This window comes from Algibacter ulvanivorans (assembly GCF_048381495.1).
Lineage (GTDB): Bacteria > Bacteroidota > Bacteroidia > Flavobacteriales > Flavobacteriaceae > Algibacter_B > Algibacter_B ulvanivorans.
This window is the reverse complement of record NZ_JBLWGD010000004.1, coordinates 57,672-115,342: the sequence shown is the minus strand read 5'-3', so window position 1 is coordinate 115,342 and position 57,671 is coordinate 57,672. Positions and strand designations below refer to the sequence as shown.

The window sequence follows — 57,671 nt, the reverse complement described above, 5'->3', positions numbered from 1 at the left end:
CTTTTAATAAATTATTATTACTAATATCTAAAGTTTGAATTATGTTTCGACTACAATCTAATTCTTCTAATTGTGAGTGATTACTAATATTTAAACTATTTAAATTATTTGAGCCACACTTAAGCGTTTTTAATTGTAAATTATTACTAATGTTTAAAGTTGAAATTTCATTAAAATAACAATCTAATGTTATAAGATTAGTATTATTGCTGAGATCTAAAGTTGTTATTTGATTAGCACTACAGGAAAATACTTCTAGTAAACCATTGTTACTTATATCTATAGATGTTAATCGGCTACCAGAAATTTGAAATTCCTTTAATAGGGTATTGTTAGATATATCAATGTTAAGTATTGAGTTGTTATTGCAATTAGCTTCTTCTAATAAACTATTATTGTTAAGGTTTATAGCAGATAAATTATTTGAATAACAATGTAGTTTTTTTAACTGTGTGTTACTTTCAAAATTTAAAGTTGTTAAATTATTTCCTTGACAATAAAGCTCGTTTAATGCTGCAAAATCTTCAATTCCTGTTAAATTACTAATGCTTTTATAAGAAACATTTAAATAAGTAATGTTAGAAATATCTGCAGTAAAAACTTTACCGTTAATTATTCCATCACTATCAATATTTAAATCGATTAATGCTTGTTCAAAATTAGAATCAGGAATATCTGTTGTTGGAATGCTAGAGCAGGATTCAGAAAAACTAACACCTCCATCTATATTGTTCCAATTATTATTGGAGTAGTTGGCGTCGTCTACTTGAATACATGTTAAATTAGGGTTGTTTAATGCATTAAATGCATGATCTGGCAAATTATCATTTTGCCCATTTTTAACATTTAAACTACTTAAATTATTATTTGAGCAATTAAAATAAAAAAGATTTTGAAGGTTACTTATGTCTAGATTAGTTAGGTTATTATTCTGGCATTCTAAATCAAAAGCATTTACAAAAGCTTCTATACCTGTTAAGTCACTAATATTTTTATTAGCTAAATATAAACCAGGTTCTCCTGTTACAGACTCAGCATCACTAGTTAAAATTTGCCCATTTATAATACCATCGCTATCAATACCTAAATCAATCAAGGCTTGTTCAAAATTAGTATCGGGTATTGCTGTTGTTTGCGAAATACTTAAATAAGAAATGGAGAATAGTAAAAGTGAGAGTAATTTTGTCTTCATAGTTTAATAAGAATTAATTAATAGCATAAAATTGTAATTACAAATTCAAAAAAACACATTAAAAAATGAAGTTAAATCGTTGAATTGTAATAATTTATTGTTTAGTTGAGTGTTGGTTTTAATAGGATTAAAAAAATAGTTTGTAACAACTAAAAGCGATATGAAAATTTAGTTAAAAATGCGAACCTTTAAGGTTCGCATTTTTTTTAATCCCTCAATTATTGTTGGTAATAATTGCATTTATAATAGTTTACTTTTTTATTATTTTAAAAGAAGCTTCGCCCGAAATTGTTTTTAGGTTTAGTATGTAAATACCGTTTTTAAGATGGTTTAATTGTAAGGTCTTTTGGTTTTCTAAACTCGAATAAACGGTTTGTCCTAATGTATTGTAAATTTCAATTTTTGATACCTCTATACTATTTGGCGTACTAATATTAAGGGTGTTTTTAAACGGTTTAGGATAAATTTTAGTGAGTTTAAACAAGCTGTTTTCAACATTCAAATTACCATCTATAGTAAAGTTTGCAGAATCATATATAGACCAGTCTCCATTTGTGTCTTGTACACGAATGTAAAACACATGGTCTCCTTCTGCTAAACCTGTAGAGTTTATATTTAGTACTTGCGAGGTTTGCGATGCATCACTAAATGTTATTGCTGTGCCATTGCCAACTCCTGGATCCGAATCTATAAAATATTCGGCATTAGAAACTTCATCTGGAGAGATATCAAAATCTTTAATATATATTATTTGTCTGTCGTACAAACTCCAGTTATTAGCATTGTCTTGTGTTCTTAAATAAAAACTATGAAACCCTTCTGATAATGTTGTGGTTGGTATAGAGAATACTTGGGTTAATTGCCCTGAATTACTATTAACAGCTAATGCATTACCATTTCCTACACCAGGGTCGGTGTTAAAAAAATACTCTGCCGCAGTAATAGTATATGTATTAAAGCTTTTTAAATAAAAACTTTGTCTGTCGTAAAAACTCCAATTGTTTTCACTATTAAGGGTTCTAATATAAAGGCTATGAAACCCTTCAGGAAGACCAACTGTAGCAATATTAAAGGATTGCGTAAGTTGTCCTGTGTTGGCGTTTGTTACTAAAGGGGTGCCGTTACCTACGCCAGGATCGGTATTAAAAAAATATTCGGCCGATGTTATACTTTGAGCTATACAGAGATAGCTAAACAAAGTAAGGGCTAAAAATAAAATACGTTTCATCTTAATTGGCGTTGGTGTTAATTGTAACTGTAAGCGTAGCGTTAGGAGCAATTCTATCTGTAATGTCGGTTATTTTTACCGTTGGAATTCCATTTGTATAGCCTAAATTATTAAAAGTAAACGCACTACCATCATAAATTCCCATGTCTATTCCGCCAACACCAGACCCAATTGCTGGCGATCCGGCTTGTAGGTGGTAGTCGTCTGTTTCAGAATTAAATACGCCACCAGTAACACTTATAAAGTTTGGGTTTTGGTTGTTAAGGTTATTGTTTCCATTTAGGGTAGAATAACTACCAGAGCCTATATTATAGGTTAAGCAGTTATCGTAAACTACACCATCAGAGTTTATGTTTAAAGTAGCGCTAGAAGATTCTATAAAAATACAGTTCTGAATTTCTAAATCGCCACTAGAATTACTAACGTTTACTGGATGCGAAGCATTAATAAATACATTGTTTTTAATGGTAGTCGATTCATGAAAATCAACATATAAAGAATTTGTAAATATATTATTGCTAAAAGTGGCGTTTGTATAATTTAGCCATGTTGTTGTGTTGCTTCCAACCCTATATATTATGTTGCCTCTAAAAATCATGTTGTTTACTCCTGCACGCGAGCTTCCAGACCAAAAGGTACCATCTATATTATTGTTTTCTATAATTAGGTTTGTTATTTCTACGGTATCATTTAATGCATTAATATCATTTGTAATATGAAACCCAGAAATGGTTAAGTTAGATGTGTTGTCTAGTAAATTTATTTCATCAACTGAAGTTTTTTTATCGGCATCTCCATGAGAAAACCCAATAAGCGTAAGAGGTTTATCAATAGAAATATCTCCATAATTAATTTCAGAAGCATGTACTTGAATAATGTCTCCGCTACTAGCAGCCGAAATGGCGCTTTGTAAATCGCTGTATTGTGCATTTGCTCCATTGGAGTTATCTACAGTAATAATAGATTGAGCGTTTGCTATACATGTAATTAGCAAAGCTGCGACTAAAAAAGATAATTTTGTTTTCATTGTTTTTGATTTTAAAAAAGGATTAATTAATAGCATATTTTAAATTATGTTTTGTAATATTTTTAAATGTTACTTTAACATAAATGGAGTGTTTTATCTATTTATAATAAGGCGTTTTACTTCTTGTATATTATGGTTTTTAAAAATTAAATGATAAATGCCATTTGCCATTTTTGAGGTGTCTAGCGTATGTATATTATCTTTAATATTTAAAGTTTTTAGTATGCGCCCATTTAAATCGATTATAGATATTAAGCCTTTGGTTTTAAAGTTTATTGTTAAACTAGAATTAGCAGGGTTAGGGTAAAAACTAAATGCTTCTTTTGTTATTTTTTTTGTTGAAAGCGATTCGCAATCTGGGTAAGTTCTTCTATCTCTCGAACCGTTTGTCCAAGTTCCTAAAAACCAACTTTGAGTAATCATTTCGGTAGGGAAACCATCGGTATTATTGGTTCTTAAAGTACGATTTTCGTTTTCGTAAGTGCTTCCGTTCCATTTGGTTTCTAAAATTTCAATTAAAAAATCATTACTATCGTAAGTGTAATTTCTAAATCTGTCGTTTTCCCAAGCGCTTCCATTCCAAGAGTCAGACTCTTCGGTGGTTAATTTGTTTCCTGTATAAGTATGTGTTTCTCTTGTGTTATTAACCCATGTATTATTAGTCGTGTTCCAAGTATAGGTTGTAATAATATTTAGGGTTTCGTTTGGGTTGTATGTGTTTTCTGTTCTTGATATGTTAACCCATGCTGTATTTGTTTCGTTTCTGTTTTGAGATATGGTTTCGGTAATTAAATTGGAGGTATTAAAAGTATTTAATTCTCTATTACTAAGTTCCCAATCATCATTAAGCCAATCGTAATTTATACTTTCTGTTAAATTTGTTCCTGTATGAATAAATTCTGTTTTTAATTGGTCTTCCCAGGTGTTAGAATCTTCATTCCATAAATGGTTAATAGATTCAGTAGGTAAATTGTTGGTGTTATAAGTTATGGTTAAAAACGAAGCATTTTCTAATGTGTTACTACCTCCAAAATCTACAAATTTTGACAAGCCTTCTGTGGGCAAGCAGCTGTTATTAAAAGTAAATGTAGTTTGAGATGTTAAACTCCAGTTAGAACCATTCCAAAAATCAATTTCCCATACCTCTGGTATTTCTATTAAATTTGTGGTTTGCGAGTAATTATTTAAGGTTATAAATAAGAATAAAAAAAGTAAAGTTTGCCTCATTTTATATAGTTTAAAGAGTCGTTTATATATATCAAGAAAAAAATAGCATTACCATGATATAAATAGTCTGTAATATTGGTAAAATTTAGGGGATAATTTTGTGTTACTTTTTAACTAAAAAAATATTTTGTAGTTACACAAAAACAGAGTGCATAAAACAATAGCAGCGTATTTATGGTTGAGGGATTTCATAATAAAGAATAATTTGATTAATAGCTACTATAAAATTAAGTGTTAAGGGGTTAGTAGGCTATGTTAAATTATTATTCGTAGGCATTTGTTTATTATTTGTAGACTTTTTTAAGGTTTTAATAAAGATTATTCTGTCACTTATTTGTATTTTTAAATCTTAATTGAATCCTTTTTTCGATCTAGATTTTTATTTATGAAGAAAAGTTTTTACTGTTTAATACTTTTAATAGCTACCGTTTTAAATTCTCAAGAAAAAAAAGAATTAGATTCGCTTTATAATCTTTTAGAAAAGCACACAAAAAAAGATTCCATACGAACAGAGCTATTAATTAAAACATCATTTAAACTTGCTCGAAAAGACTTTTCAAAATCCTATCAATTAGTAAACGAAGCATTAAATATAGCCACTTATATTAAATGGGATAAAGGGTTAGTTTTATCATATAGGCAAAAAGGCATAGTTTATTACAGGCAAGGAAACATTTTAAAGGCCACAGAAAACTTTTATAAAGCTTTAGAGGTTGTAAAAAATATTGAAGATAGCGAGCTTTTAGAGTCTAGTATATATAATAATTTAGCCAATATTTACTCAGATTCTGGAGATTTTGATAAGGCTTTAACAAACTATAAAAAGCTATTATCTATTTCAGAAAAATTAAAAGACAACACATCTCAAATTATAGCATTAACAAATATAGGAACGGTTTTAATAGAGCAAGAAGCATTTATTGATGAGGGTGTAACATATTTAGAAAACGCATTAACATTAGCAAAAAAAGAAGGAAACAAAAGGTTTGAAGTAAGTATTTTATTAAATATAGGATTGGCCTATAAACGAAAAAACAACTTTAAAAAAGCCATATTTTATTACCAAAATGCGCAAAAACTAGCAAAACAGATTAACGATGTTTATGTCGAGGCTGTAGCTTTTAATAATTTAAGTAATATTAGTATACTTCAGTATAATTATAACCAGGGCGAAATTTATACCAAAAGAGCTTTAGGATTAGCCAAAAAAATTGGAGCTATAGAGTGGGAGGCCAATGCCTGGCAAATTTTAACTAATATTTACGAGCACAGAAACCAAAATAAAAAAGCACTTAACGCATATAAAACACATATTAAACTTTTAGATAGTTTTAATGCTATGCAAAATAAAGAAGAACTAGCTAAGCTAGAAGCAAAGCATAAATATAACCTCGAAAAACAAGTGTTAAATGCAGAGCACGAAAAACAACAACTTATAGCTCAAGAAGAAATTAATAAACAAAAACTTATTAAAAATACAACGTTAATAATTGGTTTGGTTGTAATTATAGCTATAATTATTGGTGTAATATTATTTAGAAGAAAGCAATTAGCTATTGCTAAGTCTAAAGAAATAGAATTTAAAAACAAGGTAACAGATACCGAGTTAAAGGTTTTAAGAGCTCAAATGAATCCGCATTTTATTTTTAATTCACTTAATTCCATTAATAGTTATATTATAAAAAACGATACAGAGTCTGCTACAAATTATTTAACTAAATTTTCTAAATTAATTAGAAAAACATTAGAAACATCAACCGAAAAGGAAGTGCTTCTAAAACATGATATAGAACTTCTAGAAAACTATTTAGAAATAGAAAAAAAACGACTAAATAATAGCTTTACATATACCATAAAAGTAAATCAAGATATTGATGCTAATAATACTTTAATACCACCGTTAATTCTACAGCCATTTTTAGAAAACAGTATATGGCACGGTATCGCGCAAATGAAAAACGAAGGCCACATAAACATAGTGTTTAAAAAAGAGAATGATATGTTATTTTGTATTGTAGATGATAATGGTGTAGGAAGAAAAGAAGTTGTACAGGTTAGTAAAGAAAAAAAATCGTTAGGTATAAACTTAACAAAAAATAGAATAGATATTGTAAACGCACAAAGAAATACCAAAGGAAGCTTAAACATAATTGATAAAAACCAAGGTGTAACCGTTGAAGTTAAACTACCTTTAAAATTGGCTTTTTAATATGATAAAAACGATAATAATAGACGATGAGCAGCATTGTACCGATGTCGTATTAAAATTAGCATCAAATTATCCAGATGTGTTTAATATTATTGGCACTTTTAATACTGTTGAAGCCGGATTAGAAGGTACAGAAAAGCTAAAACCAGAATTAGTGTTTTTAGATGTTAAAATACATAACCAAACAGGGTTCGATTTTTTAAAACAAGTTAAAAACATAAACTTTAATGTTGTTTTTACAACAGCTTTTGAAACCTATGCTGTTGAAGCTTTTCGTTTTAGCGCTTTAGATTATTTGTTAAAACCTATTGATAAAGATGATTTTCATACTACGGTTTTAAAACTTAAAAATGTTGTTGAAACCTCCTTTTTAAAAAATAAAATTGATGTATTGCTTCATAACTTAAAGGTAGAAAAAGCTTTAAAAAGAATTAGCATCGCCACACCAGATGGTTATGTGTTTGTTGAGGTATCCGATATTTTATACTGTAATGCCGATGTAAATTATACGCATATCTATACTAAACAAGGAGATAAAATAACAACCTCTAAAACCTTAAAAACCTTTGAAAAATTACTTTTAAACAATCATTTTTTTAGGGTGCATAACTCTTACCTAGTTAATTTATTTTATGTGAAAAAATATACCAAAGGTAAGGGCGGGTATGTAACCATGAAAGACAATACTAATATTGATGTATCAATAAGACGTAAGGATGAGTTTATGAAAAAATTTATACGTTTGTCTTGATGCTATCTAGTATTAATAAAAAATGCGAACTATTTAAGTTCGCATTTTTTATTTTTATTAATTAATATATTAAATTAATACCAACCTCTAATGTTATAAACCGGTTGCTGGTTTAAACCATAAGCAACACCTATGTCTCTTGCAGCTTGAATACTAGATCTTTTAACATCTAATTCTTTAAGTTTATATTGCCAATCTCTATCTAATAATTCTTTGGCTTTAATACGCTCTGAGATATTTTGATAAAGTGCTTTTACCTCTCCAAAACAATCTGCTTGAGGTTCAATAGTTGCAAGAATTGCCCCAGCTTCGTTTGCGGCATTTAAATCTTGATTGGCTGCCCAAATACTACTTGCTTCGTTTAATTTGCGTTTACAACTAACATTTATTGCTTTAATATAAATAGTGTTAATTTTGTTTTTAAACTTATCAAAACAAGAGCTAACTTCTGGCACGCCAGCAATAGTGGCTAAAGCTTCTTCGTAGTTGTTTTGTGCGCTTAATCTATCCACTTTTTTTAGAACTAAATTGCAGTTATTATTGTAATACTCAATAACTCGTTTTTTGCCGTTTTTTACAAAATCTTGAAGTATAGGGCTTTTGGCTCTTATTTGTCTAATGGCAGCCATATACGCTTTATTCTCGTTAGTGCCAACACCTTTTGCGTTTATAGATTCGCTAGCAAAAACAGTACCCTCTATACCATCGCCAATATAAAATGTAACCTCAAGGTTTAAAGCAATTTTTGGTGGTGCACTTGCTACAATATCTTTACTTAATACCGTAATGTTTGGTGTAATAATAAAGCGTCCGTTGTAGTTGTTATTGGCAATACCTTTACTTGTTATTATTTGATTTAACTTATTTGATAACATTTTTTTAGCGCCTTGCGGAACATGCTCGATTTGATGCGGAACATAGGAACCTATAAATATACCATCGTAATTAATATCGTTTTGAGCCATTAGTGTTAATGAACTAAGAAACACTAAACTATAAATTATGTTTTTCATTTTTCTATATTTTTTTATTTACCACCTAAAATTATAGTAGCTCTACCTAGACCTTTCATAACTAATTTGTTAGGTATGTTGTAAGGTGCGCCTTTTAAGAATTTGCTAAGTCCGCTAGTATATCTTCTAGCATCAATAGCTCTGTTTTTATCGTTGTATAGCGGAATTCTAACTTGTTCAAATAAAGCCATACTTTCGGTCATATCTGTAGTACTAAATCTGCCTTTTACCGTGTTGTCGGCTAACCAGTCTTCAATAATATATCCTAATTCTTCATCGTCATCTCCGTATTCAGTTTCTAAATCGCCATCCCAATCATCCCATTTTTGAATACGTATTATAATTTCTCTTCCGTTTTCAAACATATCATCAAAATGAGCTTGAAGTCTTTCTGTAAATTTATCCATGTGAGCTAAAACGGCTTCGGATAATAAAACAGGTGTTTCTGCAGAAAACGATGGTGCTCCAGTACCAGCAGCAGTTGCTATTTGTTTGTCGGTATAAGCATCTAGTCCTTGAAGGTTAAAAGTTATAGATTTTTTTGGGCCAGTTTTATTTACAACCCATGTTAATTGCATGATAATATCTGCTTTTGCAACTTTTTTTAATGCATCAATTGGGTTTTCTGTAACTCCGCTTCCCGAGTTTTTTGAAGAACGCATATTGTCTTCTGCCGAGTTAGATTTTAAGGTTTTTATGGCAGATTCCATGTTTTTTAAAGGAAAACCTCTATCGGCCATCATGCCGTTTATTTGGCTAATTACTAAAAGCACATCGGTATCCTGCTGAAAGGCTTTTTGGTAATCTGGTATTTGTACCATGGTGCCTTGATCGTCAAAATTTAAAACATATCCGTTTTTTATACACCAAGCATCGCTTGGCACAACCATAAGTGTAGGTTTTTTAGCTTGACTAAAAGCTACTGTGGTTAATAAAATTAAGCAATATGCTAAGTGAAGTTTAATTTGTTTTTTCATAAGATTTGATTTTTTTAAGTTAAAAACCAGAAGTTAGGCCTCTAATAATGCCTTCTTCTTCTAATCGTTTTCTAAGCATATCTGTTTGTACATTAACAACGGCTCCAATTTTATATTCACGACGGCTTATTTTAAGTCGATCTCCAGGAGCTATATTGCCATCTGTAGCAGAAGACACATATCTTAGGTAGTCGCCTCCATCTGCAAAAAAAGCTTCAAAAAAAGCGGCATGATCAGAAGCATTTTTAGCTGTTTTTAATAATGGGCTGAAAGATGTGCACCCTTGTCCGCCTCCAGCAAAACCTTTAAAAATAATGCCGTGAACTGCGTTTTTCATGGCATGCGAAATAGCGTGCTTTGGGTTTTTAGAATAAGACCAAACTTTTACCAGTTTTGAGCCTAGTTTAGCAATGCCTTCGCATTCTATATCATAACGAAAAATTTCTGTGTCTCTGTTTGCTTTTTCATTTTTCCATTGGGCGTTTGCACCAAGGCTAATTACCATAAAGGCCATTAGAATGAGTAGTGTTTTGGTTTTTTGTATCATAGTAATTAAGGTTTTATATTAATTTATTTGTCTTATTAGCATACCAGCATAGTATTTGTTTTTAGAACCACTAAATGTAGTGTATTCTAGTTCGGATGTGTTTTCTTCATTGGCATTAAATCGATTATCCCAAATAAGGTCTTTTTCAACTTTTATAACTCCTAATCGCTTGTACTCTACAACTCCATTTTCATTTAATACCTGTTCTAGAACTTCATACTTATCTCCTTTTTCTAAACCTTCTTTTAGGCCTATTTTAGCCGATAAAGGGTCGGAGCTTAGTAATGGTGTTTTTGTTCTAAAAACTTCAAATTCGCGTTGTAGTTTTGCAATAACATTATCAACAGCTCTTACAGTAGCTACACTTATTAAATCGGCATTGCTTTTTTTAGTAAAAGAGGTGCTTTGTATATCTGCCCATGATGTTTCGGTTCCTACGTATTCAAATTTAAAAATATTTGTGTTATTAAAAGCATCAACTTTAGATTGATCTAATGCTGCATCGTCAGTCCAAAAATCATTATAAAATATGGCAGCAACTTCATCGGTCCATGCTAGTTTATATAAGTGGGCTTTAGTTTTTATAACATATCCTTTTCCAGCTACTTCTACACCAGCCGAGGTTAATGTTGCTGCATTTGCAATATCATCTTTTCCGGCTAACGCAGCAACATCTCCTATTGCGCTAAGAAGTCCTTTTGCTTTAGTGGCTACTTCTTCTTTATTGGTGTATTTAAAATCGTTTACTATAACAAATGTATTTTTTATTAAAGCTTCTCCGGCATCGGCTAGTAATGCAGAACCACGCTCGCTACTATTTGCAATTTTCACATCTAAATCTGAAGCGTTATAGTAACCACGTTCGGCAATTAAATCCATGTTAAAACCTCCAGTTTCACTTCGGTTAAACCATTTTGCAACCATTTCTTTAGCTATGCCATTAGTATTTAGGTAATTAAGAATAGCTAGGTGTTTGTGTGCTTCTTCATCTTGTTTTTTTTCAGACTTAATTTTAATTTTTGAAAGAAAGCCGCTCTTTTTTTTAGGTTTATCTTCTTCTTCTGAAGCAGGTATGTAGACAAATGTAGAATCTGTTTTAGGAATTAAACGATTCTTAACTATATGGTTGTTAAATTTATCTATTAAAGGAGCATTAATAAATATGTTTTGAATGGTATCAATATATTCTTGTTCAAGATCACTAATCATGAGTGTGTGTAGCGAACTTCGTTTGTATTTAATGTCTACAGCAGATTCTTGAGATAAAACGATTAAACAATTACAAATTAGGGTAGAAAAAAGCACGAGCTTCTTTAATGTTTTCATTTTAAAAGAGTGGTTTGGTTAATTAATAGCACTAAAAAATAAGTATTATAAATTTAATTATAAAATGTTTGCTATTAATAAACCTTAGGGGATATGAATTTAATTATGTTTAAATAAGTAGTAAGATAAAAAAGATAAAGTGCACGAATTCTCGTTGTGCTGTTTTGGTGTGTGTTTCTTGTAGTATTTTAGAATAAAAAAATGCGAACAAAAAAGTTCGCATTTTTAACACTAATATGTATTTATAATTACATGGCAACCAAATCGCCAGTAATATCTTTTGATGGTAAATTAGATTTGCCCATTAAATACAAATCTACTTGTCTTGCAGCTTCTCTTCCTTCAGATATGGCCCAAACAATTAATGATTGTCCGCGACGCATATCTCCAGCTGTAAATACATTAGGAATGTTTGTTTGGTACTTTCCGTATTCTGCTTTGTAGTTTGATCGGGCATCTTTTTCTATGCCTAATTTGTCTGCTAATGTGCTTTCTGGTCCGGTAAAACCTAAGGCTAATAATGCTAAGTCGCAAGGCCAAGTTTTTTCGGTGCCTTCAATTTCTATTAACTGCGGACGCTGACCAGGAACCATTTTCCACTCGACATTTACTGTTTTTAAAGCGGTTAGTTTTCCGTTTTCATCTTTTATAAACTCTTTGGTGTTTATTAGCCAGTTACGCTCCACACCTTCTTTATGAGAAGATGAGGTTTTTAGTTGTAATGGCCAAAATGGCCAAGGTGTTGTTGGCGAACGATGTCCTGGTGGTTTTGGCATAATTTCAAAATTTACAACCGATTTTGCACCTTGACGATTTGATGTTCCTATACAGTCTGATCCGGTATCTCCACCTCCAATTACAATTATATTTTTATCTGTAGCTAATACTTGGTTTTCTACTTTTTTGCCAAAAACAACTTTGGTTTGTTGTGTTAAGAAATCCATGGCTTGCACAACCCCATCGGCATTAATGCCAGGTGTTGGTAAGCTTCGTCTTTCTGTTGCGCCTCCACAAAGTACAACCGAGTCGAAGGCTTTTAATTGTTTAACATCATAATTTACACCAACATTTACATTGGTTTTAAATGTAATGCCTTCGGCTTCGAGAATAGCTAAACGACGGTCTATAATTTCTTTTTCCATCTTAAAGTTAGGAATACCGTAACGTAGTAATCCTCCAATTTCATCATCGCGTTCAAAAACGGTAACGGTGTGTCCAGCTCTATTTAGTTGTTGTGCAGCTGCTAATCCAGCAGGTCCAGAACCAACTATGGCAATGGTTTTGCCTGTTCTTGTTTTTGGTGGTTGTGGTTTTATCCAGCCTTCTTTAAAAGCACGCTCAACAATATTTTTTTCTATGTTTTCGATAGATACGGGGTCTTCAATAATGCCTAATACGCAAGATTGCTCGCAAGGTGCTGGGCATAAGCGTCCTGTAAACTCAGGAAAGTTGTTTGTTGAGTGTAAAATCCATGAGGCCTTTTGCCATTCGCCTTGGTGCACCATGTGGTTAAAATCAGGAATTAAGTTTCCTAGTGGACAGCCACTATGGCAAAACGGTATACCACAATCCATACAACGCGATCCTTGTTTGGTTATTTCTTTTTCAGAAAGAGGTACAGTAAATTCTTTATAATGTTTTACACGCTCTTCTACAGGCTTGTAATTTTCATCTTGTCTTTCAAATTCTTTAAATCCAGTTACTTTTCCCATGACACTATGCTGTTGTTAATTCTTCTACCATTGGTTCTTCTGTTTCTAAACGTTTTAATGCACGTTTGTACTCTATTGGCATTACTTTCACAAAATTGCCAAGGCTTGTATCCCAGTTTTCTAATAGTTTTTTACCAAGACTACTGTTTGTGTAAAGTGTATGTTTTTCAATAGATTGTTTTAAGTTATTTGCATCTTCATTTGTAATGTCTTCAAACTCTATAGTTTCTGTATTACATAATCCGTTTACAAATTTATTTTCAGGGTCGTATACGTAAGCAATACCGCCACTCATACCTGCGGCAAAGTTTCTACCTGTTTTTCCTAGAACGATTACTTTTCCACCAGTCATATATTCGCAACAATGATCTCCTACACCTTCTACTACGGCGGTAGCACCAGAGTTTCTTACGGCAAAACGCTCTCCGGCAATACCGTTTATATATGCTTCACCTTCAACAGCACCGAATAAACAAACGTTACCAACAATAATATTGTTCTCTGCTATAAAATCTGCATTAGTTGGTTTTTTTACAATGAGTTTAGCTCCAGATAAACCTTTACCTAAATAATCGTTTGTATTACCTTCTAGAGTAAATGTTAAACCATGTGCTCCAAAAGCACCAAAGCTTTGCCCTGCAGAGCCAGTAAAGTTAATGTTTAAGGTGTCTTCGGGTAAACCTAGATGCCCATAAATTTTTGAAATTTCGTTACTAACTATGGCTCCAACGGTGCGATCAATGTTTTTTATTGGGTATGTTAGAGTCATTTTTTCTTTACGGTATAACGCTCTGTGCGAGTCTTTTAATATTGTAAAGTCTAGAACCTTTTCTAGGTTATGATCTTGTTTCTCTGTGTTTCTTACAGTAAGTTGTTTGTATTCTGTTGGTCTGTGTAATATGCTTGATAAATCTAAACCTTTAGCTTTGTAGTGTTTTATTGCTTTATTAGCATTTATTTTATGCGTTTGGCCAACCATTTCGGCTAAAGTTCTAAATCCTAATTGAGCCATGATACCTCTAAGTTCTTCTGCAATATAATAGAAGAAATTAATAACATGTTCTGGTGTGCCTTTAAAGTTTTTACGCAGCTCTTTATCTTGAGTTGCAATACCTACTGGGCAGGTGTTTAAATGACATTTACGCATCATAATACAACCAGAAGCTACTAAGGGTGCTGTTGCAAAGCCAAACTCTTCGGCTCCTAATAAAGCGGCTATAGCTACATCGCGTCCTGTTTTTAATTGCCCGTCGCATTCTACAACGATTCGGCTTCTTAAATTATTTAAAACTAGGGTTTGTTGGGCTTCGGCTAAACCAAGTTCCCATGGTAAACCTGCGTGTTTTAATGAGGTTAAAGGCGATGCTCCTGTGCCGCCATCATAACCAGCAATTAATACAACATCGGCTTTTGCTTTTGCAACACCAGCGGCGATGGTTCCTACACCTACTTCTGATACTAGTTTTACATTAATTCTAGCATCGCGATTTGCGTTTTTTAAATCGTAAATTAATTGAGCTAAATCTTCAATAGAATAAATATCGTGATGCGGAGGTGGCGAAATTAACCCAACAAATGGTGTCGAGTTTCTTGCAGCTGCAATCCAAGGTAATACCTTTTCTCCGGGTAATTGTCCGCCTTCACCAGGTTTAGCACCTTGCGCCATTTTTATTTGAATTTCTTTAGCGCTAGTTAAATAATGCGATGTTACACCAAAACGCCCAGATGCTACTTGTTTTATAGCAGAGTTTCTGCTATCTCCATTAATATCTTTTTGGAAACGTTTTCTGTCTTCTCCTCCTTCTCCAGAATTAGATTTTCCTCCAATTCTATTCATAGCTATGGCTAAATTCTCATGCGCTTCGCGAGAAATGGATCCATAGGACATGGCTCCGGTTTTAAATTTTTTAACTATTTCTGTCCAAGGTTCTACTTCATCTAAAGGAATAGGATCTAGGTTGTCAAATTCAAATAATCCGCGAATGGTCATTAAGTTTTCAGATTGCTCGTTTATGGCTTTTGCGTAAACGTCGTAACTTTTCTGGTCGCTTAATCTAACTGCTTGTTGTAATTTTGCTACGGTTGTAGGGTTAAATAGGTGGCGTTCTCCATTACGTCTCCATCTGTAATCGCCACCAATATTGAGTCCTAAATTTTTATCGATAGAGTTATCTGGATAGGCTTGTTTGTAGCGTTGGTCAATTTCTTTTTCAATTTCGTATAAACCAATACCTTCTATTCTTGAGGCGGTATAAGGGAAGTATTTTTCGACAAATTGAGAGTTGAAACCAACAATTTCGAAAATTTGAGAACCTCTGTATGAGTGTAATGTAGAGATTCCAATTTTATTCATCACTTTTAAAATACCTTTACCTATAGCTTTATTGAAATTATCAACGGCTTTTTGTTCGTCCATACCAGTAATGAAGCCATCTTTAACTTGCATTCTAATAATTTCGTTAACCATATATGGGTTAATAGCACTTGCGCCGTAACCAAATAGGGTTGCAAAATGATGAGGCTCGCGAGGTTCGGCAGATTCAATAATAATATCGAAATAAGAACGCTTACGCAAACGGTTTAATTGGTGGTTTACATATGAACAAGCTAATAAAGCTGGTATTGGGGCTAACTCTTGGTTTACGCCTCTATCAGAAAGAATAATAATATTTGTTTTTCTTTCTAATGCTTTTTCAATTTGAATAATAATGTTGTCTAGAGCATTTTCTAAACCATTCATACCTTGTACTTTTGGGTATAACATTTGAATAGTTTCGGTTTTAAAACCTTCAATTTGAATGGTTCTAATTTTTTCTAGATCGGCATTTGAAATAACAGGGTTTTGTATTCTTAGCTTTCTGCATTGTCTTTCAGTAATGCTAAAAATATTTCTGTCTTTTCCTAAATTTAAGCTTATATCTGTTACAATTTCTTCGCGAATACCATCTAACGGTGGGTTTGTAACTTGGGCGAATAATTGTTTAAAATAGTTTGATATTAGTTGAGGCCTGTCTGATAAAACTGCTAATGGTGTGTCTATTCCCATAGAACCTAGAGCTTCTTTACCAGCAATGGCCATTGGTGTTATAACCTCTTGAATGTCTTCAAAGGTATAATTGAATAAACGTTGTCGTGTTTTAATATCAATAGTTTCTATTGGACAAGTTTCGTTTGTGTATGGTACGTTTTTTAAGTGTAAACGTGTTTTGTCTAACCAAGTTTTATATGGTCTTTCTGAGACTATTTTGCTTTTTATTTCCTCGTCACCTATTATGCGTCCTTCATTCATATCTACCAAGAACATTTTTCCTGGTTCTAATCTTCCGTGTTCTTTTACATCTTCAGGTGCAACATCTACAACACCAATTTCTGACGACATGATTAGTTTTCCGCTTTTGGTAACTGTATATCTAGATGGTCTTAAGCCATTTCTATCAAGTAAGGCACCTATATAATCGCCATCTGTAAATGGTACAGAAGCAGGGCCATCCCAAGGCTCCATGATGCAGGCATTATATTCGTAAAAAGCTTTACGCTCTTCAGACATGGTTGCGTGTTTTTCCCAAGCTTCAGGAATCATCATCATCATAATTTCTGGTAACGATCTGCCTGTGTGAGTTAATAATTCTACGACCATATCCATTGATGCAGAATCTGATTTTCCGGGTAGTATTATTGGGAATAATTTATCTATTTGCGGGCCAAAAACATCACTTTTCATGATTTCTTCACGAACACGCATTCTGCTAACATTTCCACGAAGCGTATTTATTTCACCATTTTGGCACATGTGACGGAACGGTTGCGCTAGCTCCCAAGTAGGCATAGTGTTTGTGGAGAAACGTTGGTGAACTAAAGCTAAACGCGTTACAAGGTCTATCTGTTGTAAATCGGTATAATATGGCCCAATATCTTCAGGCATAATTATACCTTTATATATTAAGGTAGTTGTAGATAAACTTGGTACGTAAAAATAATTGCTTTCAGATATTTTAGAGTTTCTTATAGCGTGTTCTGTTATTTTTCTCGCAGCATATAATTTTGCTTTAAAAGTAGCTTCGTCTATAGCTTCTGTTTTACCTATAAAAAGTTGTTCTATATTAGGTTCGGAAGCAAGTGCTATTTGCCCTAGCTGAGAAGAGTCTACAGGAACTTTTCGCCATCCTAAAATAGTAAGCCCTTGCGCTTTTACTTCGTTTTCAAAAGTGGTTTTACAAAAGTTGTATTGGTTGGTAACTTTAGGTAAAAATACCATACCAACAGCGTACTCGCGTTGTTCTGGAATTTCAAAATCGCAAACGCGTTTAAAATAGTCATGAGGGATATCAATTAATAACCCGGCACCATCACCAGTTTTTCCATCTGCACTTACACCACCGCGGTGTTCCAATTTAACAAGAATTTCTAAGGCGTCATGAATAATTTGATTTGTCTTCTCTCCTTTAAGATTACAAATAAAACCAGCGCCACAGTTTTCGTGTTCAAATTCTGGTAAATAAAGTCCTTGTTTCTTAATCATAATCAACAATAAATTAGTTAAAAACTTGAGTTGAAAAGCTAAGATACATTCTAAGGTTGTGAATTACAATAGGCGCTTTTCATTATTTCGATTTTAGAAGTCAATGGGTTATAAAAATAATTATATATCAATATTACCTCTTTTTTTTAATAAATAATCAAACCAAAAATCTATTAATATATATGTATATCTGAATTTATGTTAATAAAATTTTTAATAAATGAAATTAATAGCATTGAAATTCGATAAATATTGCTAATAATTCAATCTCCGAGGTTGTTAAAAAACCAAAAAATCTATTTTTTAAAGTAATACCCTTAAAAAAATAGGGTTCAAAATTAAATATTAATAAAAATTAACTAAACACCCCTATTTTTTATGGGGGTTAAAAGTTTTTAATATAGTTTAGCGTCGTTCTTAAGGAAGTTTAGGTCTAAAAAAACACTCAAACAAATAACTAATCAAAATTTAGATCTAATAAATTAAATAACTTAAAAATATAACAATGATGAAAAAAATTATTACACTTTCAATGCTTTTTGTAGCAACAGCAATATTTGCTCAAGAAGAAGGTAAAAAAGTATCTATAAGCGGTAGCGTTGATGCTTACTATCAAACAAACTTAACATCTTCAGATGCGTTAAACGATTCATTTGGAACATCGTTTGCCGATGAAACAGGATTTGCTTTAGGTATGGCTAATATTATTGCTGCATACGAAGGTGAGAAAACTGGAGTAGTTGCCGATGTTGTTTTTGGACCAAGAGGTGATGCGGCAGTTGGAGGTTATAACTTAAATCAATTATATGCTTACTGGAATGTTTCTGAAGGAACAACATTAACCATGGGGCGTTTTAATACGTTTTTAGGTTACGAGGTTATTTCTCCAACAGGTAACTTTAACTATAGCACATCTTATTTGTTTTCAAGTGGGCCATTTTCTCATGTAGGGTTAAAAGCAGATTTTACTTTAGGAGACGATTTTAGTTTAATGCTAGCATTTATGAACCCAACCGATGTTAATAATAATATGACAGGTGGTTATGCTTTAGGTGCTCAGTTAGGTTATGCGGGTCAGTTTTTAAACCTTTATTATGATGATGATGAGGTGTTAGGTTTTGAAATTGACTATACAGGAGGTTTTGATTTGTCTGACGATTTCTTCTTAGGTATAAACGGTGCATACCAAACAAGTAATGATGCTGGGTTTTATGGTGTAGCATTATATCCACAATTAGCAACTTCTGATGCTTTTTCTTTAGGATTAAGAGGCGAGATGTTTGGATTTCATGCAAAAGATGTTGACGATTTACCAAGTGTATTAGCTTTAACCTTAACAGGTAGCTATAGTTTAGAAAACTTAACTATTAAGCCAGAAATTAGATTAGACTCTTGGAATAATGATTTTGAGCCATTTTTAAGCGATGATGGTATTCAAGAAGAATCAAGTTTGGCAGCCTTTACTTTAGCTGCAATCTACGCTTTCTAAAAGTGTAAAAAGTAAGTAAAAAAAAAGAGAATAAGGTAAGTTCTCTTAGTAAGAACTTACCTTATTTAAATTAACTAACCCTAAAAATTATTTATTATGTCTATATTAAACATGCCCCTTATATTACAAGATACAGCTGCTGTTGAAGGCGACATGGGAATGATGTGGATGCTACTTTCTGGTATCCTAGTGTTTTTCATGCAAGCAGGTTTCTTTTTAGTTGAGTCTGGAATGACAGATTCTAAAAATGCTGTAAACATAGCCATGAAGAATTTCCTAGATATAGCCGTAGGTTCTTTAGCCTTCTGGTTTATAGGATACTCTTTAATGTATGGCGCAGATATGGGCGGAGGTTTCTTCCATTGGGGAGGATTTACTTTTTCTCAAGGCGCAGCAGATTTATTTTTCCAAACAGTATTTGCCGCAACAGCTGCAACTATTGTTTCTGGAGCTATTGCAGGTAGAACTAAATATACAACATACGCTATATTCAGTATTATATTAACAGCCTTTATTTATCCAATTGCTGGAGGTTGGGAATGGAATGGTGGTTGGTTAAATAATACCGATAGCATAATGCCAGCCGAATTTATCGATTTTGCAGGATCGTCAATAGTTCATTCAGTTGGTGGATGGGCTGCTCTTGTTGCTGCTTGGATGGTTGGTCCAAGAATTGGAAAATATCTTAACGGAAAAGCTGTAGAATTACACGGGCATAACCAAATGTATGCAACGTTAGGTGTATTTATTCTATGGTTAGGATGGTTTGGTTTTAATGGTGGTTCTCAATTAGCTTGGGGTGGAGATGACGCTACAGCCGCTTCGCAAGTTGTATTGGTTACAAACTTGGCTGCTGCTGCAGGTACTTTAGGAGCTTTGTTATTAACTTGGCTTAAAGACGGGAAACCAAATTTAAGTATGACACTAAATGGAGCCTTAGCTGGTCTTGTTAGTATTACCGCAGGTTGTGGTAACATGACAGAAGGCGGCGCAGTTTTAGCTGGATTAATTGGAGGTATTCTTGTGGTTTTTTCAATTCAGTTCATAGAAAGAAAATTAAAAATCGATGATGCAGTTGGCGCAATATCTGTGCATGGTGTTGTTGGCGCTTGGGGAACTTTAGTAATAGGTCTTTGGGGTGTTGATGGCGATGCAGGTATAGGTATTTTTAATGGCGGTGGTGCAGCTCAATTAGGAGCTCAAGCTATTGGAGTAATAGCTTATGCTGCTTGGGCAATAGGATTATCGTTCCTTTTCTTGGGTATTATGAAAAAAACCATTGGTTTAAGAGTTACAGAGGCCGAAGAAATTGCAGGTCTAGATTGGACAGAGCATGGCTCAATAGCATATCCAGGTAAAAGACAAAGAGAAGTTGAAGAGTAGTTTTATACAATTAAATCTTTATTTAAAAGATGCCTTTGTAAAATAAGGCGTCTTTTAAATTTTTAATATAGACTTAAAATAATAGTGTTTTAAGATTTTATAATCAAAAAAATAAAATTCCTATTTTACAAACTAAACAATTATAAGATAAATGAATTATGAAAAAAATTGAAGCAATTATTAGAAAATCAAAATACCGCGTAGTTAAAGAAGCTTTACATGAAGTTGGTGTAAACTTTTTTTCTTATTGGGATGTAACTGGTTTAGGTAACGAAAAAGAAGGTCATGTATACAGAGGTGTATCATATAGCACAAGCGATATTCAACGTAGGCATTTGTCTATTGTTGTTAATGACGATTTTGAAGAAATAACAATAAAAACGCTTCTTAAAGCGGCTAGTACAGGCGAAGTTGGAGACGGGAAAATCTTTGTTTCAGACATAAACGAGTGTTATAGAATACGAACAGGAGAAAAAGGTTCAGACACTTTAAAATAAAAAATTACTAAAAAATATATAATGGAAGGATTACTAACAACTAATAATGTATGGATGATGATCTGTACTGCACTCGTTTTCTTTATGCATACAGGTTTTGCATTTTTAGAAATTGGGTTAACTAGACAAAAAAACACAATAAACATATTATTTAAAAACATTTTTATTATTACGGTAGGACTATTGCTATATTACATAGTAGGATTTAACTTAATGTATCCTGGTTTTGCCGAAGATGCTTCGGGTATTTTAGGTTTTGCAGGTTTTGGTTTTGATGCACCTTTAACAGCCGAAGGCACCTTAGATTTAACATATAACGAAGGGTATACCTATTGGACCGATTTCTTATTTCAAGGTATGTTTGCTGCAACCGCAGCTACCATAGTATCTGGAGCTGTTGCTGAACGTATGAAAATTGGACCATTTATGATTTTTACAATTGTTTATGTTGGTTTAATATACCCAATTGCTGGATCATGGAAATGGGGTGGCGGATTTTTAGATGAATTAGGGTTTTATGATTTTGCTGGATCTACTTTAGTACATTCCGTTGGTGGATGGGCAGCTTTAGTAGCTGTTTGGTTATTAGGATCTAGAATTGGTAAGTTCGATAAAAATGGAAAGCCACAAGCCATACCAGGACATAATATCCCGTTAGCTACAGCTGGAGTATTAATTTTATGGTTAGGCTGGTTTGGTTTTAACGGTGGTTCTGTGCTTTCTGCAGATCCAGAATTAACATCATTAACATTAGTAACAACATGTTTAGCAGCAGCAGCTGGTGGTGTAATTGCTGCATTGGTATCGTTTATAAAATATAAAAATTTAGATTTAACTATGTTTTTAAATGGTGTTTTAGGCGGATTAGTAGGTATTACCGCGGGAGCAGATGTTATGACTCCAGAAAGTGCTATATTAATAGGAGCCATAGCTGGCGCACTTATTGTTTTTGCAGTTAGTTTTATAGATGCCATTAGGTTAGACGATCCTGTTGGAGCTATTGCTGTGCACTTAGTATGTGGAGTATGGGGAACTTTAGCAGTTGGGATTTTCTCAACAAATCCAGAACATACATTTTTAGCACAATTAACCGGAGTAGCTTGTTATGCATTAATATGTATAGTATCCTCTTTCTTAATATTCTTTATATTAAAGAAAACAGTAGGTATTAGAGTTTCAGAAAAAGAAGAACTTGAAGGTTTAGATGCGCATGAGCATGGTATGGATGCTTATCCAGATTTTAGATTAAATGAGCATTAATCAATAAAAATATAGTTTAGTTTGATAAAAGGATGTCTTGCATTATGTAAGGCGTCCTTTTTTTTATTTGGGCGTTACCACAAGGGTCGGGCTTTACACTATATCTTTTTTTGCCATTTATGGCAGCAAAAAAAGGATACCGCTGCAATCCCTAACGCAGAAGTGTTTACCTATATAGTTGTAAAATTGCAGGTTTTTCTTGTTTTTGCAAAAGCTCTGTTTAATTTATTTATATCAAATTTATTTGGCTAAGGTGGTGGCATAATATTTAACATGTTATAACTTTTAAAGTATATTATATTTAAAAAATTAATTTCACTATATCTAATAGATTATAATCCATAAATAAAAAGCCTTCGTAATAATTACAAAGGCCTTTTTGTTTAAATAAGGTTTTAAATAAATTTATGCCGAGTTTCTACTCGCATTAATATTACCAAATAAAGAACGAGTAACTATTTTCTCGTAAATTATTTTATCAGGATCATCGGCAGCAACACCTTGCCTTTCTAAATCTTGAAGCTTTTTAAGAGCAAACTGTTGTATAGTAAGCAATGGCAACACAATAGATTCTCTAACTTGTATTGAGGCTCTACCAGAAGGTTCGTTTTCCATTAGTTCTTTATAGCCTGTAAGTTTTAAAAGTAGTCTTTTTGTAGTTAAATACTCTTCATGAATAATGTTCCAAAAACCACCAAACTCTTCGTCTTTAGACATGTATTTTGTTAAATCGAAGAACGATTTAGTTAAAGACATCATACTGTTTTCTAATAAAGTTCTAAAAAACTTAGAGTTGTTGTATAAAGCTTCAACTTTATCAAACTCACCATTATCTTCATATTTTTTAAGAGCGGTACCAACACCATAAAAACCAGGAACGTTTTGTTTTAACTGGCTCCAAGACCCAACAAAAGGAATGGCTCTTAAATCTGAAAATACTAATTTGTTTGATGTGCCTCGTTTTGATGGTCTGCTTCCAATATTTGTTTTGGCATAAAACTTTAAAGTACTCATGCGTTCCAGATATGGTATAAACATGTCGTGACTTTTAAAGTCTTTATAAGTTTGGTAGCTAGTTTCGGCTAAATCTGTCATTACAGTTCTATCTGTATCAGACATTTTATTTTTTTCGCCATCAATCCTGTTCTTTATACCAGAACTTATAAGTTGTTCTAGGTTAAACTGTGCAGAATCTAAGGTTCCAAAATTAGAACTTATAGTTTGCCCTTGGATGGTTAATTGTACTTCTTTGTCTTCAATTGTTGGACCTAAAGATGAGTAGAATTGGTGTGTTTTCCCTCCGCCTCGCGCTGGTGGCCCTCCACGACCATCAAAAAATATGGCCGTAATATCATATTTTCTAGACATTTCTGTAAGCAGCTCTTTGGCTTTGTAAATACCCCAGTTGGCCATTAGATAGCCGCCATCTTTTGTGCCGTCTGAAAAACCAAGCATAATATGTTGCTTGCTTCCTCGAGCTCTAAGGTGTGCCATGTATTCTGGGTTGGTATAAAGTTGTTCCATAACTCCAGGAGCATTTTCTAAATCTGGTATGGTTTCAAAAAGAGGTGCTACATCTACGGTTAATTCATCTTTAAAAGCAACCATTCTTAACATAGCAAATAGTTGCATAACGTTAAGTGCGGTTTGGTTGTTACTTATTATGTATCTGTTAGCTCCACGCTCTCCATTACTTTTTTGTATGTCTTTAATTATAGCAATGGTTTTTAGTGTGTTTCTAACCATTTCATCTTCAAAGGCATCTAAATCTGGAATATCATCAGTAGCTTTAGCTAATATTTTTATTTGTTCACTTTCAGATAATTCATGATAATTGTTTGGGAAAGAAGATTTTCCTGTAGCCATTAAACTATCAATAACAGTTGTAAAAACGCTATGATGTATTCTACTATCTTGTCTTATATCTAAAGAGGCAAAGCTGTAGCCAAATAAGTGAACCCTGTTTATTAGGCTGTTAAGATCGCTAACGTATAAGGATTGGTGTTCGTGTACTATAACATCTCTTATGCTAAGGAGTTCTTTAATAAATTCTCGAGAAGACATAACGTCTTCATTTTCGCGATTTTGGTTTGTACTATAGTTATAAAACATGGTTTCTAAGCGTATAATGCGCTCTTCAACCCCTCTAAAAGTTAGCTTTTTTCTTAAATCTCGTAAATCTTCATAATATTTTTTATGAATTGATTGTTTTAATTTTTTTGCAACTTTTAAAGTGGTATCTGGCTTTACAAAAGGGTTTCCGTCGCGATCACCACCAGGCCAAAATCCTATGTTTGTTACTTCGTTGTGTTTTTTACCATCGTCATAAATACTAGTTTGGATGTAGTTGTAAATAGACCCAAAGGTTTTATAAAAAACGTTTTCTAGATACCATATTAAACTTTTAGCCTCATCATAAGGTGTTGGTTTTTGGTGTTTAAAGAAGGGAGTTTTTCCTAATTGTCCAAATAAGTTATTTATTTCAGATAGGTTGTTTTCTTTTATGGCTTTAGTTAGGTTGGTTATAATACCTAATACCGAGCCAGGGTAAAATTGTGTTGGGTGTGCTGTTAAAACAATACGTACTTTAAATTCGTCTAAATATTTTTTTAAAGCTTCTAGGTTGCCTTCAGAGGTTGCAGTTCCTTTTAAATTTCTAAGTGTTCCTACGCCTTCCATGTTATTTACAACAGGAAAGGCTGCATCTTCAATAGCATCAAATAATACCACTTGACGCTCTATATATTGAATAAACCTAAATAGTAAGTTTATTTGGCTTTCTTTATTTCTTCGAGCTTGGTATTTTTTAAAAAATGTTTCAACAATAGTTGTTGGGTCATCCCCTTTTTTAAATCCTTTTTCGCAGGTTTCATGAAATAAAGGAAGGAGTACTCCTGTTTTTGTTACAGCATCAAAAGGTAAAGTCATGAATATACTATTGTATATCTGATACTTTGATAAAACATTTTGATTGAATCTTGTTAATTTTGGCTCTACGGACATATATCTTTCTGTTGAAAATTAACCATAAAAATAGTGAAGCAAACACTAAAGAGCGCATAGTTAAAAAAGATTTATTGATATTTTTACATAGTTGAATTTAGATTATGAATAATTAAAAAAAAAAGATAATTAATAGTAATCTTTACAATTTGTTTTAGCATAAAAATATTAGGTTTGAATATAAAAAGGGCAAAATTTATGTTTTGCCCTTTAAAAAAATAACGTAGTTTGTTATTTTCCTAACATTAATAATTCATTACAAACAATTTCTGTTATATAGCGTTTATTGCCATCTTTATCATCATAACTTCTAGATGTTAGCTTGCCTTCAATAGCAATTTCTTTACCTTTTGTTACATATTTTTCTATTATTTGAGCTGTTTTGCCCCAAGCCACAATATTGTGCCATTGTGTGTCTGTTATTTTTTCACCTTTATTATTGGTGTAGCTTTCGTTTGTTGCAATATTGAATTTTGCTAAAGTTTTTCCCGATTCTAGATTGATTATTTCAGGATCGTTGCCTAAGTTACCAATCAACTGTACTTTGTTTCTAAGTGTGCTCATAATTTTAAATTTTTTTCGTTAAACAGTTAATACTATCGAGTTTCTATGTTTCGACACCGCAAAGGTGTAATACTTTTATTATTTTAATCGGTTAGTAAACGTTTGTGTTCGTTTGTAAACAATTGTAGTCGTTTAAATCGCTTTATATATTATATTTTATGGGAACTACATACAAGTTTACACCAAAAAGAAAAGTTTTATGTCGCACGAAGAAGATGTGCTTTTTTTAAGGAAAGTATTTAACCCCACAATATCAGAATATTTGTGTGCATCTTGCTAGAACGGTTAATTCCGCCAGAGTTAAATCTTTAATGTAAATGAACATACTACACTTGTTAATGTACGCCCCTTGCTTTCATGACGTTATCCCCTTAACTAAACAGCCGATACTGAGTGTATTTATTTTTTATTTTTATCGTCTTTACGTTTCTTTATGCTCTTTAAACTTAAAGCAGAAGTTCGTTCTTCTTTTGGGTCGTAATTTAATCCTTGTTTTAGTTTTTCGTTGAAATCTGACAATGGTTTATCTTCAATTATTTCAGCATCCTCAATTTCAAAAGTTTCAAATCTCGACTTAGGCAATGATCCAGTCATTTTAACTTGAAGCATTGTTTTATCAAAATCTGATACGTAATTTTTATCTTGTTCAATTCTAAAAACCTGATACTCTCTTTTAGCGATACTGTCAGCAAAAGCTTTTTTCACCTTTCCTGCATCGGTTAAAGACTTATACTTATTAAATGATAAAAACTCATCAAGTGTTTTTACCCACTCTTTCATAGTAAGAGTTATTTCTCTAGCAACTAAGTTTTCTGCGTAATCTAAAAACATGGTAACAACTCTTTGTAATTCGCTTAATTCTTTTTTATCTAGGTAATTCTTTGAAACAGTTATATCGGTAGAGTAAATTTTACCTCCAGTTTTTTGATTACTCCAACTCATTAAGCCCATGTCTTTTTTACTAGAATCTACTCTATCATTTATAAGTTCAGCCGCAGTCATGCCAGTAACAGCATATAAAAGTTTGTTTTGCACAATTTTATAAAACTTCCTAGTTGCAGGTGCATCTTTATCGTAATCTATACTAGCGTCTTTATATAGATCTGTGATTTTTTGATAAAATCTTCTTTCAGATGTTCGTATTTCACGGATTCTAGCTAGTAATTCGTCGAAATAGTCTTTACCAAACATTACTTTTGCTTGCTTTAATCTATCATCATCCAATACAAAGCCTTTAACCATGTACTCTTTTAAAATAGATGTAGCCCAAATTCTGAATTGAGTAGCTTCATAAGAACGAACTCTATAACCTAAGGATATTATGACATCTAAATTATATACAGAAGTCTTGTAATCCTTACCATCAGGACCAGTTGTCAACCAATGGTTGACAACTGAATCTTCAATCAGTTCGCCTTCATCAAAAATCTTTTTTAAATGCTTGCTTACATTTTGTTTTGTAGTATTGAAAATAATAGCCATCCCTTTTTGAGTTGCCCATATAGTATCATCTTTCAATGCTACTCTAACTACTACTTGACCCGTTTCGGGTGATCTGTAAAAAAGAAAATCTTTTTTATCTAACTTATCCATTGATTAATTCTTTATAAGTTATTCTATTCTCTATATTATTCAAAAGTAAATTAAATCTATCACTTTCAGTACTTTTTCTAGTGTTGTATCTAAATACAAATTCATCAACGTACATTTGTAAATGTTTTTTAGATGTGAAATGATATATTCCATAAATACCACGTTTTAACAATGCCCAGAAACTCTCTATTGAGTTTGTAGATACACGACCTCTCACATATTCACTTCTACTATGTTTAACTGCTTTATGGTCGTAAACACGCTCTAATTTACTATAAGAAGTTAGTTCATCTGAATACACAGTAGAGCCAAAAGAAATGTTATTTACTAAAGGCGGTAATAATGACATTTCAGAAGCATTTTCAACGTGCATTGCTCTTACATCACCACCTCTTTGAATCATTCCTAAAACCGCTGATTTTTTATATTTTTCTTTTGTCTCTTCCGACTTATCGGCTCTTATTTTCATACTTCTATTTTTAGCCTTACCGCCTACATAAGTTTCGTCAATTTCAACTTCACCTTGTAACTTTTCTTTGTTATCATCATTTAAACCAAAACAGTTTCTAATTCTTTGCAACATAAACCACGCTGATTTTTGAGTAATACCTAAATCACGACCTAATTGTAAAGATGAAATTCCTTTTTTATGAGAAGTAACCAACCAAATTGCAAGAAACCATTTTTGTAAATCAATTTTAGTGTTATCAAATATCGTATTCGTTTTTACATTGAAGTATTTTCCTGTATTTTTACATTTGTACTTATTGCCTTTACAATTATATACTTTAGAAGTAGTATCAAACGGACTTACAACGTTACCATTCCAACGTAATAACTCTAAATGCTCTATGCAATCTTGTTGAGTTGGAAAGGCCTGAATTAAGTCTAAAACTGATTTTACTTCTTTGTTAAACATGGTCTTATTGTTTGCTTAATCAAAGATAATACTTTAATTACACTAAACCTAATATTTTAGTGTAATTAAGTTCTAAATCAATATTCCTCATTGTTAAAAACTTGTTGATAAGGTTAAAGATTACTTAGTAATCCTAATGCATACTTTAATTATCTTTACCTTACTTAAAACTGTTAACTAAAAAACAAATAATTATGGCGAAATCTATTACCGAAAAAAAGACAATTACTTTGCGTTCAGAAATAGTCGAAAGACTAGAGCGTTTAGCTGTAGAAGAGAACCGTAACTTTTCCAATATGTTGGAAACAGTAGCTATAAATTACCTAAAAGAAAATGATAACTATGCGTTATAAAAAACAACAAAGCCTCCCATTTGGAAGGCTTTGTTTTAATAAGTATTGACACCGTAACTCTAGGGTCAGAGAACAGTTCTTGCAAGTCTGTGTTTTGGGTTCGACTCCCAGCGGTGTCTCAACAAAGGAATGGAATCAAATTTCATTCCTTTTTATGTTTTGTTTACACAAATTAAAGAAAAATTTTAATAAAACAATCCTAACAACTGTTAAATTCGATGAATTTTCCACAATTTTTACGATTATTTTAACCAAAAAGCGCAATTCTTAAATAATTCTCTAATAAACTTCACGAATAACACTATTTTATTTCTAAATACTCACAATTCAGTTTTATTTAATAATCTACTTTTCTACTCTTAAACTCAATCTTAAGTTTTCACTCTTTTTCACTCCGACTACAAATGACTACATCTTTTTAAGTCCTTTGTTGATAAGTGTAAACAGGTATATAGTTCCCTATTTTATAAGTAAACATATTAAAATAAAAATGTATATATTTATAGTAAATTAATAACATGGCAAGGGTTTGTTTAGAGTGTAGTGAAAAATTAGTAGGCAGAAGCGATAAAAAATTCTGTAGCGATTATTGCAGAAATGCTTATAATAATACGATTAATAAAGATTCTAAAAACTTAATTAGAAATATAAATAATCGCCTTAGAAAAAACTGGAGAATATTAGAAACCTTAAACCCTAAACAAAAAACGAAGACTACAAGAACTAAACTCATTCAAAACGGTTTCGATTTTAATTATTTTACAAGTATATATACTACAAAGGCAGGAACTGTTTATTATTTTGTTTATGATCAAGGCTACCTGCCTCTAGATGGCGATTATTATGCACTTGTTAAGCGAGAGTAGTTTTTTTTGTAACTTTTAGGTTTGCTTTTATACCTATTAAATATAATCTAATTAATTGTTTTTATTTTATAAAATGAGTACACCCATTATTATTGTTGTTGCTATAAGTTGTTTTGTTTTATTAGCGTATTTAATTTACTACTATAGCCCTAAAACAATTATTTTAAGACGATTAAAAAACTTACCGTCGCAACGTGTTGGGAGTTTAAAAACGAAAACCTATTCTAAAATAGAAGGTAAAGCTTTAAATATAAAAACACCTTTAGTGGCACCATTAAGTAAGCGAGAGTGTGTGTTTTATAAAATGCAAATACAGAAAAAAGTTAGCTCTGGTAAAAACTCGCATTGGAAAACTATTGTGCAAGAAGAGCAAATTCAAGATTTTTTTATAGAACAAACTGGAGAGCTTGTTGTGGTGTTGCCAACAAATGCGCCTAAAAATTATTATGCCTATTTGGTAACCGATAAGAAAACAAGCTCAGGGCTGTTTAAAGCGCTAACTCCAGAATTTGAAACCTTATTAAAATCTTACCATATAAAAACAGATAATTTATTAGGTTTTAATAGGCAGCTACGTTATAAAGAAGCTATTGTGGAAATTGGCGAACGTATTACAGTTGCTGGCTATATTAAATGGCAAAAATTAGATAATCCTGTAAAAGATTATAATTATTCTAGTATTGCTACGGTAACAGCAAAAGGAAAAGATAAAATATTAATAACCGATAGCCCAAAAGCCTTAAAACCAAAACACGGTAGAGTATAAAAAGCTTTTAGTATAATTTTACTAAAAGCTTTTTTTTAAAGTAAATAATAGATTTTATTTCCAGTTTTGTCCTTTTAATTGCATAGCAGCTTTAAGCACGTCGTTTTGGCTTATTTGTCCAACTAGTTTGCCATTTTCTACAACAGGAAAACGGCGTCTGTGCGTTTGTACAAACATGCTGGCAGCATCAAATATATTCATGTTCGAGTCTATAGTATCAACATCTTTTGTAAAGTATTTTTCAATGGTAGCATCTTGCATTGGCATATTGTAATAACGACTTTCGCTAATTTGTTTTATACAATCGCTTTCAGAAATTATACCAATTAACTCGCTATCGTCATTAACAACGGGACCACCAGAAATACTATTTTTTATTAAAGATTGCATTACACTTTCAATAGTTTGGTCGGGCGTAAAAGTTATTAAGTCCTTAGTCATATAATCACTTACAGAAAAAGGAATATTATTGGTGTCATTTCCTTGTTGTCTTCTTGCGCCTTGAAAACTTTTTATTGCCATAGTTGTAAATTTTTGTAATTCTAAATATACTTAATATTTTTTTTATTTCCTAAAAATTTATTGTACTGGTAAAATGGTATAATACCAATATTTATGTAGTTTTAAAACTTTAAGTAATAATATTTAAGGGTTTTAAGTACGAATTTTATAGATTTAACCCGTTAAAAAATAAAATAAAGACAATGAGAATTATAGCAGGACTAGTTTTAATGATGTTAACCTTTTTGGTTAATGCGCAAAGTAATACAGAATTACTAAAACATTACGAGGCGTATTATAAACAAATGAAGGCTCAAGGAGATACGCAAGGTATAATTAATGCCATAACGCATTTAAATATTTTAGCACCTTCAGATGCAAGAAAAGATACATTGGCTTACATCTATATGAGCGAAAATAAGTTTATGCAAGCACTTAACACCATTGGTATTGAGCAAGATGCTTCAGATTCTGATATTGCAGTAGAGGTTAAAGCCATTGCATTAAAGTCTGTTAATCAGCCTAAATTAGCAATAGCACATTTTGAAGAGATGTTTAAAAGAAGGCCCAATGCTGTAATAGCTTACGAATTGTCAGATCTTAATATGCAAACTCAAAACTTAATTCAAGCCGATAAACATATAGCTTACGGTTTGGCAAATGCTAAGCCCGAAGATAAAAAAGCATTTTACGAAACGCAAACTCCATACGAAGTTCCTTTAAAAGCGGCATTTATGTATTTAAATGCAATATCTAATTATAGTAAAGATAAAAAGGTAAATATAGATTCTGCTATTAATCTTTTAGACGAAACTTTAAAAGAAGCGCCTAATTTTAATTTAATTAAAATTACAAAAAACGAATTATTAAGGCAAAAGCAAGCTTTAACCGATGTAAATACGTCTAAAAATTAACTAAGGTTTTTCAATAGATCGGTTATCAAACTCAATTTTTTTATTCATCTGAAAGCTTAAATTAGAAAACGAAACTAAAAAAGCCTTAATGTTTTCAAGCAATTCTTCTTTTGTAGTGGTTGTTAAATTAGATAAACTTTCAAGCTGAAATAGTTTTGTTTCTAAAACTAAAATTCTAGATAAAATAGACTCAGAATTAAGCTCTCTAGGAATGTTTTGTTTTAATTCTTTTACAAGTAGTTTTGTAACTTTTTCGTTATCAATAAAATAGGATAAGTCGCCTTTTTTTACATTAGTAATAACCTCTTCTAGTTGGGTGTATTCTGGCCAATCTTTTACAATGTTGTTGGTTTTAGAGTCTAAAATGTATTCAACATATTTAAGCGTAGCTATATCTTGCTCTGTAATATCTTGGGTTTTGTTTTGTTGGGTTAGAGACTCTTTAGTTTCATCTTGCGATTGCTTACAAGAAGTAAACGCAAGTAAAACGCTAAAAAAAATTAAATATTTAAAGTGCATTTTATGTCATTTAAAAATGATGTAATACAAATATATAGTAAAGGTTTAATTTTTTAGAATTATAGAATAATGAAAATCAATAATATTTCATTTTAAAAATACATTATTATCATTAAAAACTTATTATTTTTGATATATTCTTATATCAAAGCAATTTAATGAGCTCAAAAATATTAATTATAGGTGCTTGCGGGCAAATTGGTTCAGAATTAACATTTAAACTACGGCACTTATTTGGTAACGAAAATGTTATTGCTTCCGATATTAATGCAGGTAACGTAGAAATATCTAAAACAGGTATTTTTGAAATTGTCGATGCTCAAAACTATACAAGTGTAAAAAACTGTATAGAAAAGCACCAAATAGATACGGTGTATTTAATGGCAGCCATGTTAAGTGCAACAGGCGAGAAGCACCCAGAAAAAGCATGGAATTTAAATATGAATTCTTTATTTCATGTGCTTAATTTAGCTAAAGATAAGATTATAAAAAAAATATTTTGGCCATCAAGTATTGCTGTTTTTGGTCCCACAACACCAACAAACTATACACCACAATATACAACCATGGAGCCATCAACCGTATACGGTATAACAAAGCAAGTAGGCGAGCGTTGGTGCGAGTATTATTTTAATACATACAATGTAGATGTAAGAAGCATAAGGTATCCAGGTATTATAAGCTGGAAAACATTACCAGGAGGAGGCACGACAGATTATGCTGTAGAAATTTATCACGAAGCAATAAAAACAAAAACATACCAATGTTTTTTAAAGCCAGACACCAAATTACCAATGATGTTTATGGACGATGCCATAAAAGCCACCATAAGTATAATGCAGGCTAATAGCAATGCCATTAAAATTAGGTCATCGTACAACCTGGCAGCCATTAGTTTTACACCCAACGAAATAGCAAAATCAATAAAAAATCATATTCCAGACTTTCAAATAACATACAAACCAGATTACAGGCAAAATATAGCCAATAGTTGGCCAAAAAGCATTAACGATTCTTATGCTAGACAAGACTGGAAATGGAAACACACATTCCTGTTAGAAGATATAACAGAAGAAATGCTATTTCAATTAGGTAAAAAAAACAATACTATTTCAAAAACACCACAATAATTGTATCTTTGAGGTACCCTAAATCTTAATTACTATGCTAGAAAATTTTTGGTTTAATGTAGAATACGGAATTAATCATGTACTTGATATTAACGCCTACGACCACGTTTTATTTCTTATCGTTTTAACCGTACCATACGTTTTTAAAGACTGGAAACGTGTATTACTGCTAGTTTCTATGTTTACACTCGGGCATACCCTGTCCTTAGTATTAGCAGCCTATAGCGTAGTATCTGTAAACGCAACAATAGTAGAATTTTTAATACCAATAACCATTTTAGTAGTAGCGCTGTTTAATGTATTTACCTCGGGTAAAGGTGCCCAGCGCGAAAAAGTAGGCGTACTCTTTTTATCTACCTTATTTTTTGGTTTAGTACACGGCTTAGGTTTTGCTCGCGAGTTTCAAATACTATTAAGCGATACCGACAACAAACTAATATTGCTTCTAGAATTTGCCTTAGGTATAGAGCTAGCACAAGTAATTATTGTATTTGTAGTACTCTTTTTAGGCTATATAGTGCAAACCATTTTTAGGTTTAGTAAACGCGATTGGATTATGGTAATATCGGCAATTGTAGTAGGTTTAGTAATTCCAATGATTTTAAATAGCGACTTTTTAGCCTAGAATATTAGAGCGTTACCACAAGGGTCGGGCTTTCACTACTCGCTGCCTCCTACCGTCGGCGAGCTCAAACACACCGTTCAATCCCTAACGCAAAAGCACAACACAAATTAAACTTTCGTAAAACTTTAACGAATAGACGTTGTAATTAAAATAGTTACTAACTATATTCGTTATAAAGTCTGCGTTATGGATAGAAGCGGCATCCTTTTGCTTTTTTTTAGCAAAAGATATAGCGAATAGCCAGACCCGAATAACAATAACGTTACAATAATACGTTAAGTTTAAAATGAGGGTAACGCCCAAATAAAACAAATTAATGCCAAAAAATAAACAACTTAAGTACGATAAAGCCTATTTAAGAATAGCCCAAGAATGGGGAAAATTATCATATTGTAAACGCCGTCAAGTAGGCGCTATTATTGTAAAAGATAGAATGATAATATCAGACGGTTATAATGGCACACCATCGGGTTTCGAGAATTTTTGCGAAGACGACGAAGGTTACACCAAATGGTACGTATTACATGCCGAGGCCAATGCCATATTAAAAGTAGCAGCATCAACACAATCGTGTAAAGGCGCAACGTTATACATAACCATGTCGCCTTGTAAAGAGTGTAGTAAATTAATACATCAAGCAGGCATTGTTAAAGTCGTTTATAACGAAGCATATAAAGATAATTCTGGGCTAAAATTTCTTGAAAAAGCAGGAATAGAACTAGAACAAATAGAAGATTTAAAAGCATAATGTCTATTCAAAAAAAATATTTACCTCTATTTTTAGGTGTTGCCATAGCAACAGGTATTTTTATTGGCGGAAAGTTAAACTTTAACGATTCCTCAAGCCGTTTATTTTCAACAAACAGTAAAAAAGATAAACTTAACAGACTTATAGATTATATAGAGTACGATTATGTTGATGATATTGATACCGATAGCATTGTAGATGTAACTGTAAATGGTATACTAGAAAACCTAGACCCACACTCGGTTTACATTCCAAAAGAAGATATGGCTCGAACAGCCGAAGAGCTAAAAGGCGATTTTGTTGGTATAGGCGTAAGTTTTTATACCTATAAAGATACCATAGCTGTAATTCGAGCAATAGAAAATGGCCCAAGTGCAAAAGCCGGAATTAAAGGCGGCGACAGAATAATTATGGCTAATGGCGACTCGCTATTTGGTAGTCACCTAGAAGACGGAGAAATTGTAAAAAAACTAAAAGGCACCATAAACTCTAAAGTAAACTTAAAAGTATATCGAAAAGGAGAACCAGAACTGCTAGATTTTACAGTAAAACGAGCCAATATACCTATTAAAAGTGTTGATGCATCTTACATGCTAACCGAAAAATTGGGGTATATAAAAATAAACCGTTTTGCCGAATCTACTTATAAAGAATTTAAAGCAGGATTAGAAAAACTACAAGCTTTAGGAGCTACAGAAATGGTTTTAGATTTACGCGATAACCCAGGAGGATTTTTGCATATCGCAGAACAAATAGCCGATGAGTTTTTAGAAGATGACAAGCTTATTTTATTTACAAAAAATAAAAGAGGAGATATTGAAGAGAAATATGCAACAAATAAAGGCGATTTTGAAAGTGGTAAAGTGTACGTGCTTATTGATGAGAATTCGGCATCGGCAAGCGAAATTGTTGCAGGAGCCTTGCAAGATAATGATAAAGGAACAATAGTAGGGCGCAGAAGCTATGGTAAAGGACTTGTACAGCGCGAAATGGATTTGGGCGATGGTAGCGCAGTAAGGTTAACAGTATCTCGTTATTATACACCAACAGGACGGTCTATACAACGCCCATATACTAACGGAAATAGAGATTATTACGATGAGTATTTCGATAGGTTAGATAGCGGAGAACTTCTAGACCCAGAAAACATAAAAGTTGATGATTCTTTAAAATTTACAACACCAAAAGGCAAAGTAGTTTATGGTGGTGGCGGTATTATTCCAGATGTTTTTGTGCCAATTGATAATAGCATGCATAACGAAACATTATCCTTTTTACTACGTCGTGGTTTTTTTGGAAATTTTGTGTTTGAAGAATTAGAAAAAGACCGACATTTTTATGATGAGGAATCTAGACAAGATTTTATAGATAATTTTAATGTGGGAGACGATTTAGTATTTGCATTTCAAGATTATTTAAATCTAAGAACCGACTCTAAAGTTACATTTGTAGCTTACCATGATGAGGTAAAGCAATACATAAAAGCCACGTTAGCCGATCAGCTTTTTGGAGCAGGCGCTTTCGAGGAGGTTTATAACCAACGCGATATTATGATTGATGAGGTTATTAAATTAAGTGATAATAAAACAAAGTTAGATTAAACCTCAATCTTATCATGCACTTTGGAGTGTTTTCCGTTGTTCCAAAGTGTTAAAATATCGGTAGCCACATGCGCACCGCTACCAGAAGCTATAGCAAATTGGCTACGCCAACCAGCCAAAGTGCCAGCAACATACAAATGCTTTTCAATAAGATGATTGGAGTTTTTAAGCCAAATCCTATTTTTCTCTGTAGCAGCCCTTGGGTGTGGTTCAATATATTGGTTTAAGCCATTAATAGTCATTAAATTAGTATACCCTACAGCAATAACTACAATTACAGATTGGTAAGTGTTTTTATTTGTTTTAACGGTAAAGTAAGTGTTGTTTTTGGTAATTTCTAAAACTTTTTCGTTATCAATTTGGTTAACATGAGGGTATAAATGAGCTAACTGTTTTTTTCCATTTTCTAGAATAGAGGCACCAGTAGTTCCTGGCGTTAAGCCTAAAACATTGTTAAATAAAGCCGTTTGTAAATGCGATGTTTTTTGGTGTGTAATTATCCCAATAGTTTTGTTGGTTGCAAAAGCTTTAGGTTTTGCAGAACCTAAAACCAAAGCGCAAGACATACCTGCAGCACCACCACCAATTATTAAAGCATCAAACATGTTATTTGCGTTCTTTTATTTTTTGTTCTATTTTTTTTGAGGTTCTTAAAATAGCCATCATTACAATAACGCAAAGCGAAGCTACAATGGTAATTAAAGCTATAATGCTATCGCCTTTAAAAGGTGCATCAAAATTAATTTGTGTAACATTAAAAATAAGCAAGCCTAAGGCTATTATACTAAGTACTAAGGTGAAAATTTTCATGGTTTTTTATCGTTTTTATTTACACAATGCCAAACAATGCTTTTATATTGTGAGCAAATAATTTTACAGCAATGGCTAATAGAATAACACCAAAAACTTTTCTAATAATATTAATGCCGTTAGCTCCTAAAAAGCGTTCAATTTTTGCAGATGTTTTAAGTACTATATAAATAATAATAACATTTAATAAAACAGCAACAATAATATTTTCGGTGTTAAATTCGGCTCTTAAAGATAACAAAGTAGTTAAACTTCCAGGCCCAGCAATTAATGGGAATGCCAAAGGGAAAACAGTAGCTGTCATAGAGCTGTTTTCATCTTCTTTGTATAATGTAATACCTAAAATCATTTCTAAAGCAATAAAAAATAATATAAAAGCACCAGCAACAGCAAACGAGTTAACATCAATACCAATAAGATTTAAAATGCTTTTCCCTAAAAACAAAAAAATAATTAAAATTACCCCTGCAATTATTGAAGCTTTTTCACTTTGTATGTGTCCCGCTTTTTTTCTTAAATCAATAACAATAGGAATATTTCCAATAATATCAATAACGGCAAATAATACCATAAAAGCTGTAAAAATTTCTTTAAAATTGAACTGCATTACTTTGTGTTTTTAATTTTTGGCAAAAGTAGATTATTATATTAATTAAATAAACCTAAACTTTAAGTATTTTTGTGCTCTACAAGATATAAATATTTATGTTTCAATTAGGTAAAACCATTGTTTCAGAAGACATTATAAAAAAAGATTTTGTTTGCAATATATCTGCATGTAAAGGTGCATGCTGTATTGATGGCGATGCCGGCGCTCCGCTTGAAGCAGACGAAACTAAAATTTTAAAAGAAATATACCCTAAAGTAAAGCCTTTTTTGCGTCAAGAAGGTATAGAGGCTATCGAGGCTCAAGGTACATTTATTACAACTGAAGATGGCGAGCTAGAAACACCATTAATTAATGGCGCAGATTGTGCTTATGTTATTTTCGATGAAAATAAAGTGGCGCTTTGTGCTATTGAAGAAGCCTATAACCAAGGCGAAGTATCTTGGAAAAAACCAATATCGTGCCATTTATACCCAATACGTGTTCAAGATTATAGCGAGTTTTCTGCTGTAAATTATCATAAATGGCAAATTTGCGATGTCGCTTGTAGTCTAGGAGAAGAATTGCAAGTACCCATATATAAATTTGTAAAAGAAGCACTCATAAGAAAATTTGGGGAAGCCTGGTATACAGAGTTAGAAAAAGTAGCCAAAAATTTATAAAAAATAAGGCTTAAGTACTGTAAAAATAAGGCTTTTCAAGAGGTGTTAAATATTTATTTTGTTTCCTTTTGAAACCCTAGTGTTTTGTTCGTAATGTTCTTAATTTCAATTACTTACAAATATTTTTTTGTAAAATTATTTTTTGTTGAAGATTTTTTAATTGTTAAAAACTTGTTGAAAAGGTTTCGGCGAGTTCTTAAATTCGTGTTAATCATTTTGCAATCTTTGTTGAAAGAAAAACAGAACGCATTTTCGTTTTTATTCGATAAAAACAGACAATAAAATAATGTTTTTTTCATTTCGCCTTTTTAAAGGAAATTATATCACGTTTTACGGAAATTATTCAAGAAATTTAGAAGTATCTACTAAATTTTATAATGACTTTTAGTCTTTAAATTAAAAAAATATGGAAATTAAAGAAATTATTAAAAGAGATTACGAAACAAGCCCGTTTGTTTTAAATAAAATTTCTAATGCTATAGAAAAAGCAATGATTTCTGTTGGTAATGGTACCAAAGAAGATGCCAATACTATATCTGTAAATGTTTTACAAACGTTATTAAAGAGAAAAGGAAAAGATCATAAATACTTGCCAACGGTAGAGGAAGTACAAGATCTTGTTGAAGAGAAGTTAATGGAGAGCGCTTTTCATGATGTAGCAAAAGCATATATTTTATACAGAGATGAACAGGCAAGAAACAGAAAAACAAATATTTTTGAAAAACGAATTAACTTAAAACCTTACGAGTATCCAGAGCTTAACGAATATGTAGATGCAATAAGACATTCGTACTGGATTCATTCAGAATTTAATTTCACAAGTGATATTCAAGATTTTAAAACAAGACTTACAGTTGTAGAGCAAAACGCTATAAAAAATACAATGCTTGCAATATCGCAAATTGAAGTAGCAGTAAAATCATTCTGGGGCGAGATTTATAATAAAATGCCAAAACCAGAAATAGGATCTGTAGGTGCTACTTTTGCAGAAAGTGAAGTACGCCATCAAGATGCATATTCGCACTTGTTAGAGATTTTAGGTTTAAATAACGAGTTTAAAAACCTGAAGAAAAAGCCAGTAATAATGAGACGTGTTCATTATTTAGAAACGGCTTTAAAGAATGCTAAAAGTGAAGATAATAAAGAGTATGCAGAGTCTATTTTGTTATTCTCTCTCTTTATAGAACACGTGTCATTATTTTCTCAATTTTTAATAATAATGGCTTTTAATAAGCATAAAAACATGCTTAAAGGCGTTTCAAATGTTGTTGAAGCTACTTCTAAAGAAGAACAAATCCATGGGGATTTTGGAATTGATGTTATTAAAATCATAAAAAAAGAAAACCCAACTTGGTTTGATGAAGAGCATAGCAACTTAGTGAAAGATTTATGTGAAGAAGCATTTGTATCTGAAAGCAAACTTGTTGATTGGATTTTTGAAGCTGGAGAATTAGATTTTTTACCAAAAGACGTAATTAACGAGTTTATTAAAAACAGATTCAATAATTCTTTAGAAAGTATTGGAATTGATAAAGTATTTGAAATTAACGAATCATTGGTTGAACAAACTGAATGGTTTGATGATGAAATTATAGGAACAAAACATGGAGATTTCTTCGTGAAGCGTTCTATTAACTATAGTAAAAGAACAAAAAGTATAACAAGCGACGACCTATTTTAAACTATGAACCAAAAAATTAATCCAGACCTCGACCAAAAAGTGAATATAGAAACTACAAAAATTTCTAGCCAAGAAGAATTAATTAAAGCTAGAAAAGAAGCCATAAAAGAAGCCAACGCCGAACCAGAAATAAAATGGTTAACAGAGCATAGTCGTCAATTTTTAGCATCTGGCTACCTAACAGAAGGTACAAGCCCAGAAGAACGTATTAAAGAAATAGCAAATAGAGCTGAAGAAATTCTAAAAATAGATGGTTTTGCCAAAAAGTTTTATGGTTATATGGCAGAAGGTTACTATTCGTTAGCTTCGCCTGTATGGTCTAACTTTGGTAAAAAACGTGGCTTACCTATTAGTTGTTTTGGTTCACACATTTCTGATGATATGGGAGACATCCTTTACACACAATCAGAAGTAGGAATGATGTCTAAATTAGGAGGAGGAACTTCTGGTTATTTTGGAAAACTTCGTCATAGAGGAGCTCCAGTAAAAAATAATGGAGAATCTTCAGGAGCGGTTCATATCATGCAATTGTTCGAAAAAATGGTAGATGTTGTAAGTCAAGGTTCTGTAAGAAGAGGCCGCTTTTCTCCGTACTTACCAATCGAGCATAATGATATACACGAGTTTTTAGAAATAGGAACAGAAGGTAACCCAATTCAAGAGTTAACACATGGTGTAACTGTAGGAAATGATTGGATGCAAGAAATGATTGATGGTGATACCGATAAAAGAGCTATATGGGCAAAAGTGTTACAACGTAGAGGAGAAATAGGGTATCCATATATTTTCTTTAGAGATAACGCAAATAATGCTGCGCCAGATTGTTACCAAGATAAAAAGCACGAAATTTACGCAAGTAATTTGTGTTCTGAAATCATGTTGCCAACAAACGAAAAATGGTCGTTTGTATGTGTTTTATCTTCAATAAACTTACTGCATTATGATAAATGGAAAGATACAGATGCTGTTGAAACCATGATATATTTCTTAGATGCTGTATTAGAAGAGTTTATAACAAAATTAGAAGTTTATAGAGACTCTCCAGATCGTGATGATAGACAAACATTCTTGTTTATGGAGAAAGCTTACAATTTCGCAAAAGAAAACAGAGCTTTAGGAATGGGAGCGTTAGGTTGGCACTCATTATTACAATCTAAAATGTTAGGTTTCGATAGTCAAGAAGCTTTTAATTTAAATAGTGAAATTTTTAAGACTATAAATGATAAGTCTAAGAAAGCATCAGAAGAATTAGCAAAGTTGTTTGGTGAGCCAGAAGTATTAAAAGGATACGGAAGACGTAACACCACTTTAAATGCTGTAGCACCAACAACATCATCTGCTTTTATTTTAGGACAAGTATCGCAAGGTATTGAGCCAATTTGGTCTAATAGCTATGTAAAAGATATTGCCAAAATAAAAACAACAATTAAGAATCCTTTTTTATTAGAATTATTAAAAGAAAAAGGAATGAATACAACCGAAGTATGGAAAAGTATTCGCGATTATGATGGTTCGGTACAACATTTAGAAGGACTTACAGATCATGAAAAAGATGTGTTTAAAACCTATTCTGAAATCGATCAAATGACCATTATTTATCAGGCAGCAAATAGGCAAAACCATATTGATCAAGGACAATCAATAAACATTATGGTGCATCCAGATATGCCAGTTAAAGACATTAACAAGCTTTATGTTAATGCTTGGAAACTTGGTGTAAAATCATTGTACTACCAACATAGTATGAATGCAGCGCAAAAATTTAAGCAAAAGAAAGAATGTACAAGTTGTGAAGGGTAAGACCTTGAATTGTATGTAACTTACAGTATTGATATTGGGTTTGTTCCCCCTTTCGGGGGGAACCCCAAATTTTTAATAAAGCACCTTTTACGAGGTGCTTTTTTGTTTAAAATAACTAATAACTAGGGTTTATATAAATTAAATACAAAAAAACATCCTAAATTTTAATTTAGGATGCTTTTTAAATAGATTAATTAATACTAAACCCTTAATCTAGTATATTGTTATTGGCAACCGTATTGTCATTCTCGGCCATTAAAGCAAAAAACTTATCAATGTTTGGAAGAATAATAATTCTTGTACGTCTGTTTCTAGATCTGTTTTCTCTAGAATTATTTTCAGCAATAGGTTGGTAGCTACTTCTACCAGCTGCAATTAATTTTTCTGGCGCAACGTGGTATTTGTTTTGTAATTTACGAACTACAGATGTCGATCTTAATACGCTTAAATCCCAATTATCTGCTATGTTGGCGGTGTTAATTGTTCTAGAATCTGTATGGCCTTCAACCATAACATCTAAGCTAGGTTCAGAGTTAATAACATCTGCTAATTTTTGTAATACTTTATCGGCCTTAGAACTTAATCGGTAGCTTCCGCTATTAAACAACATGTTGTCTGCTATAGAAATCATAACAACAGTTTCGTTAATGTTTACTGCAAAATCGTCATCTTCATTAATATGACTTTGGTTAATTGTTTTTTCTAAGTTATAAGCCACAGCAATATTCATAGAATCTTTAAGTGTTTTAGCGTTGTTTAATTTAGCAGCATCAACATTTTTAAGTGTTTCTCGCATTTTAATTTTAGCATTATACGAGATTACAGCACCGTTAGCTTCAGTTTTAAATTTAGAATTGTTTTCTTCAGTTAATGTGCCAACATCTTCTTTTAAAGACGTTATTTTCGAGTTATAATGGTCTACACGAGTTTGAATTTTAGCAAATTTGGTTTCTAAATCTTCTTTAGCAACTCTTGTTTTTTGTAATTCACTTTTAATTTCTCCATTTTCATGTTCTAAAGCCAAGTATTTCTTTTTTGAAACACAAGAAAAAGTGAGGGCAACTAATAATACAATTGAAATTTTCTTCATAATTTAAAACTTTTGGTTTACTTCATTTACGACGAAAAGATGGTTTTAGACGTTTAAACGTTGTTTTAATTTTGAAAAAAATAAGCCATTTATGTTTAAGTATTTAGTATGCAGAGGGATATAAAAAAAGCACACTGATTTAGTGTGCTTTGAAATTACATATAATTTTATTTTTTATTCTTCTTCGTCTGAATTTGATATTGTTGCAGGCTCTACAGAGGCATCGTGTGCGTTGTAGTACTCTTCTAAAAGTGTCATCGTGGCTTTTAATAAATCTTTAGTTTCTAGTAATACACTAAAGTAAAGCGTTGTGTTTTTTGGACTAGATTCTTCTGTTCTGGTGCGCTCTACTTGTTTTTGTATTTTTTCAGTTAACATACTAAATATGTTATCTTTTCTGTTTAATACAGAGCCAATTTCTTCAAAAGAACCAGAATTAAATGCTGCTTTAGTATCGTTAAACAAAGTTTCTAAAATACTGTCTACCTCTTTTAATTCTTTTATTTGAGTGAATTTTAATTTTTTATGATTATTATTTACATGTTTGTAGCTTACATTGCTTATGTATTCTAACGATTGCGCTAAGTCTTGTAAATGACTTAAAATATTTATGTAAAAATTACTAGCTGTTACACTAGGTTCTTCTAGGTTTTTAATAAAATAGAAAATATTATCTCTTAACGATTCTATTTCATTAGATAGTTTTTCTATGTTTCTTTTATTCTTTTTAAGTAATTTTAAATTGTGTGTTGCTAGACCGTTAATGGCATTGGTGTAAATTCTATTACCTCTTTTAACAACATTCGCAATATTTTCTGCACTTTCAACAATGACACCTTGTGTAGAGCTACTTTCGGCTTTTTCTAAGCTATTTTCTTCTTTTAAAACTTTACTTTGCTTTCTGTGACTTAAATAGTTTCTAAATAATAGAATTATAGCAAGAGTTAATAAAGCTGCTAATGCGTAACCTCGGCCATAGTATAATGTTACTGCCATTATAGCTGCAGCTACAAAAGCGCTAAAAGCTGTAAAAAACCAGCCTCCTATAACATTTAAAACCCCAGCTACTCTGTATACAGCGCTTTCGCTACCCCAAGCACGATCTGCTAAAGATGTTCCCATGGCTACCATAAATGTAACATAGGTAGTTGATAGAGGTAATTTCATAGATGTTGCTATTGATATTAAAACACTTGCAACCATTAGGTTTACAGAGGCTCTTACTAAATCGAAAGCAGGAACATCCTCGGGTTTTAAAGCAATTGTTGGTCTTGCTTTTTGAAACTGTTTATCAATATAAACTTTAGCAGTATTTGGTATTAAGGTGTTAAACCCTTCAGAAAGCGCAATACTTCCTCTTACAATACCTCTAGATAACGAGTTGGGCTCGAAACGTTCTTCGCCAGAATCTTGACGGGATAAATCTACAGAAGTTTTTACCACGGCTTTGGCCTTGCTTGAAAACCATAAGGTTAAAACCATTATTAAGCCAGCTATAAGTAGTAATATAGGTTGCGCAGGCACAGCCTCAGATAAGCTAGACATTCTAAATTCTGATGGTAAAACTCCGCTACCACTAAAATTAGTATGAGCATCTAAAGCGGCTATTGGTACACCTATAAAGTTAACCAAATCGTTACCAGCAAATGCGACAGCTAGAGCAAACGTACCTACAATAATAATAATTTTATAGATATTGGTTTTAAAAACCGATATTATAATTAATGAGATTAATGTAAAAATTATAAACCCAATTCCTAATAAAGCAGCCGGATGTCCAGATATTAAATCTTTAACACCATCATTCATAAAAGAAGCATTTTTAATACCTTTTATAAGAATGAAATACATAATTGAAGTTACTGCAAAACCGCTAAATATAGCCCCAAAAAGTTTAGGCTTATCATTAAAGTTAAATGATAGTAATAACCTAGATAAGAATTGTATTAATGCTCCAATAGAAAAAGCTACAACTACAGAGAGGAGTATGCCTAGTATAATTTCAATAGCTTTTTCGTTATTAATATAATTGCCTAAGTCTAATAAAGTTTGGTTATTATCTGAATATATTTTAATAACAGCAATACAAACTGAAGCGCCTAAAAGCTCGAAAACAATAGAAACTGTTGTAGATGTAGGAAGGCCTAATGTATTAAAAAAGTCCAATAGTAAAATGTCTGTTATCATTACTGCCATGAAAATAATCATGATTTCATCAAACATAAATTCTCCAGGATTAAATATACCTTTTCTTGCAACTTCCATCATACCACTAGAGGTTAATGCCCCTACAGCCACACCAATACTGGCAATAATCATAATGGTTTTGAATGAAACTGCTTTTGAACCAATTGCTGAATTAAGAAAGTTTACAGCATCGTTACTAACACCAACAACTAAATCTGCTATAGCTAAAAAAGCTAGAGCAACTAGCATATAAATATAAATGTCTCCCATTTAAAATGTTGAAAAATAATTGAAAACAAATGTCTTATTTTTAAACGAACTCAATGTTATGGAAATGTTATGTTCTTTTAATAAATGATAATTTTTTGTTTTCTAGTACTTTGTTAATAGTTTGTAAGCTCATTATTATCTATTTTTAATAATATAAAATACTGAAAAACAATTATTTAAACGTTTAATGTTAATTTAATGTTATGTAAATGTTGTGTAAATGTAAAATATATTATATATTTGTAAAAGAATTATTAATTAAAACCCCCATACAAATGAAAAATATAGCAATTTTATTAATAGTACTTTTTACAACAGTAAGTTTTGCTCAAAAAGAAAAAACGTTAACATTAAATAAAGAAACTAATTTAATTGAAGCTGTTTATTATCATGATAATGGAGAAGTTAGTCAAACAGGCACTTTTACACAAGATGGTAAATTAGAAGGTAATTGGTTAAGTTATGATAAAAACGGTGTTAAGTTAGTGTCTGCTTTTTACAAAAATGGAAAAAAAGTAGGTAAATGGATTCATTGGGTAGATGGCCAAAAGAAAGTAATTACTTATACAGATAATGTAGCAGCATTATCATCGTTGTAATACAACTAAACTAAAAAAACCAAAAAGCCTTAAACTTTAAAGTTTAAGGCTTTTTTTATTTTAATTCTGTTAAGAATTTAGAACTTGTAAGAGTAACCTATAGAAAATTCTGTTCCTGGTTCTCTTAAAGAAAATATTTGGTCTTTAGCTTTGTATGACTGGTAAACACTTTCTCTTTCTGCGCCTAAAATATTTGTAACTTTTATATCGATTGAAGATTTTTTATTTTCTCCAAAAGCTTTATTTAAAGTAAAGTTTAAACTCTCAAAAGGTTTTGTAAACACATCTGGTACACCGCCTAAACCTACAACTTCAAGGGTTTTTCCTTGCATGTTAAAGAATAGTCCTGTTTGTAAACCTATATCGCTATTAGAATAATTTAAACTGGTGTTTATTAAAAAAGGCGATTGCCCTTGTAAGTTACGTTTTCTATCAATAGTCTCGCCATCTCTTGCATTAGCTTGTCTTGATAAAAATTCTTCTTCAGACATGGTTAATTCAGACTCTGTTACAGAAACATTTAAAGCAAACTTTAAGTTATTTAAATTTTCAGATATAAATCCTAAATGTTTTCTAAACTCAAACTCTGCACCATATACTTTGGCACTACCTAAGTTGCCAATAGTTAATTGTGTAGGAGCCGAAGCAAAGAAAGATTTTTCAAGCGGATCTGTAAAGTCTTTATAAAAACCACTTATTGCAAACATTTGTCCTTCTTCTCCAAAGTTTTCATACCTTAAATCGAAATTGTTTACGTAAGTTGGTTTTAAATTAATATTACCAATAAATAATCTATCTGTAATAGGATCGAAAATTTGAGATAAAGAAGCTTCTTTAAATGAAGGTCTTGCAGTTGTTTTGTAGTAAGATGTTCTAATGTTTGATTCTTCTGTTACGGCATATATTAAATTTGCCGAAGGGAATAAATCGTACTCATCTAAAACTTTAAATCTGTCATATAAATCTGCTCCATCTTGACCCGTGTAATAAGATGTGAAAGATTCTGCTCTTAAACCTAAAATAGATTTAAGTTTTTCGCTAATATTAAACTCGTTTGATATATAGGTTGAAGTTATGTGTTGTTCACCCTCGTATGCATCATTTGGATTAAATATATCAACAGAAATTAGGTAAGTTCCATTTCTGTTGTCTCTGCTCCAAATATTTTCTGGTAATAAGATGTTGTTAGGGTCTCCGTCGGCAACAGGTGTTCCGTTGTTGTCAAACGTCCAATCGTCAACACTAAAATCTCTAAATTTATAAGTGTAACCACCACCAAATTTTACTTTAGCAGGCTTTCCAAATAGTTCGTATTTTTTACTAAAATCAAACTTAGTTGCCCAGTTTTCTTCTTGTAAAAAACGCCATATTCTAATAGGGAATGTAGCTGCAGAAGCACTAATAAAATATTCTCCAGATTGCGATTCTTGTAAAGGTGTAACGCGATGATCTTTATCGTGTACTTTTGAAAAAGTAGGTGATAATTTCCAGTCGAAATTCCAATCGTTATTAGCACCAAAAGAATGTTTACCATTAATAAGTAAGTTGGTAACCGAGCGCTCTGTGTAGGCAAGTGCGTCTTTTGTTAATGGCTCGAAACCAGATCCAGATCCAGAACCACCTTGTGCTACATTTTGATTAAATATACCTCCTGAAGACTCTCCATTTTGAATATGCAGTAGGTTTACTCTGTATTTAGAGTTTTGAGTTTTAAAGGTAAGACCAACTAAACCGTTTAAAAGCACGTTGTTAGAACCTTCTCTACCTCTTGAAAACCTATCGGCAACAAGCTTGTTATTAGAAGTATCGTTAGCATCAATAGAATACGCACCATCAATTCTGTTTTCGTAAAAAGTGGTGCTGTTTTTGTATGAAAACGAAGCTAAGTAACCAAACTTATTGTCTTCTCCAACAGTAAATTGGTCTCCCAAAGTAAATCCTAAATCGAAATTTGGTTTACTTGTGCTTTCTTTTGCTCTTAACTCTTTGTTAAAACGTCCTGTTAACGATGTTAATAGGCCTCTGTTTTCAAAAGTTCCAGGAATTTCTTGGTATCTGTGTATTGGCACGTTTCTAGTACCATTATCATACCCAAAAAAGTCTGTATCGCTAGCCGTTCCGTTTAAATAATTGTCTTTACCATGCATGCTTGGGTTATAGCCAGCACCAACCGAAACAGAAGCTTCAAATTTTGTTGGAAAATCTTTTGTAACAATATCTACAACACCACCAGTAAAATCTGCTGGATATTCTGCAGCGGCAGATTTTACAACGATAATATTATCTAAAATATTAGTTGGAAAAATATCCATTTGAATGGTGTTTCTATCTGGGTCTAAACCAGGAATATCTACACCATTTAAAGTAGATTTTGTGTAACGGTCACCAAGACCTCTTACGTAAACGTATTTTCCGCCTTCAACAGATACCCCAGGAACAGTCTTTACAGCACTTGCAAGACTTCCGGCTCCGCTAGATTTAATACTTTGGGCAGATAAACCATCTAAAAGTGTAACAGATTTTTTTTGAATGTTTAATACAGCTTCTTCGGTGTTTCGTTTAATGCTTGTTGTAATAACTACAGCATCTAAGGAATTTGAAGATAAAATGACATCTAAATCGACTACTTGACCAGCTTTAATTACTACATCGCTTATTTCTTTAGATTGGTATCCAACAAAAGAAAAGATAATAGTATAAGTGCCTTCATCAAGTGTTAATTGGTACTTTCCATCAAAATCGGAGGTGGTACCTGTAGTAGTTCCTTTTACTAAAACGTTAGCAAATGCCATAGGCTCGTTATTATATTCGCCATCAAGTATGTTACCAGCAATAGTTCCAGTTTGTGCCGAGATACTTATAAATGAACAAAAAAATAGTGCAAGAACTATATAAATATTTTTCATATATATAATTTGTAAACTACTGTTTGCATACCAGCAAGTATGCAAACAGTAGTATATAGAGTACTTATTGTGTTTTTTTTGATTCTAAAAAAATCTTAGAATCCTAATCCGCCAGCTGTATTAGCGTAAGTCCAGCTAAGGTTAGTTGTAGTAGCACCAACGGTTTGAGAACCTTCAGTAACTTGAGTTGTCCAAGTTGCAGCTCTTTCAGTAAAAGTTGGGTCTGCAATTATAGTTGTTTCGTATGTTTCGTTACCATCAATATCATCATCACAGTTAGCTATACAGCCACCTTTTTCAACAAAAATACTGTTATCGAAACCAACAATTTCCCACTTTTCTAAGATAATTTCACCATCTAAAAAGTTTTGTGCTACAGCGTTGTTATCTAATTCAACATCAGCTTTATCTTTAAAGCCTTTTGCGTATACATTTTTAACTGTACCTGTAGCTTTACTTCTAAAATCTGCATATTCTCCGTTAGGTGTATCTAAGTTTCCAATTAAAGTTACATTTTGTAAAGTAAAAGAACCTGTAGCAGTACCTTCTCTACCATCAATTTCTAAAGCGTGATCTGAAGCAGCACCTAATACAACTACTGCATTATCAATAGTTCCAGAGTAAGCTTGGTCAATATCAAGAGCATCATCACCTTGCGCCCATACTAATAAGTTAGAAGCGTTAACTGTACCTCCAAAAAACTCGATACCATCATCAACATTTGCAATAACTTCAATGTTATCTATAACTGTTTTGTTACCAACACCACCCAAAGTTAATCCGTTAATTTCGTTTCCTTCTCCAATTAAAGCTCCACCATGACGGATAGATACATATTTAAGAATTCCAGAATCATCATCTGCAACGTTACCTCCGTATAAACCAAAAGTATCATCAGCAGGAATACCTTCTATTTGAACCTCGGTTAAATCTCCTTTAAAAGAACAAGGTGCGTTTCCTAAAATAATTAAACCACCCCAAAGACCTCTATTAGTTTCGTCTAGGTTAGTTCCAGCAGTTTGTCCTGGCTCTATATTATCGCTTGATGAAGTGAAAATAATTGGGCTAGAAGCTGTACCAACAGCATTAATTTTTGCTCCTCTAGCAACTATAAGAGCAGAAGCTAAAGATCCTGTTCCTGGTTTTCCTTTTATAATTGTACCAGCCTCGATAGTTAATGTAGCGCCAGCTTCAACAACAACTTTTTGGTTTAATTCGTAAACTTTATCGTTAGTCCAAGACGTATCAGAAGATATAGCTCCGGTAACAGCAACAACTTCAGCTCCGGTAGAGCCTCCATTTCCGTCTTGTATTATTGTTATTTCTTCTATAATAATAGGCGTATCATCATCTTTAAAACATCCTGTAAATACTAAAGTAGATGCGATTAACAAGGTTAAAAATAATTTTTTCATGAGTTTGATTTTAAAATATTCTTAGTTAAATTTTTGTTTAAATTCTTTCGGCAAAGAAACTACCGTTTTATAAATAATGTGTTATCTCAGGATTAAAGAACCGTAATAAAAGCGTTAGGTTAGTGTTAAGTAAATTAGCTATATTTTGGTTGTTCGTTACATTTAGTTAACATTAAATTTCAGGCTTTTGTATAAAAGAAAACAGCTTTCAATTTAAATTGAAAGCTGTTTTTTAATGATATATATTGTTAGTTAAACAATATGTTGACTAATTATTTGTAGTGGTAGTAGATGAGGAATTATTATCTGCACTAGCCATAGTTAAAACTAAATCTTCTAAAGATATGGTATTGGCTTCAAGAGCAAATTTAATATTATTAGTGTTCGATTTTACCTTTAACTCTTTAGTTTGGTAACCAACAAAGCTACTTACTAAAGTGTACTCTCCGTCAATTAAATTATCAAACTTAAAAAAGCCTTTTTCATCAGATAAAACTTCGGTTCCAGTTTCTTTAATAGTAATCTTAGCAAACATTAAAGGCTCATTGTTAGATTCAAAATCTACTAATTTGCCACTTATAGAGCCTGTGCTTTGCGAATACGATATTGCAGAGATAAAAAATAAGGCTATGTATAAAATATGTTTCATTACTGTTATAAAATCTGGCGCAAAAATACATTTAGAAATAGCTTTTATGTGTTACCAAATAGTTAAACATAAATGATTAAAAGGTTACCCTAACGTTAAGAGATTTACCACTACAGTATTTGCCAAATTTATTATCTTGCCAGAACTAAAAAAAGACTATGAACTGGGAGCAATTACTATCTTTAAAGCGCTATGGCGACACCAATAAACGTATTCGAAAGGAGCAAGATGAAACCCGTTTGGGGTTCGAGGTAGATTACGATCGTATTATTTTCTCATCAGCATTTAGAAGCCTTCAAGATAAAACACAAGTTATACCATTATCGGAAACCGATTTTGTTCATACGCGACTTACACATAGTTTAGAGGTAAGTGTAGTTGGACGTTCATTAGGAAGGCGTGTAGGGCAAAAATTAATAGAAAAGCACCCACATTTGCAAAGTGCTCTTGGGTATCAAGCCAACGATTTTGGTGCCATTGTAGCAGCAGCAGCCTTAGCGCACGATATAGGAAATCCGCCTTTTGGGCACTCTGGTGAAAAAGCTATTGGCGAGTTTTTTAAAACAGGACGTGGTAAAGCCTATAAAACCCAATTAACAGAAAAAGAATATCAAGATTTATGCGATTTTGAGGGAAATGCCAACGGGTTTAAAATTTTAACCGAAAGCAGAGCGGGGCGTATTGGAGGTTTAAGATTAAGTTATGCCACACTTGGAGCTTTTATGAAATACCCCAAAGAGTCGCTACCAAAAAAACCAACAACACACATAGCCGATAAAAAATATGGCTTTTTTCAATCTGAAAAAGAAGCCTTTAAAGATGTAGCAAACGAGTTGGGTTTACTAAGCAGAAGTAAAACCGATATAAGTTATTCCCGCCATCCGCTAGCCTATTTAGTTGAAGCTGCCGATGATATTTGTTATACCATAATCGATTTTGAAGATGGTATAAACCTTGGGCTTATACAAGAAGAGTTTGCGTTAGAATATTTATCTAAAATAATTAGAGACAACATAAAACCAGAAAATTATTATGCCCTTTCTACTAAAGAAGATCGTGTAGGTTACTTACGAGCATTAGCCATAGGCTCGCTTATAAACGATGCTGTTAATATTTTTATGCAACATGAAAAAGCAATTTTAAATGGTAACTTTAATTGTGCTCTACTCGATAAAAGTAAATACGATGCGCAAATAAAAGACATTATAAAAATAAGTATCGATAATATTTACCAATCTGCCGAGGTTGTAGATAAAGAAATAGCAGGCTACGGCGTAATAAATACATTGTTACAAACCTACACAAGTGCGGTAAATAACTGTTTTAATAATACAGGCTCTAATTACGATAAGCTTATATTAAAAGGGCTACCAAAAACTATAAAAGTAAACGACTCTAGTTTGTACAACCGTTTGTCAAGCGTTTGTTACTATGTGTCTTTACTGTCCGATAGTAAAGCCATTTTAGACTATAAAAAAATAAAAGGTATTAGCTTTTAATATACTTGGGCGTTACCCAAAAGGGTCGGGCTTTCACTACTCGCTGCCTCCTACCGTCGGCGAGCTTAAACATACCGTTCAATCCCTAACGCAGAAAGTGCTTACTAGGTTAGTTTTTCGAGTTAGCTTAGTTAAGTGTGCTTGTAGATATACATGGCTTTAATAACTTACTAACATTAAACAAAATTAGCTAAGTTAACTCGCAAAGGTAAGTTTTTATAAAAAACGCTTTAATGCTTTGCTTATGCCTAATACATCTAAACCAATATTTTTATACAATTGGTCAATCGTGCCATGCTCAATAAAAACATCAGGAATACCTATGGTTTTAATAGTATTTTTATAATGATTTTGGGTAGCAAATTCTGTAATTGCACTACCAAAACCGCCTTTAATGGCATTGTCTTCAATGGTAATTAAGGTGTTGTAAGTTTTAAAAATTGTATGAAGTTGCTTTTCGTCTAAAGGTTTTACAAACCGCATATCGTAATGCGAAACATTTAAATTTTCAATGGCTTTAGTAACGTTTTTAGCTATAGTTCCAATGCTTAAAACGGCAAGGTTTTTACCTTTTTTAAGTGTAGCGGCTTTGCTAATTTCTATTTTAGTAAAAGGTTGTTTCCAGTTTATAGTAATACCTCGACCTCTTGGGTAACGAATGGCTATAGGCTGTTTTAAACCTAATTGTGCAGTATACATAATGTTACGTAACTCCATTTCGTTTCGAGGTGCAAAAATAATAAGATTTGGTATACAGCGTAAGTAACTTAAATCGAAAACACCATGGTGCGTTGGTCCATCTTCTCCAACCAAACCAGCGCGGTCTAAACAAAAAATAACAGGTAGTTTTTGTATGGCTACATCATGAATTATTTGGTCGTAGGCACGTTGTAAAAAGGTAGAGTAAATGTTACAAAAGGGTATTAAGCCTTGTGTTGCCATACCGGCGGCAAGGGTTACGGCGTGTTGTTCTGCTATTCCAACATCAAAAGCTCGTTCTGGAATTTGTTCCATCATGTATTTTAATGAGCTTCCTGTTGGCATTGCAGGTGTTATGCCTACAATGTTTTTATTTTGTTTAGCAAGCTCAACAATAGTATGCCCAAAAACATCTTGATATTTTGGTGGTTGTATTGTTGTTGGTTTTATAGGTAAATCTCCTGTTTTGGCATCAAATTTACCGGGAGCATGGTATTTTACTTGGTTTGTTTCGGCTTGTTTTAGGCCTTTACCTTTTGTGGTTATAACATGTAAAAGCTTTGGGCCTTTAATGGTTTTTAGGCGTTGTAATTCTAAAATTACGGTGTTTAAATCGTGCCCATCAATGGGGCCAGAGTAGTTAAAGTTTAAAGCTTCAAAAATATTATCTTGTTTTTGCGTGCCTTTTTTTACGTTGGTTAAATATTGTTTTAATGCACCAACACTTGGGTCTATACCAATGGCATTGTCGTTTAAAATAACCAATATATTAGCATTGGTAACTCCAGCATGGTTTAAGCCTTCAAAAGCCATTCCGCTAGCAATAGAGGCATCGCCAATTACTGCAATGTGCTGTTTGTTTTCGCCTTTTAGTTTGGATGCTATGGCCATACCTAATGCGGCAGAAATAGATGTAGACGAATGCCCAACGCCAAAGGTATCGAATATACTTTCGTCTCGTTTTGGAAACCCGCTTATGCCTCCTAATTGCCTGTTGGTATGAAAATTATTAAGCCTGCCTGTTAGTATTTTATGACCATAGGCTTGGTGCCCAACATCCCAAATAAGTTGGTCTATTGGTGTGTTAAAAACATAATGTAATGCAATGGTAAGTTCTACAACGCCTAAGCTGGCGCCCAAATGGCCTTCTTTTGTTGCTACTATGTTAATAATAAATTCTCGCAACTCTTTGGCAAGTTGTGGTAAGTCTTTTGGTTTTAAAAGACGAAGCGCTTTAGGCGATTTTATATGTTGTAGTATACTTTTTTGCACACAGCAAAAGTACGAGAATGAATTTGTATTTTTGTTATTATGATAGAACCTTTTGATGATACTTATTTTATGAAGAAAGCACTACAGGAAGCCGAAATAGCTTTTGATAAAGGCGAAATTCCTGTTGGGGCTGTTATAGTTATTGATAATAAAATTATTGCTAGAGGGCATAATTTAACCGAAACGTTAAATGATGTTACGGCGCATGCCGAAATGCAAGCCATAACGGCTGCGGCTAATTTTTTAGGTGGTAAATATCTTCAAAAATGTACGTTGTATGTAACGTTAGAGCCTTGCCAAATGTGTGCGGGTGCTTTGTATTGGAGCCAGATTTCTAAAATTGTTTATGGGGCTAGAGATGAAGCTAGAGGTTGTATTAATTTAAACACTAAATTGCATCCAAAAACTACTATTTCTGGTGGTATTTTGGCTAATGATGCGGCGGCGCTTTTAAAACGTTTTTTTGTAGAGAAGCGTAACTTGAATTAATAACGTGTTTTTTTTGCGTTAGGGATTGAACGGTGTGTTTAAGCTCGCCGACGGTAGGAGGCAGCGAGTAGTGAAAGCCCGACCCTTGTGGTAACGCCCAGATATTAATATTTTTTACGCTTCTGGTTTTCGCGCATTTTATCTAAGTTTTCTTTGGTTAGCATATAGTCTTTCATGTTTTTGTCTTTCCAGTGGTGGTATGTAAATAACGGAAATACAACGAGAAATAAACCTGCAACACCAAAGCCTATAAGTTTTTCGGCGTATGTAACATTGAGAGTAAAGCCTAAAATAATGCTTGTAAATGCGGCAATGGTTAGTATGTATATTATATTTTTCATAAAAACTATTGTGTAAAGTTAATGAGTTGCTGCCTGTAAGCGGTTAATAGTTTAGATCTTGAAATGTAACCATAATATTTTCCGTCTTTTATAACGGGTAAATTCCATGCGCCACTAGATTTAAATTTGTCCATAATGGTGTTCATGTTGTCTTCGTTATAGTTAATAATTCCGGCATCGGCATGCATAATGCTTGCGGCATCTACTTTGTGGTAAAGGTCTGTGTCGAACATCATGTGCCTAATATCGTCTAACCGGATAACACCTAAAAATTCATGGTGGTCGTTTACTACAGGAAAATGATTTCTAGAGGATTTTGCAACGGCATTTTTTAGTATGTCGTGCAGTTTCATTTCTGGTTTTAAAATAATAAAGTTGGTTTCTATTACTTTATTAATGTCTAAAACCATTAATACGTTTTTGTCTTTATCGTGTGTCATTAACTCGCCACGCTGAGCTAGTTTTAAGGTGTAAATAGAGTGCGAAATATAATATTTTGTTATGGTGAATGATATTGCAGAGACAATCATTAACGGTACAAAAAGCTCGTAACCACCAGTAATTTCGGCTATTAAGAAAATTGCGGTTAATGGGGCGTGTAATACACCTGCCATTAGGCCTGTCATGCCTATTAGTGTAAAATTAGATTCGGATACATGAAAATCTAGGCCAATGTTATTAATAATTTTGGCAAATGCGTTGCCTAAAACGTTACCCATTACTAGAGTAGGAATAAATACACCACCAACGCCACCAGCACCAAATGTGGTGGTCATGGCTATGGCTTTAAATATACCAATGCCTAATAGAAGGGCAATAACTATCCAGACGTTAGATAAATCTAAATTAAAAGGTGTGGTGCCAATGGCTGCTAGATGGTCGCCTTTTAAAAGGTTGTTCATAATACCGTAACCTTCACCATAAAGTGGCGGAATGAAATAGAGTATGGTTCCTATGGCTAAGCCACCAATTAAAAGCCTAATGGCTCTGCTTTCAAATTGTTTAAAAAAATTGGTTATTGCAAAAAATACTTTCGAAAAATATACGGATGCAAACCCAGTTACTACTGCTAATAAAATATAAAAAACAATATCGTTAACTTCAAATTTATCTGTAAGTTGAAAACGTAACAAAACATCGGTTCCTAAAAACATATATGAAGTAACAACTGCCGAAACCGAAGCTAATAAAAGCGGTACTAAAGAGGTAAATGCTATATCGAGGCTAAATATTTCTATGGCAAAAATTATAGCAGCAATGGGTGCTTTAAACATAGATGCCATGGCGCCAGCTGCTGCGCAACCTATTAAAAGCATTCGTGTTTTGGTATTCATACGAAACAGTCGTGCTGCATTAGAACCTAGTGCTGCTCCTACGCTAACGGCTGGACCTTGTAATCCTACCGAGCCACCAAAGCCAGCTGTTAATGGGGCTGTTATTAATGAGGCATAAATATTATATCTGGGAATAATACCATTAAGTTTCGAAATGGCATATAGTGTTGATGATATGCCATGTCCAATATGCTTTTTTAACCAAGTTTGTTTAATAATGTAAACTAAAAACAAGCCAATCATTGGGAAAATGAAGTATAACGAGTTTTGGTAATTATTAAAAAAATCTAATTTAAAAAGCTGGCGGATATAATGTGTTAAGTTTTTAAGAACTACGGTGCCCATTCCGGCAAGAAAGCCCGTTAAAATACTTAAAATATAAATAAATTGACGCTCTGAAATATGTTTGTATTTCCAGATTAAAAATGTACGTAACAATTTTTTAGTAAACGAAGGCATATATAAAACTACTAAAAAATCCTGCAATTTGCAGGATTTTTAATGAGTTATGATTGTAAATTAAGTTTTAAGCTTAATTCTGTTAGTTGTTCGTCGTCAATTGGTGCCGGTGCATCTATCATTACATCGCGACCCGAGTTGTTTTTAGGGAAAGCAATAAAATCTCTAATGGTTTCTTGTCCGCCTAGTATAGCAACCAATCTGTCTAATCCAAAGGCTAATCCGCCATGTGGTGGCGCGCCGTATTGAAAGGCATCCATTAAGAAACCAAATTGAGCTTTAGCTTCTTCTGGCGTAAAGCCTAAATAATCAAACATTAATGATTGTGTTTCTTTATCATGTATTCTAATAGAGCCTCCTCCAATTTCGTTACCGTTTAAAACTAAATCGTAAGCGTTGGCTTTAACATCGCCAGGGTTTGTTTTTAATAGTTCTAATTGTCC

General features: G+C 32.5%; 48 protein-coding genes and 1 tRNA gene (2 of these 49 cut by a window edge). 21 read left to right on the top strand and 28 right to left on the bottom strand.

What is annotated here, in order from left to right:
* The 4 genes from ACNG5D_RS10975 to ACNG5D_RS10960 all read right to left on the bottom strand — a co-directional run.
* Window positions 1-1,192 carry the 5' portion of a T9SS type A sorting domain-containing protein gene (locus ACNG5D_RS10975; protein WP_418183567.1) on the bottom strand. Its footprint begins 1,385 nt before the window's first position, so the window shows 1,192 of its 2,577 coding nt (coding positions 1-1,192); its start codon is at window positions 1,190-1,192; its stop codon lies off the left edge, out of view.
* A gap of 250 nt (window positions 1,193-1,442) precedes the next feature.
* Entirely contained in the window at window positions 1,443-2,420 is a 978-nt protein-coding gene (locus ACNG5D_RS10970) for a T9SS type A sorting domain-containing protein (RefSeq protein WP_418183566.1), read from the bottom strand.
* Window position 2,421: 1 nt separating this feature from the next.
* Complete coding sequence (locus tag ACNG5D_RS10965; protein WP_418183565.1) at window positions 2,422-3,447, bottom strand: right-handed parallel beta-helix repeat-containing protein; 1,026 nt, start codon at window positions 3,445-3,447, stop codon at window positions 2,422-2,424.
* A 93-nt stretch (window positions 3,448-3,540) separates the two neighbouring features.
* Window positions 3,541-4,674, bottom strand: a complete 1,134-nt coding sequence (locus ACNG5D_RS10960) for a T9SS type A sorting domain-containing protein (RefSeq protein WP_418183564.1) — start codon at window positions 4,672-4,674, stop codon at window positions 3,541-3,543.
* A 385-nt stretch (window positions 4,675-5,059) separates the two neighbouring features.
* Here ACNG5D_RS10960 and ACNG5D_RS10955 point away from each other — a divergent pair, with 385 nt between their 5' ends.
* Together ACNG5D_RS10955 and ACNG5D_RS10950 are read left to right on the top strand one after the other, a co-directional pair.
* On the top strand, window positions 5,060-6,883 hold the full coding sequence (locus tag ACNG5D_RS10955) for a tetratricopeptide repeat-containing sensor histidine kinase (RefSeq protein WP_418183563.1): 1,824 nt from the start codon (window positions 5,060-5,062) through the stop codon (window positions 6,881-6,883).
* Between the two features lies 1 nt (window position 6,884).
* Complete coding sequence (locus ACNG5D_RS10950) at window positions 6,885-7,634, top strand: LytR/AlgR family response regulator transcription factor (RefSeq protein WP_418183562.1); 750 nt, start codon at window positions 6,885-6,887, stop codon at window positions 7,632-7,634.
* Window positions 7,635-7,708: 74 nt separating this feature from the next.
* On the opposite strand, the gene ACNG5D_RS10945 is transcribed toward ACNG5D_RS10950, so the two are convergent.
* The 6 genes from ACNG5D_RS10945 to gltB form a co-directional block, all read right to left on the bottom strand.
* Window positions 7,709-8,647, bottom strand: a complete 939-nt coding sequence (locus tag ACNG5D_RS10945) for a hypothetical protein (protein ID WP_418183561.1) — start codon at window positions 8,645-8,647, stop codon at window positions 7,709-7,711.
* 14 nt (window positions 8,648-8,661) lie between these two features.
* Complete coding sequence (locus ACNG5D_RS10940; protein WP_418183560.1) at window positions 8,662-9,624, bottom strand: DUF6175 family protein; 963 nt, start codon at window positions 9,622-9,624, stop codon at window positions 8,662-8,664.
* A 19-nt stretch (window positions 9,625-9,643) separates the two neighbouring features.
* The gene (locus ACNG5D_RS10935; RefSeq protein WP_418183559.1) at window positions 9,644-10,171 is read right to left on the bottom strand and encodes a hypothetical protein; all 528 of its coding nucleotides are present in this window, start codon (window positions 10,169-10,171) and stop codon (window positions 9,644-9,646) included.
* Between the two features lie 18 nt (window positions 10,172-10,189).
* Window positions 10,190-11,497, bottom strand: coding sequence for a hypothetical protein (locus ACNG5D_RS10930; RefSeq protein WP_418183558.1), 1,308 nt, complete (start codon window positions 11,495-11,497; stop codon window positions 10,190-10,192).
* A gap of 248 nt (window positions 11,498-11,745) precedes the next feature.
* Window positions 11,746-13,209: a glutamate synthase subunit beta gene (locus tag ACNG5D_RS10925; RefSeq protein ID WP_418183557.1), complete on the bottom strand. Its 1,464-nt coding sequence runs from the start codon at window positions 13,207-13,209 to the stop codon at window positions 11,746-11,748.
* A gap of 4 nt (window positions 13,210-13,213) precedes the next feature.
* On the bottom strand, window positions 13,214-17,728 hold the full coding sequence (gene gltB / locus ACNG5D_RS10920; RefSeq protein ID WP_418183556.1) for a glutamate synthase large subunit: 4,515 nt from the start codon (window positions 17,726-17,728) through the stop codon (window positions 13,214-13,216).
* Window positions 17,729-18,236: 508 nt separating this feature from the next.
* On the opposite strand from gltB, the gene ACNG5D_RS10915 reads away from it, so the two are divergent.
* From ACNG5D_RS10915 to ACNG5D_RS10900, 4 genes are all read left to right on the top strand, one after another.
* The gene (locus ACNG5D_RS10915) at window positions 18,237-19,217 is read left to right on the top strand and encodes an outer membrane beta-barrel protein (RefSeq protein WP_418183783.1); all 981 of its coding nucleotides are present in this window, start codon (window positions 18,237-18,239) and stop codon (window positions 19,215-19,217) included.
* Between the two features lie 96 nt (window positions 19,218-19,313).
* Window positions 19,314-20,600 carry an ammonium transporter gene (locus tag ACNG5D_RS10910; protein ID WP_418183555.1) on the top strand — a complete coding sequence of 429 codons (1,287 nt, stop codon included), beginning with the start codon at window positions 19,314-19,316 and terminating at the stop codon, window positions 20,598-20,600.
* Window positions 20,601-20,758: 158 nt separating this feature from the next.
* On the top strand, window positions 20,759-21,097 hold the full coding sequence (locus ACNG5D_RS10905; RefSeq protein WP_418183554.1) for a P-II family nitrogen regulator: 339 nt from the start codon (window positions 20,759-20,761) through the stop codon (window positions 21,095-21,097).
* Between the two features lie 21 nt (window positions 21,098-21,118).
* Window positions 21,119-22,357 carry an ammonium transporter gene (locus tag ACNG5D_RS10900; protein WP_418183553.1) on the top strand — a complete coding sequence of 413 codons (1,239 nt, stop codon included), beginning with the start codon at window positions 21,119-21,121 and terminating at the stop codon, window positions 22,355-22,357.
* Between the two features lie 405 nt (window positions 22,358-22,762).
* Here the strand turns inward: ACNG5D_RS10900 and ACNG5D_RS10895 are convergent, their stop codons facing one another.
* The 4 genes from ACNG5D_RS10895 to ACNG5D_RS10880 form a co-directional block, all read right to left on the bottom strand.
* Complete coding sequence (locus ACNG5D_RS10895; protein WP_418183552.1) at window positions 22,763-25,360, bottom strand: phosphoenolpyruvate carboxylase; 2,598 nt, start codon at window positions 25,358-25,360, stop codon at window positions 22,763-22,765.
* 231 nt (window positions 25,361-25,591) lie between these two features.
* A complete protein-coding gene (locus ACNG5D_RS10890) occupies window positions 25,592-25,924 on the bottom strand; it encodes a single-stranded DNA-binding protein (protein ID WP_298493251.1) in 333 nt (110 codons plus the stop codon).
* Between the two features lie 399 nt (window positions 25,925-26,323).
* On the bottom strand, window positions 26,324-27,517 hold the full coding sequence (rhuM, locus tag ACNG5D_RS10885) for a RhuM family protein (RefSeq protein ID WP_418183551.1): 1,194 nt from the start codon (window positions 27,515-27,517) through the stop codon (window positions 26,324-26,326).
* Window positions 27,510-28,436: an IS1595 family transposase gene (locus ACNG5D_RS10880; protein WP_418183550.1), complete on the bottom strand. Its 927-nt coding sequence runs from the start codon at window positions 28,434-28,436 to the stop codon at window positions 27,510-27,512. The genes rhuM and ACNG5D_RS10880 overlap by 8 nt, the downstream gene beginning before the upstream one ends.
* 194 nt (window positions 28,437-28,630) lie before the next feature.
* On the opposite strand from ACNG5D_RS10880, the gene ACNG5D_RS10875 reads away from it, so the two are divergent.
* From ACNG5D_RS10875 to ACNG5D_RS10860, 4 genes are all read left to right on the top strand, one after another.
* Window positions 28,631-28,789 carry a hypothetical protein gene (locus ACNG5D_RS10875; RefSeq protein ID WP_418183549.1) on the top strand — a complete coding sequence of 53 codons (159 nt, stop codon included), beginning with the start codon at window positions 28,631-28,633 and terminating at the stop codon, window positions 28,787-28,789.
* A gap of 47 nt (window positions 28,790-28,836) precedes the next feature.
* Window positions 28,837-28,908, top strand: a tRNA-Ala gene (locus ACNG5D_RS10870).
* A gap of 399 nt (window positions 28,909-29,307) precedes the next feature.
* Entirely contained in the window at window positions 29,308-29,655 is a 348-nt protein-coding gene (locus tag ACNG5D_RS10865) for a hypothetical protein (RefSeq protein WP_418183548.1), read from the top strand.
* A 73-nt stretch (window positions 29,656-29,728) separates the two neighbouring features.
* Window positions 29,729-30,421, top strand: coding sequence for a hypothetical protein (locus tag ACNG5D_RS10860; protein ID WP_418183547.1), 693 nt, complete (start codon window positions 29,729-29,731; stop codon window positions 30,419-30,421).
* 54 nt (window positions 30,422-30,475) lie between these two features.
* On the opposite strand, the gene ACNG5D_RS10855 is transcribed toward ACNG5D_RS10860, so the two are convergent.
* Window positions 30,476-30,943: a CBS domain-containing protein gene (locus ACNG5D_RS10855; protein ID WP_418183546.1), complete on the bottom strand. Its 468-nt coding sequence runs from the start codon at window positions 30,941-30,943 to the stop codon at window positions 30,476-30,478.
* 182 nt (window positions 30,944-31,125) lie between these two features.
* On the opposite strand from ACNG5D_RS10855, the gene ACNG5D_RS10850 reads away from it, so the two are divergent.
* Window positions 31,126-31,836: a hypothetical protein gene (locus ACNG5D_RS10850; RefSeq protein ID WP_418183545.1), complete on the top strand. Its 711-nt coding sequence runs from the start codon at window positions 31,126-31,128 to the stop codon at window positions 31,834-31,836.
* Here ACNG5D_RS10850 and ACNG5D_RS10845 read toward each other — a convergent pair whose 3' ends face one another.
* Window positions 31,837-32,355, bottom strand: a complete 519-nt coding sequence (locus ACNG5D_RS10845) for a hypothetical protein (protein ID WP_418183544.1) — start codon at window positions 32,353-32,355, stop codon at window positions 31,837-31,839.
* A 158-nt stretch (window positions 32,356-32,513) separates the two neighbouring features.
* Between ACNG5D_RS10845 and ACNG5D_RS10840 the strand changes: the two genes are divergently transcribed.
* The 4 genes from ACNG5D_RS10840 (at window position 32,514) to ACNG5D_RS10825 (ending at window position 36,459) form a co-directional block, all read left to right on the top strand.
* Entirely contained in the window at window positions 32,514-33,485 is a 972-nt protein-coding gene (locus ACNG5D_RS10840) for an NAD-dependent epimerase/dehydratase family protein (protein WP_418183543.1), read from the top strand.
* A 34-nt stretch (window positions 33,486-33,519) separates the two neighbouring features.
* Window positions 33,520-34,110, top strand: coding sequence for a HupE/UreJ family protein (locus tag ACNG5D_RS10835; RefSeq protein WP_418183542.1), 591 nt, complete (start codon window positions 33,520-33,522; stop codon window positions 34,108-34,110).
* 316 nt (window positions 34,111-34,426) lie between these two features.
* A complete protein-coding gene (locus ACNG5D_RS10830) occupies window positions 34,427-34,858 on the top strand; it encodes a deoxycytidylate deaminase (protein WP_418183541.1) in 432 nt (143 codons plus the stop codon).
* Entirely contained in the window at window positions 34,858-36,459 is a 1,602-nt protein-coding gene (locus tag ACNG5D_RS10825; protein WP_418183540.1) for a S41 family peptidase, read from the top strand. The genes ACNG5D_RS10830 and ACNG5D_RS10825 overlap by 1 nt, the downstream gene beginning before the upstream one ends.
* Here ACNG5D_RS10825 and ACNG5D_RS10820 read toward each other — a convergent pair.
* From ACNG5D_RS10820 to ACNG5D_RS10810, 3 genes are read right to left on the bottom strand one after another with little or no spacing between them, the layout of a single operon-like run.
* Window positions 36,456-37,064, bottom strand: coding sequence for an FAD-dependent oxidoreductase (locus ACNG5D_RS10820; RefSeq protein ID WP_418183539.1), 609 nt, complete (start codon window positions 37,062-37,064; stop codon window positions 36,456-36,458). The genes ACNG5D_RS10825 and ACNG5D_RS10820 overlap by 4 nt on opposite strands.
* A gap of 1 nt (window position 37,065) precedes the next feature.
* The gene (locus ACNG5D_RS10815) at window positions 37,066-37,269 is read right to left on the bottom strand and encodes a hypothetical protein (RefSeq protein ID WP_418183538.1); all 204 of its coding nucleotides are present in this window, start codon (window positions 37,267-37,269) and stop codon (window positions 37,066-37,068) included.
* A 19-nt stretch (window positions 37,270-37,288) separates the two neighbouring features.
* Window positions 37,289-37,876, bottom strand: a complete 588-nt coding sequence (locus ACNG5D_RS10810) for a MarC family protein (protein WP_418183537.1) — start codon at window positions 37,874-37,876, stop codon at window positions 37,289-37,291.
* A gap of 98 nt (window positions 37,877-37,974) precedes the next feature.
* Between ACNG5D_RS10810 and ACNG5D_RS10805 the strand changes: the two genes are divergently transcribed.
* The 3 genes from ACNG5D_RS10805 to ACNG5D_RS10795 all read left to right on the top strand — a co-directional run bounded on the left by ACNG5D_RS10805 (window position 37,975) and on the right by ACNG5D_RS10795 (window position 42,019).
* Window positions 37,975-38,538, top strand: coding sequence for a DUF3109 family protein (locus tag ACNG5D_RS10805; RefSeq protein WP_418183536.1), 564 nt, complete (start codon window positions 37,975-37,977; stop codon window positions 38,536-38,538).
* A gap of 406 nt (window positions 38,539-38,944) precedes the next feature.
* Window positions 38,945-40,219, top strand: coding sequence for a ribonucleotide-diphosphate reductase subunit beta (locus ACNG5D_RS10800; protein WP_418183535.1), 1,275 nt, complete (start codon window positions 38,945-38,947; stop codon window positions 40,217-40,219).
* Between the two features lie 3 nt (window positions 40,220-40,222).
* Window positions 40,223-42,019 carry a ribonucleoside-diphosphate reductase subunit alpha gene (locus ACNG5D_RS10795; protein WP_418183534.1) on the top strand — a complete coding sequence of 599 codons (1,797 nt, stop codon included), beginning with the start codon at window positions 40,223-40,225 and terminating at the stop codon, window positions 42,017-42,019.
* Between the two features lie 208 nt (window positions 42,020-42,227).
* Here the strand turns inward: ACNG5D_RS10795 and ACNG5D_RS10790 are convergent, their stop codons facing one another.
* Together ACNG5D_RS10790 and ACNG5D_RS10785 are read right to left on the bottom strand one after the other, a co-directional pair.
* A complete protein-coding gene (locus tag ACNG5D_RS10790; RefSeq protein WP_418183533.1) occupies window positions 42,228-43,109 on the bottom strand; it encodes an OmpA/MotB family protein in 882 nt (293 codons plus the stop codon).
* A 174-nt stretch (window positions 43,110-43,283) separates the two neighbouring features.
* On the bottom strand, window positions 43,284-45,566 hold the full coding sequence (locus ACNG5D_RS10785) for an inorganic phosphate transporter (RefSeq protein ID WP_418183532.1): 2,283 nt from the start codon (window positions 45,564-45,566) through the stop codon (window positions 43,284-43,286).
* A gap of 275 nt (window positions 45,567-45,841) precedes the next feature.
* On the opposite strand from ACNG5D_RS10785, the gene ACNG5D_RS10780 reads away from it, so the two are divergent.
* Window positions 45,842-46,165 carry a toxin-antitoxin system YwqK family antitoxin gene (locus tag ACNG5D_RS10780; RefSeq protein WP_418183531.1) on the top strand — a complete coding sequence of 108 codons (324 nt, stop codon included), beginning with the start codon at window positions 45,842-45,844 and terminating at the stop codon, window positions 46,163-46,165.
* 77 nt (window positions 46,166-46,242) lie between these two features.
* Here the strand turns inward: ACNG5D_RS10780 and ACNG5D_RS10775 are convergent, their stop codons facing one another.
* From ACNG5D_RS10775 to ACNG5D_RS10765, 3 genes are all read right to left on the bottom strand, one after another.
* Window positions 46,243-49,071 (bottom strand): TonB-dependent receptor, encoded by a 2,829-nt coding sequence (locus ACNG5D_RS10775; RefSeq protein WP_418183530.1) that lies wholly within the window; start codon window positions 49,069-49,071, stop codon window positions 46,243-46,245.
* A 95-nt stretch (window positions 49,072-49,166) separates the two neighbouring features.
* Window positions 49,167-50,486 carry a hypothetical protein gene (locus ACNG5D_RS10770; protein WP_418183529.1) on the bottom strand — a complete coding sequence of 440 codons (1,320 nt, stop codon included), beginning with the start codon at window positions 50,484-50,486 and terminating at the stop codon, window positions 49,167-49,169.
* A 268-nt stretch (window positions 50,487-50,754) separates the two neighbouring features.
* Window positions 50,755-51,135, bottom strand: a complete 381-nt coding sequence (locus ACNG5D_RS10765) for a carboxypeptidase-like regulatory domain-containing protein (RefSeq protein ID WP_418183528.1) — start codon at window positions 51,133-51,135, stop codon at window positions 50,755-50,757.
* Window positions 51,136-51,293: 158 nt separating this feature from the next.
* Here ACNG5D_RS10765 and dgt point away from each other — a divergent pair, with 158 nt between their 5' ends.
* Entirely contained in the window at window positions 51,294-52,634 is a 1,341-nt protein-coding gene (gene dgt, locus ACNG5D_RS10760) for a dGTP triphosphohydrolase (protein ID WP_418183527.1), read from the top strand.
* A gap of 216 nt (window positions 52,635-52,850) precedes the next feature.
* On the opposite strand, the gene dxs is transcribed toward dgt, so the two are convergent.
* Window positions 52,851-54,605 (bottom strand): 1-deoxy-D-xylulose-5-phosphate synthase, encoded by a 1,755-nt coding sequence (dxs, locus tag ACNG5D_RS10755; RefSeq protein ID WP_418183526.1) that lies wholly within the window; start codon window positions 54,603-54,605, stop codon window positions 52,851-52,853.
* 39 nt (window positions 54,606-54,644) lie between these two features.
* Here dxs and ACNG5D_RS10750 point away from each other — a divergent pair, with 39 nt between their 5' ends.
* The gene (locus tag ACNG5D_RS10750; protein WP_418183525.1) at window positions 54,645-55,094 is read left to right on the top strand and encodes a nucleoside deaminase; all 450 of its coding nucleotides are present in this window, start codon (window positions 54,645-54,647) and stop codon (window positions 55,092-55,094) included.
* A gap of 104 nt (window positions 55,095-55,198) precedes the next feature.
* Here ACNG5D_RS10750 and ACNG5D_RS10745 read toward each other — a convergent pair whose 3' ends face one another.
* The 3 genes in view from ACNG5D_RS10745 to aspS are tightly spaced (at most 47 nt apart) and all read right to left on the bottom strand, a layout consistent with a single transcriptional unit that may run on beyond the window.
* Complete coding sequence (locus ACNG5D_RS10745; RefSeq protein WP_418183524.1) at window positions 55,199-55,435, bottom strand: hypothetical protein; 237 nt, start codon at window positions 55,433-55,435, stop codon at window positions 55,199-55,201.
* 5 nt (window positions 55,436-55,440) lie between these two features.
* Entirely contained in the window at window positions 55,441-57,228 is a 1,788-nt protein-coding gene (locus ACNG5D_RS10740; protein WP_418183782.1) for a chloride channel protein, read from the bottom strand.
* A 47-nt stretch (window positions 57,229-57,275) separates the two neighbouring features.
* Window positions 57,276-57,671 carry the final stretch of an aspartate--tRNA ligase gene (aspS, locus tag ACNG5D_RS10735; RefSeq protein WP_418183523.1) on the bottom strand. 1,359 nt of this gene lie beyond the right edge of the window, so 396 of the gene's 1,755 nt are visible here — the last part of the coding sequence; its start codon lies off the right edge, out of view; its stop codon occupies window positions 57,276-57,278.

Coding starts and splice junctions, on each gene's coding strand:
- ACNG5D_RS10970 (WP_418183566.1), bottom strand. CDS start 2,420: ATGAAACGTATTTTATTTTTAGCCCTTACTTTGTTTAGCTATCTCTGT.
- ACNG5D_RS10965 (WP_418183565.1), bottom strand. CDS start 3,447: ATGAAAACAAAATTATCTTTTTTAGTCGCAGCTTTGCTAATTACATGT.
- ACNG5D_RS10960 (WP_418183564.1), bottom strand. CDS start 4,674: ATGAGGCAAACTTTACTTTTTTTATTCTTATTTATAACCTTAAATAAT.
- ACNG5D_RS10955 (WP_418183563.1), top strand. CDS start 5,060: ATGAAGAAAAGTTTTTACTGTTTAATACTTTTAATAGCTACCGTTTTA.
- ACNG5D_RS10950 (WP_418183562.1), top strand. CDS start 6,885: ATGATAAAAACGATAATAATAGACGATGAGCAGCATTGTACCGATGTC.
- ACNG5D_RS10945 (WP_418183561.1), bottom strand. CDS start 8,647: ATGAAAAACATAATTTATAGTTTAGTGTTTCTTAGTTCATTAACACTA.
- ACNG5D_RS10940 (WP_418183560.1), bottom strand. CDS start 9,624: ATGAAAAAACAAATTAAACTTCACTTAGCATATTGCTTAATTTTATTA.
- ACNG5D_RS10935 (WP_418183559.1), bottom strand. CDS start 10,171: ATGATACAAAAAACCAAAACACTACTCATTCTAATGGCCTTTATGGTA.
- ACNG5D_RS10930 (WP_418183558.1), bottom strand. CDS start 11,497: ATGAAAACATTAAAGAAGCTCGTGCTTTTTTCTACCCTAATTTGTAAT.
- ACNG5D_RS10925 (WP_418183557.1), bottom strand. CDS start 13,209: ATGGGAAAAGTAACTGGATTTAAAGAATTTGAAAGACAAGATGAAAAT.
- gltB (WP_418183556.1), bottom strand. CDS start 17,728: ATGATTAAGAAACAAGGACTTTATTTACCAGAATTTGAACACGAAAAC.
- ACNG5D_RS10915 (WP_418183783.1), top strand. CDS start 18,237: ATGAAAAAAATTATTACACTTTCAATGCTTTTTGTAGCAACAGCAATA.
- ACNG5D_RS10910 (WP_418183555.1), top strand. CDS start 19,314: ATGTCTATATTAAACATGCCCCTTATATTACAAGATACAGCTGCTGTT.
- ACNG5D_RS10905 (WP_418183554.1), top strand. CDS start 20,759: ATGAAAAAAATTGAAGCAATTATTAGAAAATCAAAATACCGCGTAGTT.
- ACNG5D_RS10900 (WP_418183553.1), top strand. CDS start 21,119: ATGGAAGGATTACTAACAACTAATAATGTATGGATGATGATCTGTACT.
- ACNG5D_RS10895 (WP_418183552.1), bottom strand. CDS start 25,360: ATGTCCGTAGAGCCAAAATTAACAAGATTCAATCAAAATGTTTTATCA.
- ACNG5D_RS10890 (WP_298493251.1), bottom strand. CDS start 25,924: ATGAGCACACTTAGAAACAAAGTACAGTTGATTGGTAACTTAGGCAAC.
- rhuM (WP_418183551.1), bottom strand. CDS start 27,517: ATGGATAAGTTAGATAAAAAAGATTTTCTTTTTTACAGATCACCCGAA.
- ACNG5D_RS10880 (WP_418183550.1), bottom strand. CDS start 28,436: ATGTTTAACAAAGAAGTAAAATCAGTTTTAGACTTAATTCAGGCCTTT.
- ACNG5D_RS10875 (WP_418183549.1), top strand. CDS start 28,631: ATGGCGAAATCTATTACCGAAAAAAAGACAATTACTTTGCGTTCAGAA.
- ACNG5D_RS10865 (WP_418183548.1), top strand. CDS start 29,308: ATGGCAAGGGTTTGTTTAGAGTGTAGTGAAAAATTAGTAGGCAGAAGC.
- ACNG5D_RS10860 (WP_418183547.1), top strand. CDS start 29,729: ATGAGTACACCCATTATTATTGTTGTTGCTATAAGTTGTTTTGTTTTA.
- ACNG5D_RS10855 (WP_418183546.1), bottom strand. CDS start 30,943: ATGGCAATAAAAAGTTTTCAAGGCGCAAGAAGACAACAAGGAAATGAC.
- ACNG5D_RS10850 (WP_418183545.1), top strand. CDS start 31,126: ATGAGAATTATAGCAGGACTAGTTTTAATGATGTTAACCTTTTTGGTT.
- ACNG5D_RS10845 (WP_418183544.1), bottom strand. CDS start 32,355: ATGCACTTTAAATATTTAATTTTTTTTAGCGTTTTACTTGCGTTTACT.
- ACNG5D_RS10840 (WP_418183543.1), top strand. CDS start 32,514: ATGAGCTCAAAAATATTAATTATAGGTGCTTGCGGGCAAATTGGTTCA.
- ACNG5D_RS10835 (WP_418183542.1), top strand. CDS start 33,520: ATGCTAGAAAATTTTTGGTTTAATGTAGAATACGGAATTAATCATGTA.
- ACNG5D_RS10830 (WP_418183541.1), top strand. CDS start 34,427: ATGCCAAAAAATAAACAACTTAAGTACGATAAAGCCTATTTAAGAATA.
- ACNG5D_RS10825 (WP_418183540.1), top strand. CDS start 34,858: ATGTCTATTCAAAAAAAATATTTACCTCTATTTTTAGGTGTTGCCATA.
- ACNG5D_RS10820 (WP_418183539.1), bottom strand. CDS start 37,064: ATGTTTGATGCTTTAATAATTGGTGGTGGTGCTGCAGGTATGTCTTGC.
- ACNG5D_RS10815 (WP_418183538.1), bottom strand. CDS start 37,269: ATGAAAATTTTCACCTTAGTACTTAGTATAATAGCCTTAGGCTTGCTT.
- ACNG5D_RS10810 (WP_418183537.1), bottom strand. CDS start 37,876: ATGCAGTTCAATTTTAAAGAAATTTTTACAGCTTTTATGGTATTATTT.
- ACNG5D_RS10805 (WP_418183536.1), top strand. CDS start 37,975: ATGTTTCAATTAGGTAAAACCATTGTTTCAGAAGACATTATAAAAAAA.
- ACNG5D_RS10800 (WP_418183535.1), top strand. CDS start 38,945: ATGGAAATTAAAGAAATTATTAAAAGAGATTACGAAACAAGCCCGTTT.
- ACNG5D_RS10795 (WP_418183534.1), top strand. CDS start 40,223: ATGAACCAAAAAATTAATCCAGACCTCGACCAAAAAGTGAATATAGAA.
- ACNG5D_RS10790 (WP_418183533.1), bottom strand. CDS start 43,109: ATGAAGAAAATTTCAATTGTATTATTAGTTGCCCTCACTTTTTCTTGT.
- ACNG5D_RS10785 (WP_418183532.1), bottom strand. CDS start 45,566: ATGGGAGACATTTATATTTATATGCTAGTTGCTCTAGCTTTTTTAGCT.
- ACNG5D_RS10780 (WP_418183531.1), top strand. CDS start 45,842: ATGAAAAATATAGCAATTTTATTAATAGTACTTTTTACAACAGTAAGT.
- ACNG5D_RS10775 (WP_418183530.1), bottom strand. CDS start 49,071: ATGAAAAATATTTATATAGTTCTTGCACTATTTTTTTGTTCATTTATA.
- ACNG5D_RS10770 (WP_418183529.1), bottom strand. CDS start 50,486: ATGAAAAAATTATTTTTAACCTTGTTAATCGCATCTACTTTAGTATTT.
- ACNG5D_RS10765 (WP_418183528.1), bottom strand. CDS start 51,135: ATGAAACATATTTTATACATAGCCTTATTTTTTATCTCTGCAATATCG.
- dgt (WP_418183527.1), top strand. CDS start 51,294: ATGAACTGGGAGCAATTACTATCTTTAAAGCGCTATGGCGACACCAAT.
- ACNG5D_RS10750 (WP_418183525.1), top strand. CDS start 54,645: ATGATAGAACCTTTTGATGATACTTATTTTATGAAGAAAGCACTACAG.
- ACNG5D_RS10745 (WP_418183524.1), bottom strand. CDS start 55,435: ATGAAAAATATAATATACATACTAACCATTGCCGCATTTACAAGCATT.
- ACNG5D_RS10740 (WP_418183782.1), bottom strand. CDS start 57,228: ATGCCTTCGTTTACTAAAAAATTGTTACGTACATTTTTAATCTGGAAA.